Below are 57,671 nucleotides of genomic sequence, written 5' to 3'. Positions count from 1 at the left end.
CCATTATAGCTGTTTGTCAATATCATACTGCGCTGAAGACGTTCTCCGCCTATGGACAGCTCCTGGGGAAGAATGATACTGATGCTGAACTCGCCCGTGGTCGTATATTTAATTTGAAGGTCATATTCACTGAACAGCTTATCCACTACCTCCCTGATCAGAATATTAGGGATAATGTCGTAATCCGTACTCTGGATCCCAAAGATCATTTTTCTTCCTCCTGCGGGCTGACCGACGACCAGTTGCTGCCTGTCGGTAGCTATGATATCGTAGTCAGGTAATATGTCGGCAAGCCATACCGGGTTGACAGGATAACAAATATCATCCCAGGAATTACTTACATGTGGCTGAGCGCTGATATAGGTCATATCTTACTTTTATTTTTACAGTTGTAAATTTACAGTCATAATCTCAATAAACAAACATGATCCGGATTGCCTTGGAATATTACTCATTATGGACAGTTGCCTGATTTTAAACGGGAAGGACATAATCGGACGCAGATACAGTCGGTTACATAGGTGTTTCCCCTTTTATTTGGAGTAATAAAAGGGATAATTACACTTAATAAAGAAACTGGTGTTTTGCTAATACATTATTGAAGGCAAATGGAAAACGATGTGCATATCTGGCAGAAATTCAAAAGCGGCGACCGTGCTGTTTTCGAATCGATGATCAGGGATCATTACCGCACATTATTTGATTATGGTAAAAAACTGATCACAGATCAGGACGCGCTCACAGATTGCATCCACGATCTTTTCACGACCTTGTGGGACCGCCGGGAATTTCTGGGAACAACGGATCAGATCAAACCTTATTTGCTGAAAAGCTTGCGAAACCGCATCTTCAAGGAAAAGCAGCGCAGTACTATCTTTATTTCTCTTGAAGATGGGGACGAGCTTTTTCTGAACGATGAGAACATTGAGTCCAGGATCATTTCGTCCGAGCATACCGATGAGACGAAGAAACAGATCGGCTATGTGCTGCATACTCTGACGCACCGGCAACAGGAGATCATTTATCTGAAATTTTACGAAAACCTCACCAACGATCAGATCGCGACCGTATTGGGTATAACCCGCCCGGCAGTAGCCAATTTGCTGCATATCACGCTTAAATTGTTCCGGGAAAAGTGGGAGGCGCTTTTGCATACCATCCTTTTGTTTATTCTATCAATCTGATTTTCAAGTCATTAATTATTATTGAGATATTTATTTAAAAATATTTCAACTTTTTCCATGATTTTCCGGGGACATTCGGACTATGTCATTGTAAGTGCCGCAATTATGGTGCTTTATTATGAAATATTATGATAAATACAATCTGGAAGATTTCCTCCTGGACGAAAATTTCAGACTTTGGGTAGTTCAGAAAGACCAGGCTGGTGATGACTTTTGGGCAAGAATCGAAGGACAGTATCCCGACAAGAAGATTATTATGCAGCAGGCGCGGGAGCTGCTGCTTACCTGGAACCAGACCCACTCCGAACTTTCTGAGGACAACCTGGAAAAACAAGTTAGCAGGATTCTGACCAGCACGGAGGCCCCGGTTATTCAGCCGGTTGCCTTCAATTTTATGCGAACCTGGGTTTCCGTGGCCGCTTCGGTCCTGCTGATCCTGGCAACAGGGTGGGGGATATCCTGGAAAATGCAACACGAAGAACCTGCTTCCGACTATCGGCAATATGTTTCCCGGGTCCCGGTTCCGATGAAGGAGATCGTGAATCAAACCGGTAAAAAAATGTCGGTTAAACTGCCTGATGGCAGCGTTGTAGCACTTTCGCCGGCAAGCAGGATCAGTTATGCCCATACATTTATCAATAACAAGAAACGGGAAGTTTATTTGTCGGGGGAGGCATTTTTTGATGTGGAGAAAGATGCGCTCAACCCGTTTTTTGTTTATGCCCACGGCCTTGTTACCCGCGTGGTAGGAACTAGTTTTCTGATTAAGACCACCGAGGCGAACGTTGAGGTGCTTGTCCGGAGCGGAAGGGTTTCCGTTTTGGCGATGAAGGACATAGACAGTCAGAATAACCGTAACACCGAATTGCTGCTGACGCCAAATCAGCAGGCTATTTTTTCAACCAAAGACAATCTGATCTCCAAATCCATATCCAGCATGCCGCTTGAACTCATCAAACCCGAAACACAATCGGGGTTTGTATTTCAGGACCAGCCTGTCCATAAAGTTTTCGCGACACTTGAAAAAGTTTACGGCATCCCCATCGTGTACGACAGCGCCGTCATGGAAAAATGCTCGCTTCATGTCGAGCTGAGCAACGAGCCTTTTTTTACGAAGCTGGATATTATCAGCCAGACGATCGGGGCAAGCTATCGTGTAAGCGACGGACAAGTGGTTGTCTCCAGCGAAGGCTGTGATTAATGTTCTGATATTCCTGATCCGCTAATCTTTAAACAACTATATATGACTAAACGCTAGGTACAGAATAAAATAAGCCGGCAACGGGTCCAGCGTTACCGGCCTTCATGCTCCACTCCATTTAAGCTGTTACTTAAAGTCCCCAATGGGGATTGAGGGAGGGTTTTGCCGTTAGTATACACCAAAAACCAATGTAATATTATGAAAAAAAATAGTATACCATTAAAAATTCTGGTAACTGTGATAAAAGTTACATGCATTCCATTTCTTGTTTCCCTGATCTGCACCAGCCTGTCGTTTGCCAGTAACGGTGTTGCGCAGGAACTGCTGAACCGGGAGCTCAGCATTCAGGCAAATCAGCAGGAATTGAAAAGTGTTCTGGCCAGGATTGAGAGGTCTGCGAAAGTGAAGTTCTCATACGTTCCGTCTTTGATCAAAAATCAGAAAGTAACCTTGTCGGCCAACAACCAGACATTGAACGAGGTGTTGAAAGAGCTGCTTGTGCCCTTGCAGATCCGGTTTTCTGTCTCTGGTGAATACATTATATTGAATAAAAAAGAAGAAGATGCGCCCGGCAACACCAAGGATCAGGGAATGCTCGTCCCGCTTCCCTACCTCCATCCGGTTGACATTACCATCAAAGGCCAGGTGCTCGCCAGCGACAGCAAAGAGCCGCTGCCCGGCGTAAGCGTGGTCGTAAAAGGTACACAGCAAGGTGCCATTACAAGTGGCGACGGATCTTACACACTGGTAGTTCCCGACGAAAAATCCGTTTTGGTTTTCAGCTTCGTCGGTTATGTATCTCAGGAAATCCAGGTAGCGAACCGGTCGATCCTAAATGTTACTTTGCAGTCAGATATCAAAGCTTTGAGCGAAGTCGTTGTGACGGGTTATACCGCCCAGTCGAGAAGGGATATTACGGGTTCGGTCAGCGTTATCGATGCGGATAAGCTTTTGGCAGTTCCGGCCACCAATCTTGCGCAGCAGTTGCAGGGAAGAGCTGCCGGCGTCACAGTCGGAACGGATAATACGCCCGGTGGCGGCGTGGCTGTAAGGGTGCGCGGGTATGGCACATTGGGAAACAATGATCCGTTGTATGTGATCGACGGCGTACCTACCAAAGGAAGCCTGAACACGATCAACCAGAACGACATAGAATCCATTCAGATATTGAAGGACGCATCTTCTGCTTCCATTTACGGTTCCCGGGCAGCCAATGGCGTAGTGATCATCACCACAAAAAGAGGTAAAAACGGCGTTCCCAAATTTACATTCGACGCCTATTATGGGGTACAGAAGCTCGCCAAAACGATGGATCTGCTGAACACGGCCGAGTACGGGCAATATCTCTGGCAGAGTAAAAAAAATGCAAATGTTGTAAATCCGACTACCGGTAATCCCGAACATGCCCAATTTGGACGTGGTCCCGAGCCGGTAATCCCTGATTACATTATTCCCGACGGCGCCTCCGCAAGCGACCCGAGGGTGAACCCGGCCAATTACAGCTTTGACCGCTACACGGATCCGCAATTTGGCAAGACGAAGTTTTCGATCACCCAAGCCAATAAAGAGGGTACGGACTGGATGAACGAGGTTTTCGACGCTGCCCCGATCCAGAATTACCAGCTGGGCGTTTCCGGTGGCACAGAGAAGAGCAGATATGCTTTTTCGACCAACTATTTCAACCAGCAGGGGATCCTGATCCATAATGGTTACAAACGGTACTCGGTTCGGGCAAACACTGAATTTACAATCAAGAAAAGGATCCGCATCGGTGAAAATCTACAGGTTGCCTATGGCCAGCGCCAGGGGAATTATGGCAATAACAGTGAAACAAGCCAGGTATCCAACACCTACCGCGCACAGCCGATCATCCCTGTTTACGACATTGGCGGAAATTTTGCGGGAACACTGGGCAGTAACCTGGGGAATGCCAATAACCCTGTGGGGCAGCTGGTCAGGAATAAAAACAACGGTTATAAAGACTTGCGGATCTTCGGCAATACCTATGCCGAAGTGGATATTCTCAAAAACCTGACTGCCAAAACCAGCTTCGGGGTTGATGCCACGGTATCTGCGGGGACCTATTTTACCCCGGTTGAAATCGAACTTGCCCACGGCACGAATGTAAACAGCCTGAGCGAAAACAGAAGTTACAGCTACGCCTGGACCTGGACCAACTCCTTGACCTACGACAAAACTTTCGGCGATCACCACCTGAATGTGTTCGCCGGTCTGGAATCGATTGACTCCTACGGGAACTTTGTAAATGCATACAGGCAGGGATTCTTTTCCAATGCAGAGGACCTGAGATATATCGACGCCGGTAACCCTTCCACCTCCACAAACAGCGGTTATGCCACTTCTTCCTGGTCATTATTTTCCTACTTCGGGCGGATCGATTATGCATTTCAGGACAAATATCTTCTTCAGGGTACAGTGAGGCGTGATGCTTCGTCACGGTTTCAGGCGGCGTCGCGTTATGCTACTTTTCCGGCGGCGAGTGTAGGCTGGCGGTTATCCAAAGAGGCATTTTTGTCGAATGTGCGCTTTATAACAGACCTTAAACTGAGAGCAGGCTGGGGACAGACGGGCAATCAGGAAATCGGGGATTTCAACGCCTATTCCACTTATCAGAGCAATCCGAACAGCAGCGGTTACGGAATCGGTGGCGCGCCAATCGGTTATGTGCAGGGTTTCGATTTGGCAAGATTTGGCAACCCCAACGCAAAATGGGAAACGACCACAACGGTCAATGTGGGTTTGGATGCCAATTTGTTCCAGGGGAAATTTGACCTGAGCCTGGATGTTTTTGACCGCCAGACCCGGGACCTGCTTTATACAAAAGCGTATGATCCCCGCCTTGGCGACGCGTCTATTCCTGCCCAGAACATTGCTTCGCTGCAAAACAGGGGTGTTGATCTCGGCCTGAACTACAACGATGCGGCAATGGACGGCCAGCTGACATATAGTATTGGTGTCAACTTTTCAACCTACCGGAACAAAATCCTCGCACTTGACCCACAGAATCCCAACGACTTTTTGCCAGGGTTTTCATTGCGAACACCAGCCGTAACGCGTTCGATCGCCGGTCGTCCGATCTCGTCTTTTTACGGGTATATTATCGACGGAATCCTTCAAAACGAAGAGGAGGTCGCCAAGCATGCCAAATTTCCCGGTTACTATGATTCCAATATTTATATCAATGGAGTAAGGACACAAGGCGTAGGCAAGTTTGCCTACCGGGATATTAACAACGACGGGCTTATCAATGCCAATGACCAGACTTATATCGGAAGCCCGCATCCCGACTTTACCTATGGTGTCAATGCCAATGTGGCGTATAAAAACTTTGACCTGACCATTTTTGCACAAGGTGTGCAAGGCAACGATATTTTCAACCACGTTCGTTACTGGACTGATTTTGAAGTGTTTCAGGGAAACCGGACCAAGCGGATGCTTTACGAATCATGGCGGCCGGATAACCCCAATGCCAAGCTGCCGATCCTCGATGCCAATGACGCCCAAAGTGGTGAACCTTCGACGTACTTTGTTGAAGACGGCTCTTATCTGAGATTCAAGAACATTCAGTTGGGATATACCTTGCCAAAATCCATTCTTTCCAAAATCGGCACGGACCATTTGAAAATATACGTGCAGGCCCAGAACCTGTTCACTTTTACCAAATATACAGGACTTGATCCCGAAGTGAACCTGCGGAATTTCAACAGCGGTTCCGACCGGCAGATTGGCGTGGATGAAGGTGTTTATCCAACACCCAAATCGATTATCGTAGGTCTTAGTCTTGGATTTTAAACAGAACCGACATGAAAAAGATATTCATACTCATTACATTATTCATTGCATCTTCCTGCGGCGACAGTTTTCTGGAAAAGAAACCCCTGGGCCAGTATAGTCCGGATATCATCAAAACATCCGCGGGCATCGAAGGCGCCCTTACCGGCGCCTACGCATTGCTTGACGGGATCGGCACAAGCGGCGTAACAAGCTGGCACGGCGCGGTTTCCAACTGGATATTCGGCAGTGTGGTTTCTGACGACGCTTACAAAGGATCGGACGCAGGTGACCAGCCGGAGCAGACTTTTATGGAACGTTATGTATGGCTGACGACCAACACGCACATTTATGGCAAGTGGAGGACATTATACGACGGCGTGGCGCGATCCAACGACGTACTCAAAACACTGCCGGAAGTAGTAGGCCTGGACGAGGCCCGCAAATTGCAGATCCAGGCGGAAGCAAGGTTCCTGCGCGGACATTACCATTTTGAGGCTAAAAAAATGTGGGGAAATATTTCTTACATCGACGACGAGCTTTGGGACACCAGCGACCCCGGAAGCGTACAGATCCCCAATACGGAAGATGCGTGGCCGAAAATTGAGGCGGATTTCCAGTTCGCAGCCGAAAATCTGCCGGAAACCCAGGTTCAGCCGGGCAGGCCTACGAAATGGGCAGCGCTTGCTTACCTGGGCAAATGCCACATGTTCCAGGGATTTCCTAAAGGTCAGCCCGATGTAGCACATCTTACTGCTGCCAAAGCTGCGTTGATTCAGGTAGTCAACAGCGGTAAATACAGGCTGATGGATAACTTTCATGATAATTTCGCAGCTGAAACACGTAACAATGCCGAATCGGTTTTTGAGGTACAATATTCTGTGACAGCTGCGGACGGTTCAGGCGGTAACCAGGGCGATGAGCTTACTTACATGTACCCCAACGGACCCGGCGGTTGCTGCGGATTTTACCAGGCTTCGCAAAATCTGGTCAATGCTTATAAGACGGACGCAAAGGGTTTGCCGATGATCCAGACTTTTAATGATGTGGATGTGAAAAATGATGAAGGCCTGCTGTCGTCAGCTCCGTTTGAACCTTACACAGGACAGCTCGATGCGCGCCTGGACTGGACCGTTGGCCGCCGCGGGATCCCATATATCGACTGGGGCGTTCATCCTGGCCGTTTCTGGATCCGCGACCAATCTTATGCCGGTCCGTACTCTTCTAAAAAACAGATTGTGAGCAAAGCGGAATCCGGCAAGACAGGAAATCCGAGACAAAGCACAAATAATTATCGCTTAATGCGTTATGACCACGTTATATTATGGCTGGCGGAATGCGAGGTTGAGCTCGGGAATCTTGAAAAAGCAAGAGAATACGTGAATCTGATCAGAAAAAGGGCAGCTAATCCGGGCGGATTTGTCAAAACGGATGCCGGAAAACCTGCTGCAAATTATGTAGTGGGGCTTTACAGCGATCCCTGGACCAATGCGAGCGCCGCGAGAGAAGCGGTGCGTTTCGAGAACCGTCTGGAATTTGCGATGGAAGGTCACCGGTTCTTTGATCTGGTGAGGTGGGGCATCGCAGTCAATGTGCTGAACAAATATCTGGATAAAGAAAAAGGTTTACGGACATACCTCAGCGGGGCTAAATTTGAGGAAAAACACCAGTATTATCCGATTCCGCAGCAAGCAATTGTTTACAGCACCAAGAACGGTCAGGCTACTTTACAGCAAAATCCTGGATACTAACGTTATATATAGCAAAGAAGCTGTTTTTAATATGGCTTCTTTGCTGTAAATTATGATTTTAAATGACCCATTAATGTTCAAGCGTTTTTTTAAATATTCTCTCATACTGCCGCTCGGAGGCGCTTTACTGGCTTCCTGTGGAGGTAAGGTCGATTTGCCTGACGATGTGGCCGCGGAAATGTCGACGTTGTCAAAGCCCATTGACTATACTTATGACGTCAAGCCGATTCTGTCGGATCGCTGCTTTGCTTGTCATGGTCCGGATGCCGCCCATCAAAAAGCGGATTTAAGGCTGGACGTTGCCAATGCTGCCTACGAAAAGGAAACGGAAAGCGGACTGAAAGCGATCAATCCCGGAAAGCCGGGCAAAAGTGAGCTGGTACACAGGATTCTTTCGACCGACCCTGAAATACTGATGCCGACTCCCGAATCGCATTTGTCGCTCACCGCTCGTGAGAAGGCTATTCTGATCAAATGGGTGGAAGAAGGTGCTGAATATAAGCCACACTGGGCTTTTACCAAAGTTGAAAAACCGAAGCCTCCAAAAGTTAAAAATGAAGGCTGGGTAAAGAATGATATCGACCGGTTTGTCCTTCATAAACTCGAAGAAAAAAATATCAAACCAGCCCCCGAAGCGGACAAGACCACATTGCTGCGCAGGGCGTACCTGGATATTACCGGCCTGCCGCCGACACCCGAAGAAGTGAAGGCATTTTTAGCCGATCGGTCGCCAAAAGCCTATGAAAATGTGGTCGATAAGCTGCTTGCCTCGCCCCATTATGGAGAGCACATGGCCGTTTCCTGGCTCGACGCAGCACGTTATGCGGACACACATGGTTACCAGGACGACGGTATGCGCACAGCCTGGCCGTTCCGCGACTGGGTGATCAGGTCTTTCAACCAAAACCAGCCTTACGACCAGTTTGTAACCTGGCAGCTTGCGGGGGATATGTTGCCGAACCCGACACGCGACCAAATGGTAGCGACCGGCTTTAACCGGATGCATCAGCAGAGCCAGGAGGGCGGGATTATCCCGGAAGAATACAGAACAGCCTATGTTACTGATCGGGTGGATACTTTTGGAAAAACATTCCTGGGCATAACCGTGGAATGTGCCCGCTGCCACGACCACAAATACGACGCGATCAGCCACAAGGATTATTATTCGCTCTATTCGTTTTTTAATAACAACAATGAAAACGGACAGATCCCTTACAATGGAGAGGCAAGTCCGACTATCACCTTGCCAACGCCCGAAGCGGATGCGAAGCTGAAATTTATCCACGCCAATCTCAGCAAAGAAAAAACAGAACGAGAAAAACGTCTGGTTATAGCAGACCAGAATTTTCAAAAATGGCTCTCTGCGGCCGAGGCGGCACCCGAGAAGGCCTTACTCCCAGATTCCAAAGATCTGCTGGGGCATTTTACATTTGATGAACCTAAAGGAAAAGAATTCCAGAATCTCGCTGATCCAAAGCATAAGGCGGTTTCTGAGGGTGACGACAGCTTATCAAATGTGGCGTCGCGTGCCGGCAAGATCGGAAAGGCACGTTACATGTATGGTGAAAATCCGGTAGGGTTTGGCGATAACTTTGCTTTTTTCGAACGTAATCAGCCTTTCAGCATCAGTATCTGGCTCAATCTGCATGATCCGGCAGTGAGTGGTTCGCTCCTTCACAAGTCGAACGGCGTGATGAATGGCTACCGGGGCTGGAATATTTTCCGGGAAAAGGATGGCCGTATCAAGCTGACCATGAGTCACGTGTGGCCCGAAAACGCGATTGAGTTACAGACGGTCGACAAATTCCCGATGAACAAATGGACGCAGATCGGGTTTTCTTACGATGGTTTGAGCAAAGCCAATGGTTTGAAATTATATGTCAACGGAAAGCCTGCCAAAGTGGTTGTACACAATGACAACCTCACCGAAAGCATCCTTTACGGAAAGAACAAAACGAACTGGTATGTGGACCGCCTGAATATTGGCCGCTTGTCCGATCAGCGGACCAAAAACTTTGAAGTGGACGAATTCAGGATTTACACCCGGTCGCTCACGGGCCTTGAAATGCTGGGCCTTTATACACTAAAAAATGAACTGGTTACGGCGATCAAGACACCGGCGGCGGCGCGCAAACCGGCCCAGCTGGCTTCATTAAAGGAATATTATTTCAGCAATGTTGATCCCGAATTTACCAGACACCTGGCCGAGAGCAGAAAGCTGATCGGAGAGGAGACAGAAATTTTGGATAAGGAAATTGATGTCATGGTGATGAAAGAACGCAAGTTTCCGCGGAAATCCTTCATTCTCAACAGGGGGGCCTACGATGCACCGGGCAAACCCGTTAACGCGGATACTCCTGACAGTTTCTTTAAAATACCGAAAGATTTCCCAAAAAACAGGCTTGGGCTTGCCAAATGGCTGCTGCACGAGGATCATCCGCTATTCACCCGCGTAACAGTGAACCGTTTCTGGATGATGTATTTCGGCAAAGGACTCGTGGTTTCCAGCGACGACTTTGGTAATCAGGGCGAACTCCCTACGCACCCGGAACTTCTTGATTATCTGTCTGCTACATTCCGGCAATCGAACTGGAATGTGAAAGCGATGCAGAAAATGATCGTGACATCGGCGACTTACAGGCAGTCGTCCGGCGGAAACCCCGGAATGCGTGACAGCGACCCTGACAACAGGCTTTACGCCCGCGGTCCAAGTTACCGCATGAGTGCTGAACAGATCAGGGACAATGCATTGGCATCCAGCAGCTTGCTGACCCAGAGGATAGGAGGTAAAAGTGCATATCCTTATCAACCCAACGGACTTTGGGAAGCATTGGCAACCAGGAACGAGGTCGTTTATAAGCAGCAGCACGGCGATAGTTTATACAGACGCAGCTTATATACCGTCTGGAAACGCAGTTCGCCGCCACCGATGATGCTGAATTTTGATGCGGCGGAAAGGCATTTTTGTATTACCAAAAGACAAAAAACAAGCACACCTTTGCAGGCGCTGGTGGTGATGAACGATCCTCAGTTTGTAGAGGCGTCGCGGGTACTGGCCCAGCAGATGCTGAAAAACGGCAAAACGCTGGATGAACAGATCTCCTACGCGTTCACTGCGCTCACGAGCAGGCCGCCAAGTGCGAAGGAAATGTCCATTTTAAAGGAGCTTTACGAAGAAGAATATTCGGATTTCAGCAAGAACCCGAAAAGAGTGAAGGACATACTTGCCGCGGGGGAGTATCCCGTCGACAAAATGCTGAATCCTGCCCAGGTTGCAGCGGGAACAATAGTGGCCAGTACGGTCATGAACTTTGACGAATTTTTGATCAAGAGATAAAAAAGAAACAGTTATGAGCTTTTACAAAGAACTTGAAAACCATGTGCACGAGCAGTTGAGCCGACGGAATTTCTTGTCAAAAACGAGCCTTGGATTGGGGGCCGCTGCGATGGCTTCCCTCTTGAATGCAGATGATTCGATGGCCAAGAAAATTGTCGCCGGAACGCCGGAAGGCGCTTCATTGCCATTGGGTAAGCCGCATTTTGCACCGAAAGCAAAGCGGATCATCTATTTGTTCCAAAGCGGTGCACCTTCACAACTGGAACTGTTTGATTACAAACCCAAACTGGAACAGATGTGGGGACAGGACCTACCGGAGTCGGTAAGGAAAGGGCAACGATTAACAGGAATGACGGCGGGACAAAGCAGTTTCCCGCTGGCAGCCTCCAAATATAAGTTTGCAAAGCACGGTTCCAATGACATGATGATCAGTGAGTTAATGCCTTATACATCCAGTATAGTGGATGATGTGACATTTATTCGGTCCATGCATACGGAGGCTATTAACCATGACCCGGCTGTAACTTTTTTCCAGACCGGGAGTCAGCAGGGCGGGCGTCCTTCATGGGGGTCATGGATCAGCTACGGGCTTGGTTCGGACAACCAGAACATGCCTTCTTTCGTGGTATTGCTTTCCAAAGGCCGCCCCGGCGACCAACCGCTTTATGCAAAGTTGTGGAGCAATGGGTTTCTGCCCTCTGTGCACCAGGGCGTTGTTTTCCGCTCCGGTCCCGACCCGGTTTTTTACCTGAACAATCCCGAAGGTATTGATAAAACAAGCCGCCGGAGAATGTTGAATTCGCTTGCCAAATTGCAGCAGGCGCAGTTTGAAAAAATCCTTGACCCGGAGATAAACTATCGCATGGCGCAGTACGAAATGGCGTACCGCATGCAAACAGCCGTTCCTGAAACCATGGATATTTCCAAAGAGCCTGAATACATTTTTGACCTGTACGGAGAGGAATCCCGCAAGCCGGGCACGTTTGCTGCAAACTGTTTGCTGGCGCGCAAGCTCATTGAAAAAGACGTGAAGTTTGTGCAGCTCTATCACCAGGGCTGGGACCAGCACGGTAACCTGCCCAATGATATCAAAACGATGGCTAAAAGCGTAGACCAGGCTTCGGCTGCTTTGATCAAGGACTTGAAACAACGCGGACTACTGGATGAAACGCTGGTGGTTTGGGGAGGTGAGTTCGGACGGGGTGCTTACTCGCAGGGTAAGCTTACCAAAGACAATTACGGCCGCGATCACCACCCCAGAAGTTTTACAATCTGGATGGCGGGAGCAGGGGTTAAGAAAGGATTTGTGTTTGGGGAAACGGACGAGTTCGGATACAATGTGATCAAAGATCCTGTGCATGTGCATGATTTTCAGGCAACTGTAATGCATTTGCTGGGTGTGGACCATGAACAGCTGATCTTCAAGCACCAGGGACGCCGGTATCGCCTCACTGATGTGCACGGTCAGGTTGTGAAACCCATACTGACCTGACGGATTCTTTTTAGTAACGCTTGCGCTTTCACCGAATAATTTGTAAAATGACCTTTCAATAAGCCTTATTAAAGGCTGAGTTGTGTGATGACACCAGAAGGTTAACAGATGAAGAGCGAGCTGTATTCGACGCTGCCGGATGAAATGTTGGGAAGACTTCTTTTCACCGGGGACGAAAAGGCCTACGAGGCTATTTATCAGCGTTATTGGCGCTCACTGTTTTCCATCGCCACCTGGAAAACAAATAGTCAGGTGGCGGCCGAAGAATTGGTCCAGGAACTGTTCCTCAGATTATGGGAGAACCGGCAAAAAACGCTTATTGAAAATCCGGAAGCCTATCTCAAAACCGCGCTCAGATATAGTGTGATCGGTTTTATAAAAGCCAGGCTCGCCAGTTCCCAGATCGAGCTGGGAGAGGCACCGGAGCAGGCGGCTGACGTCCGGGCCGACATGGGCGTAGACCTGGAAGAATTGTCCGCTGCGCTTGAAAATGCGCTTAACATGCTTCCCGAAAAAACAAGACTTGTATTCCAAATGAGCCGTTTTGAACAGCGCTCTACTTCCGAAATAGCACGGCAGCTCGGGCTTACCGACCGTGCCGTGGAATATCATATCACGCAATCGCTGCGCCTGCTGAGGTTTCAATTGAAAGATTACCTTTCCTATTCAATCATCTACACCGTTCTTTTCTCTTAGATTTTGGAAAAATGTTAAACGATTATGTCAGGGAATGATCATTTTTCAGATGTAATTTTTTAAAGAATATTCAGGGCTATCTGCAATGTTGATTTGATTATTCAAATAACTGCAAATCTGTTTTACGGCAACGTCAGGTTTTTCATACTATATGATTGAAAACTTCTGAGTCGCAAACTGATGAACCGATCTGCTTTTCTTGAATTATTGACACGCTATGAAACCAACCGTTGCACACCGGAAGAATGCCAGCTGGTTGAGCAGTGGTATGAGCTGCTGGGAGAGCCGGTAGAAATCCCCTTTTCGGAAGAACAGTGGCTTGCTATGGAGCAGAAATTGTGGCGCCAGGTTCAGCCCCCGGTTTTGGAAGCGGATATGGACTCCGATGCGCGGGTCGGGCCGTTGTGGCGCAAGGTTTTCTTCATCGCGTCGGGGGTAGCTGCTTTGATCGCTATTGTGGTAGGTGTAAACTGGAATCAGCACCTGCTGACAGGCTTTTTGGGCCAACAGTCGCTGATCACCAAAACCGAACAGGCCGACTGGACGCAATATCTGAATGAAACGACACAATCCAAAGAGGTGAAGCTGCCCGACGGGAGCAGGATCGTACTGGCACCTCATGCGCAGCTGGCAGTACATAAAGCTTTCAATCAAAAAAACCGGGATGTAAGACTATTGGGAGAGGCAAGCTTTCATGTACACCGTAACCCGACCCAACCTTTCCTTGTTTACTCGGGGGATATCATTACAAAGGTTTTGGGCACGACTTTCCGGATCAGGGCTAAAGATCCCGGACAGCCGATCCAGGTGACGGTGCAAAGCGGTAAGGTAACGGTGTACCGGCAGGCGGCCAGGGATCAAACGAAAGTCAGCCCCAGCAGCGGGGTCATTCTGACACCGAATCAGAAAGCCACCTATTTCCCGGATAACCGGCAGTTTGTCACCAGTATTACGGAGAATCCTCAGCCAATTGCGGCTTCATCGGATGATAAGGAGTCGATTTCCCTGGTATTCAGCGAAACACCGATGGAGGAGGTGATCCATAAACTGGAAATCATTTACGGGACGGAAATTGAATTGGAGCAGGAATCTTTGGGGCATTGCCCTTTTACCGGAAATCTTACGCATCAGGCATTGTATACCAAACTGGAATTGCTTTGCGGGACGATCAACGGGACTTATGAAGTGCGCGGGACCAAAATTCTGATCACGGGAAAAGGCTGTCAGTAATCCATTTATAAAACCCCTTAACTTATGCGCTGAACTCTATCTGACTCCCCGAAATGAAATCGGTACCGTTGCACCGGTACCGATTCTCTCCGCCCTTCCTGTATCTCGCAGATCACCTGTTTAAGGGTGTACAAGGGCTTTTTTTGCTAAATCCTAAACAAAATTTAACAGATCAAAAGTATGAAAGACCGTCTACATTATCAAACCTGGCTTTGGGTTGTTATGAAACATTCCGTCTGTCAATTTATTCTGGCCGCCTTGCTGATGAGTGCCCTTCAGGCCCGTCATACCCATGCGCAAAACCTGCTGGAAAGGATCGTAACGATCCATCTTGACCAGACCGATTTGGGAACCTTTGTAAATACCCTTGAAAAAACAACCGGGGTCGATTTTGTATATAGCTCAAAGGCAATCGGGGCTAACCGCAGAGTAACTGTTCACCAGATCAACCAGAAATTATCAGTTGTCCTGGAAACCACGTTGAAGCCGATGAACATCGGTTACCGATTGGTGGATGGTTCCATTCTTTTGCACCGGTCTGTTCCGGAACCTCCACCGGTGTCCGGCGAATCGCTCAATACCCCGGATGCTACCGAAACCGGCCCTCCGGATCGCAATATAACGGGATCTGTGATAGACGAGAAGGGTGAGGGATTAGCCGGAGTGAGCGTGCTGGTGAAGGGGACACAGCGCGGCACCGCTTCCGGCGCCAGCGGCGAATACACTGTCAGCGTGGATTCAGATACTGATGTACTCGTATTTTCCTTCGTCGGTTATTTGTCACAGGAGGTTGTGGTTGGCAACAGAAGCAAGATCAATGTATCGCTGGTAACTGATACAAAAGCGCTGGAAGAAGTAATGGTCGTAGGGTATGGTACCCAGAAAAAGTCGGACCTGACGGGTTCGGTGAGTTCAGTAAAAGGTGCCGATCTGACGCGGCTGCCCACTCAGCGTGTGGACCAGGCTTTACAGGGACGTGCGGCTGGTGTAATGGTGCAAAATACAGATGGGGCACCCGGCGGGAATGCGACCATCCGTGTGCGGGGAGGCAATTCCATTACCGGAGGAAATAATGCGCTCGTGGTGGTCGACGGTATTCAGGGTGTCAATATCAGTACAATAAATCCCAATGATATCGAGTCGCTTGAAGTTCTGAAAGATGCTTCGGCCACGGCGATCTATGGAGCCCGGGGCGCAAATGGGGTTATTTTGATCACCACCAAAAGAGGTGCTTCGGGAAAGGCTGTTTTCAATTATGGTTTCAGTATTGGTGTACAAAGGCTAAACCATAAGCTGGATTTGATGAATGCCGGTGATTATGCCCGCAGGGCCAACGACTGGGCTGCGACACAAAACGGAACGGTAAGTGCTCCTATCACTCCAATCATACCTTTTACAGAACAGCAGATCAAGGAACTGGATGCGAAAGGCGGTACCGACTGGCAGGATGAAATATACCGCAGCGGTGTCATGCAGAACCACCAGCTTTCGGTCAGCGGCGGCAGCGAAACTGCACGTTATTTTGTGTCGGGAGGATATATGAGTCAGCAGGGTATCGTAGTGAACACCAAATATGCACGTTATAATTTAAGGAGCAATCTTGATCTGAAGATCAGCAGCTGGATGAATGCAGGTATTAATCTCCACGTGATCAAGGACAAAGGAAATGTGCCGCCGGTGGGTGAGGGCACACGTTTCGGTGATATTCTTGGTCAGGTTATCAATACAGTTGCCAGATTTGACCCCATCACCCCCATATACGATGCAGCTGGAAATTACAATAACAAGGCATTAAAAGGCGGTCCGGACGGGACCAAGATATATGCGGACAATGATGTCTGGAACCCGGTTGCTACGGCCCTGGAAACAAAAGCGGAAAAAAACAATATTACCAACGAGATCAGTACATTTCTTGATTTGAAACTGCTGAAAGGGTTGTCGTTAAGGGTTACCGGTGCAGCCAGTATCAACGCCAACGACGACCAGCATTATTACAGCACCAAAACGCAGCCCGGCCGGGGCGTGAGCGGATTGGGCGACCTGGCCGAAAGCAAATACCAGTATTACCAGAACTCCAATATCCTCACTTACAGCAATACTTTCAATAAGAAACATGCTTTGACGATTACGGGGGTTGCCGAGCAGCAATTGATACAATCCAAATCTTCTTTTATCTCCGCACAAGGGTTTTTCAGTGACGACACTGGGATCAATGATCTCGGCGGCGCATCGCAGATCAACGAACGTTACAATGCCCGGTCCAAGCAGGTTTTGAATTCCTATCTCGGTCGGGTGAACTATGTTTTTGACGAAAAATACATGATCACGGCCAGTTACCGGGCAGACGGCTCATCGGTTTTCGGGGCCAACAATAAATGGGGATATTTTCCATCCGCCGCCGCCGCATGGCGGATTTCTCAGGAACCGTTTCTTGAAAATATCAGGAACATTTCCAATCTGAAGCTGCGTGCCAGCTGGGGCAAAACGGGCAATCAGGCCATACAGCCCTATCAGACGCTGGCGACGGTGGCATCCGGTTTTAACTACCCTTATGACGGCAACAGTTCTCCCAACATCGGTTTCGCACTGGGCCGTGCCGCCAATCCAAACCTGAAGTGGGAAACCACGGAACAGACTAACGTGGGCCTGGATCTGGGATTCTTCGGGGAGCGACTGGTAGCTACCGTGGATATTTACAAAAAATTAACCACCGATCTTTTGCTGAATAAGCAGGTAGAAGCCTATACGGGGTTCACTACTATCCTTTCCAATGTAGGATCTATCCAAAACAAAGGGCTCGAAATTTCAATAGGTGGCAAACCATTGGAAGGCAGTGAGTTGAGGTGGAATACGTCTGTCAATGTTTCTTTCAACCGGAGCAAAGTCCTCGCCCTGCTCGATGATCGCCCCCTGGCAATCCGTACCGGCACGGGCGGTGGCTACCAGATCTGGGGCAGCGGTTTTTCTTTAAAGTACCTCCAGGTCGGTCAGCCGCTGGATCAGATGCAGGGATATGTGAATCTGGGCACCTGGAGTGAGGCTGAAAGGGAAGAAGCGAAAAAGATGGGACAGGCGCCGGGCGAGGCAAAATGGAAGGACGTGAACGGTGACGGGAAAATAACCCGGGCTGCCGACGGTCTGCAGGTGATCGGGAATGCCACGCCGAAGTTCATTTACGGCTGGAACAACAGCGTCAGTTTCAAAGACTTCGATCTTACTTTTTTGATACAGGGGAGTTACGGCAACGATATTTTTAATGCTGTACGTATCAAAACAGAAAACGCTTCAAACGGACTGAGCACCAACCTCAAAAACCGGTGGACCATTGATAATCAGAACACCGATGTGCCGGTGTTTCTGAGTTCACGCGAGAGAAACCAGCTGGACCTGGGCAGTAACCAAACTGCCGGCATCGGCGTGGATCAGCGTTCCAGCCGGTGGGTAGAAGACGGATCATACCTGCGCATGAAGAATATAACACTTTCGTATACGATTCCGGCAAGGATAATGGGCAAGATAGGTGTGAGCAGGCTGGCAACTTACGTCACCGCGGTCAACCTTTTTACCTTTACCAAATATACCGGCTACGATCCTGAGGTGAGTTCGTTCAATGCGGGCGGGGCCGGCGGACTAGGTATTGACCTGAGCAACTATCCTACGGCCAAATCATTCATGTTCGGGGTAAATCTGACATTTTAACAACCATCAAGTACTTGCCGGTGGCGAAATAGAGCAGTCAGAACTGACTAGGCATACGCCGGGCGATGATCAAATAAAAAACGGGCAACAAAATGAAAAAGAACATAATATATCCCGGCAAAAGCGTTGTGGTACTGCTTTTGATAATGGCAGGATTTTCCTGTCAGAGCCTTGAAGAAGTTCCGGAGGGTATTTCCACACCCCAGAATTTTTACGCAACGGTGGGCCAGTGTGAAGCGGCTTACGCGGGCTCGATGAATGCACTGTTTGTTACCTGGGGAGGTTATCAGAATATTCCTTCTTTTCCCGACGGGCAGTATGAAGGTACCAGTCTTGATTTTGGTTCTACCTCTTTCAATGACCTGTGGACCTGGCATTATAAGGCGATAGCCAATATCAATGCAGTTTTAAAAGCTGTCAAAGAAGGCAGTCTGACCGGCAACCCGCAGGATGTTATTGATAACGTGGTGGCACAGGGTCGGTTTCTGAGGGCCTTTAATTATTTTACGCTGGTGCGTTTATATGGTAAAATCCCCTATCTCACAGAAGATACACCGGACCCGGTATCCACACCATTGACACCTTCGTCCCGGCTGGAAGTTTCGGCAGTGTATGATTTACTGCAGGCGGATCTTCTTTTTGCCGCAGAACATTTGGGCGATTATGATGCGGCTACTCCCGGCAAACCCAATAAGTGGGTGGCCAAAGGATATTTGTCCAAGGTATATCTGACCCGGGCAACGGCCCCGCTTAACCAGGCAGATTATTACGCAAAGGCGCGGGATATTGCAGACGATGTAATTACCAACGGGCCTTACAAACTATTGCCAAGTGTATTGGATGTATTTAAAACAGCCAATAACCGTAACATGGAAATCATGTTTGCTTTTCATACCACACCCCAGACACCCTACATGCCTGGCAATGCATGGGCACCTTCCGAAATGGACGGATGGAGCGGCGGGCCTGTGAAAATTTACTGGGCATCCAACATTTATCCGGAACAGCCGCGGAAACACAACTACCTGCTGCTGGATTTTACATCGGATATTTATGACCCTTCCGCACCTGTGATCAACTGGTCGGAATCATCCGATGGCGTGCCCTATATTGGTAAATACAACATGCCTAATCTTACCTATGAACAGCAGGTGGGCGGCGGCGATGCCGGTATCGAAATGAAGTTATTGCGTTTTGCTGACATATTGCTCATTTATTCCGAAGCCGCCAATATGGCCGCAGGTGCGCCCACGCAGCTGGCCGTGGACCGGCTGAATATGATCATCGATCGGGCCAATGCTGGGACTGGCAAGGAGCCCAGGGCTACTCTGGCCCTGACCAAAGCCCAGTTTGACCAGAAAGTAATTGATGAGAGAAGCTATGAGCTTTGTTTTGAAAATGACCGCTATTTTGATGTTTTGAGAAAACGGATCTTGCAGGCTGTCAACTTGCCCGACAATGCGCAGGGCTACGATGAGAACGATTATCTGCTGCCGATCCCGGCTCTCGACGCAAAAGCAATCGGGCAAAATCCTGGATATGAATAAGCGGGAATAACATTACAAATAGCCGGTTTGGTTGCCAGACCGGCTATTTCTTTGTAAAGTTTGGCGTAGTTTTCAACTACGTCAGAGCGTCGACTGGCCTGTGGCCAGCAGCAGTAGAAGCAATGCGCCCAGATTATCAATAGCCCTGGCAATTTCCAGCTCCACTTTCGCCTGGCTTCCGAAGTCTTCCGCATTCCATGCGGCCGAGAGCATTGTCATGCAAAAACCCCAGGCTTGTATTCTTTTTCTGTCATATTCCAGTTCCTCCGACAGCACTCCGATCCGCTTGTCGATGAGCGATGCAAGCGCTGCGCCCGTTGGCAAACTTCCTACCGGATTGTACATGAGCACACCTGTTTCGGCCACCGGATCACCGGTGTACCCATGCGGATCAATAACTTTCCAGTCTGTATGATGCAAAAGAATGTTGTCATGATGGAGATCGCCGTGCAGGAGAACGTCTCCGGAACGATCGCTGGTCAGTTCCGAAAATAGTCCTTGTGCTTTCGAAAAAAGGCGTGGTCGGGCTATTCTTTTCAACGATTGCAGATCGGGAATAAGCTCCGACAGATGCCTGAAAGATGAATCCTGCCCGTGTTTTTTCCGGAGTTTTTTCATTACCCCGCAAAGTTGTCGCGTGGCCGCTTCGTCCCCGTGTTGGTCAAGAAAATCTTTCAGGCTCGTGCCGGGCTGACAATATTCCATTAAAAACGCATCCTGATTCTGATCCAATGCAAAAACGGTCACGGCTGCATTAGTATAATGTTCAAGCCATTGTACTTCAGGTTGCAAAGACCTTCCGGTCGGGCAGATTTTCAGAACAGCCGTTTCATCATCAGCATTCCGGGTTACAGTCGCAATGAAGTTGAATGTAAGGTTAGGGGCAATCCTGACATCCCGGAAATTCCAGACAACCGCAAGGGATTCAACCCTTTTACTGAGCCCGGTCAGCCAGGTTTCTCCGTCGCGTCCGTATATAGCCTGAATATTTGCTACAAATGATTGCGGTAAATTCAATATCGGTTTTGGTGTTTAGTTTTTGAAAAGTATAGGCAAATGTTCAGCATAGGTGCAAAGTTTGGCGTAGTTTCCGGCTACGTCAGAGCGTCCACTGGCCTGGGGCCGGCAGAAGAAGCAGCCATCCGTCCTGCAAACGCTTCAATCAGCGAATCTAGATATGCCTCCAGTTGCTTGTCGGTAATCATGCCTGCGCTGTCCAGCCGTCCTTTGGCAGCTTCGATATATTGGCTGGTCGAACCCGGTCGGATGCTGCCGGTCATAGCAAGGATCTTTTGTGAATGATTCCTCATATAAGTAAAATTTTAAGGGCCTGCCTGTGACAGCATCGACAAAATGTTATCACGGGCAGGCGACCTTAACATTACTTTCAACTCAGTTTCCAGCCGGGCCTTTCAAAGTGACAGGTGTAGCCGCCTGGATTTTTTTGCAGGTAATCCTGATGTTCGGTTTCCGCATTCCAGAAATCAGTTGCAGGTACAACTTCGGTCACGATTTTTCCGGGCCATATACCGGATGCTTCCATGTCCGCAATCAGGGCATTCGCCACATCACGCTGGTTTTCATCCAGATAAAAAATAGCAGAACGATAAGATGTCCCAATGTCGTTTCCCTGCCGGTTCCGCGTGGTAGGGTCATGGATCTGGAAGAAATATTCAAGGAGTGCCCGATAGGTTAATTGTGAAGGATCAAAGATGATCTCAATGCCTTCTGCATGTGTTCCGTGATTCCGGTAAGTCGCATTGGGAACATCGCCGCCTGTATATCCCACTACCGTTGAAATCACACCCGGATAGTGTCTGATCAGTTCTTCTACCCCCCAAAAGCAACCACCGGCCAGTATGGCTTTTTCAGTACTCATATAGTTTGTTTTTAATGTAAAAAAGCAATGGCATAATTTCCATGCCCTCAACTCATATAACACCCGGCGGGCTGCCGTACGTTCGCTGATCGTCGTATTTTCTCAGGGAAAGGTCTGCCGTGGCATAGTTGTGGGCTTCGGGCATCAGCATAAAATCTTTGGACGCAGAGTCGACCTGCGAAAGAATGGCGTAGTCCCTGTAAAAGAAAATGACGTTGCCACTACTTTTTGTCTTGTTTACAACGTCTATTACTTGTCGGTTGCGGTCTGTTTTTAGGTCCAGATCGATAAGGATGTTTTCTTTTGCGGCGATCAGCGCCTCTTCGAGCATAGCGATCATTTCATGGGTGATATTTCCGGTTGCCGCCAGGCGCAGTTGTCTCAAATCTTCGTAGTTCTGCTCCACCAGGTCCCCTTTTCCATTGATAAAGTGAAGGAAATCAAACGAAAGACTTGATCGGTTCTGAATTTCACCGTGAAGATTCTTCTATGGGTAAACAAAAAATGGAGGCAACCTTCAGCTCTTGCGTGAAATTTTATTTTTGTTATATAAATTACTTTAAATCAGACTGTTATAGCATAATACAGGGTAATTTGGGAGCCTGCCGGGTTTTGCAAAAAGTAGAAGTGAATTAAATGCGTTTTTTAAGTAAATCGATTCAGTTATTAATTTTATTTAATAACTGAATTGCTTTCCAACTATCATAACGCCCAATCCTTAACGTATGAAAAAAATCTTCCTATCAGATCATTTCTTCGGAAATGTTTGCGGGGCTTACAGACACCGGCACCGGTATTCTTTCGCTCACCTTTTAGCAGCCGCACTGCTGGTATTGACCATGACCGCCGCGCTCAGCGCTCAGAATGTAGCGGTTACCGGAACTGTTACGGATGTAAAGTCGGGGGCTGCGATTCCCGGTGCCAGCGTATTGGTAAAAGGAACGTCCAATGGTACCGTTACCGACAGCGACGGAAAGTACAGTCTGGTTGTTACCGGTGACCCTGTGTTGGTCTTTTCCTTTATTGGCTACGTCCGGCAGGAAGTGGCGCTCGGGGGCCGAACGGTACTGGACATCCAGCTGACAGAAGACGCAAGCCAGCTCAATGAAGTAGTCGTTACCGCGCTGGGTGTTTCCAAAGAAAAACGGCAGCTGGGGTATTCGGTGACAGACATTGCCGGTCCTAAACTGGCCGCTACCAATGAAGTAAGTGCGATCAGCGCTTTGCAAGGCAGGATCCCCGGCGTTCAGATCGACCAGGGAGCCGGTGGTCTTACCGGTAATACTAAAATCCTTATCCGCGGAAATTCGACACTGGGCGTCAACAACCAGCCCATTTTTGTAGTGGACGGTGTTATTCTGGACAATGACTTGTACGACGGCAGCGGCAGGGATTTTGGGAATAATATCAAAAACCTCAACATGGAGGATTTTGAAAGTGTTTCGGTGCTCAAAGGTTCCGCCGCGGCTGCCCTCTACGGCACGCGTGCGATCAACGGGGTTATCCTCATCACTACGAAAAAAGGACGCGTGCAAAAAGGCCTGGGCGTGAACGTCTCCCAGACTTTTTCCATGCAGGACCCATACCGGGGGCCGGATTTTCAAAATGAATATGGAGGCGGAACGGTAGGCGCATTTTTTACCGATACCCGAGATCCTAATTACAAGGCTGACGAAGGGTGGACAACGAAAGTTTTTCCTGTCAACGCAGCCGGACAGCCATATATCGATCGCCAGATCGGACGGGAGCTTGAAAACTGGGGGCCTAAATTCGCCGGTCAGCAGGTATTGGATTACGATGGTACCATGACGACCTACCAGGCTTACCCCAATAATTATCTGGACGCCTTTCAGACGGGAAGGGGCAGCCTGACCAATGTTGCCGTAGACGGTGGCAATGACAAGTCCACGTTCCGTTTGTCGTACAACAGGAACCAGAGCAGGGGGATCAATTTTAAGAATGAGCTCACAAAAAATGCATTTAATCTCCGGGCGACTCAGAAAATAAGCAAATTTTTATCTGCTGATGTAACGGCCGACTACACTTCCACGATCGGCAAAAACCCGCCAAGTTTGTCCCTGAACAGGTACATCTGGGTTTTTGGCAGGAATTACGATACCAAGAAGTGGATGAAACGTGAAAACTATATTGGTTACAACGGAGGTATGCCACAGGCCAGCGATCCCAATGAGCCCAACAAAGTCCCAGAGCCTAACATCTGGTTCAATATGTTCGAAAACGATTACACGCAGAAGGAGCAGATGGTAAGAGGCCGGATTGCGCTGACCGGGACTGTTACCGACTGGATGAAGGTGCAGGTCGAAGGGAACATCAACAATGTGTACATTGAAAATGAAACCAAGGAACTGGGGCAAGGTGCCAACTTCACAGGAGGTAAGTATGCTTTGGGGCATTCCACCAAAGAAACCCGCTTTCTGAAATGGATGGCGATGTTCAACAAACCGATTCTGCCTGATCTGGAGTTCAGCGGATATGTGGGCGGTGAATCGCAGCGCATGTCGCTATCGTTCAATAATGCCGAGACGGCAGGCGGACTGAGTTATCCGGGCAATTATTTCCTGGCAAACTCTGTGGACGCACAAAGGGTGACGGGCGGCATCAGGACCAGGCGGGCATATAATTCGCTTTATGCGAGCGCGGATTTCGGCTACAAGGATCAGCTGTTTCTGCAGACCACCTGGCGCGGTGACTGGTCGTCAGCTTTGACATATAAGGATGGTACCGGCAATAACTTTTACAACTACCCATCGGCGAGCCTTTCCTGGGTATTTTCCCAAACATTCGCCAGTTCTTTCCCGAAATGGATCAGCTATGGCAAGCTCCGCGGAAACCTTGCAGCTTTGGGAGGTGATATCGATCCGTTTACTTTGAACGCAGGGTTTGCTTTCAGGGATTTTACGGATGCAGGCGGAAAGGGTAACCAGCCGATGTCCACTTTCAATTCAACTTCTACCCTTCAGGCCAATATCAAACCACTGAGAAAAATTGCCAAAGAGATTGGTCTTGAAATGAAGTTCTTCCAGAACCGCCTTGGTTTTGATGTCTCCGTTTACCGTGACAATACCCGAAACCAGCCCATCTCCATATCATCCCCGATCGAAACCGGCGTAAACGCTATTCTGATCAATGCGGGAAATATCCAGAATACGGGCATAGAACTTTCGATCGATGCGACACCTATCCAGATCGGCGCTTTCAAATGGAACACAACGCTGAATTTCTCGCGTAACCGCAACAAGATCATCGAACTGTACGGAGACCGAGAGTACTATCCGCTCGAAAATGAAGGCGGCGGCAGCAACGATTTGATACCTTATGCCAAAGTGGGCGGGGCCTACGGGGTGGTCAGGACCAGGATCGCTTCCAAGCGTTACGTCTCCGAAGGCAGCCCCAACAATGGCAAGGAAGTACTTTCCTGGCGCGCCGATGCCCGTGCAGCTTTCCCGGCAAGAAGCAATGAATGGAAAGATGTAGGGGATATCAACGCCAAGTTCCGCTCAGGATGGGACAATAATTTTACATACAAACGAATTTCCCTTAACGTACTGTTCGATGCCAAAATCGGCGGTGATATGATCCTTACTTCCCTGCGCTACGGAACGCATACCGGCATATTCCCGTCTTCACTGAAAGGACGCGATGCGGAACATGGCGGTATTGTCTGGACAAGCAAATTCGATAACAAAACCTACGACGACGGGATTATCCCGGACGGTGTATTTGATGTAGGCCAAAAGATCACACAGGCTGACGGCAGCCAGGTGGATGTAGGTGGCATGAGCTATCAGGAGGCTTACGATAAAGGTTTTGTGGAACCAACGCACTTGCCACAGTTCATGTACCGCTACGGTTCCTCATCGACCGCGGTAGGGGATTACTGGATCAAAGAGAACTCCTGGATTTCGCTGCGTCAGGTTTCCATAGGCTTTCAGGTGCCACAGGCGTTTTGCGAGAAAATCAAGTTGAATAACCTGTCTGTCAACTTTGTAGGCCGCGATTTATTCTATCTGTACAATACGCTGCCAAACAACTTTAACCCGGCATCCAATGTATCAAACAGTACTGCGGTGCAGAAAGAAGTTGGTTTTATTCCTCCGATGACCCGCTCTCTGGGCGTGACGCTGCGGGCAGGTTTTTAACAAAAGAAGATTTTCGCAAGGATGATAAACGACATTTCCAAAATGAAAAATATAGCAACCAAATGGACAACAGGAATTTTGCTGGCGGGAACGCTGCTGTTTTCGAATTCCTGTAAAAACAACTTCAATGAAATCAACACAGACCCAAGTGTTGTTACGGATCCTGATCCAAAATTTCTGTTTACCTATTCGCTCAACAGCCTTCAGTCCAACGGATCGGAGTGGATTTGGGAAAACCTGGAACAATTGCTCCGTTTTACACAGCACATTGCAACTGACCCATACGAGCTGTCAACCAATATCAATTCCCGGTACGGCACTTTTTATAACAATGTTCTGCCCAACCTGATTGAGATCAGAAGACAGATCGACATGAAGCCGGATAAGGAACGCTATGCGAAAATGCGCGCGGCAACCTACGTGGCCGGTATTACCTATGCGCTTCGGGTTACCGACTTGAACGGTTCTATTCCCTACAAAGAGGCCGGCCTCGGCAGGAACGAAGGAAGCTACAAGCCTGTATATGACTCACAACAAAGCCTTTATGATACCTGGCTGTCGGAACTGAACCAGGCAATCACGGACCTTACTGCCGGCACGGCCGATCAGGTAAGCTATGGGAATGCCGACATTTTTTACCAAAGCGACTGGACGAAATGGGCGAAGCTGGCCAATTCCATGAAACTGCGCATTGCAGTGAGGTATGAAGGTCAGGACAAGACCAAAACGCAGCAGATATTCAAAGAGGTCATGGAAAATGCCACCGGGCCGATCGTGCTGGACGAAGACCAGTTTGCCTATATCGATCCTAACAACAATCCGATCGGGAATGATATCGACTACCGGAGTGCACGTTTTGCAACGAAATCGATCATTACCTTTCTGAAAAATACGAATGATCCGCGGATGCAAATGTATTTCAGCCCCAACGACCTGACCCCGGCGAACCTGGACACGCTGAAAAAATACAATGTAGCCCTGCCGGCGTTCATCAGCCCAACAGATCCACAGATCCGGTTCCAGGGCGGTCCTGCCGACTGGACCACCGAACCAGCAATCGCTGCGTTTTATAAGAACACTCTTCCGGCAGGAGGAAATAATCTTGTGTTGATGTCCACGATCAACAAAGTGTTTTTTGCTCCCCGCAGAAACGGTGGCACCGGAACCTTTCATGATTATCTGGTGACGAGTGCGGAGACCTGTTTTTATATTGCCGAGATGATCGCCAAAGGGTATGGAACTGGTGTTGCTACCAACGGGACGGCAGCAGACTGGTATAAAAAAGGGGTCGCGTCGTCTCTGCGGACTATGAATGCTATCGCTGTGGCGGCCCAGTCGGGCAGTGGCTTTAACCAGGCCACTATAGACGCACAGATCGCCGCCTATCTCGATCAGGCAGCTGTGAAACTGAACGGTACCAATGATCTTGAACGGATTTACATTCAGGAGTATCTCAATTTCATGCGCCTGCCGACGGAAGCCTTCACGTTCGTGCGCCGCACCGGTTATCCCAAAAACGGCTCTGCTTATTATCCTCGTGACAAATTCAACGAGCCGATTCCACGCCGCTACTGGCTGGACGAGCCGCCGCTCGGAACGAATAATGAGAATTGGCTGAAAAGTCAGACCGAACAGGGTTTTTCTCCTGGCGACAGGAGCGTGCAGGTGCTGAGCACGCAGCGTCTCTGGTTTGATAAAAACAGCCCTGCGCCGGGAGAAGGAAAATAGTGGCGTTTTTTGAAGCAACCGTGCCCGGCACTACCAATGATGGTAAATGCCGGGCACGGTCATTATTGGTCTGCGGAAAATGTAAACGGATTATTGAGTAACAGGATATCCTTTTTTAAGCAAAGCTGAAAGTTCACTCACAGTGATCGTATAGGCACTTTCCTTCGCCAGGTTGGTAAATTCGTTGGGGTCTTTTTCATGGTCATACAGTTCCACGCCGGCATTTCCTCCGTCCCATTCCGTATAACGAAACCGCTCCGTACGTACACTGCGGCCGAAAATCTGGTTGCGGCGCACCTGGGTGTAAGCAGCCTTGTCCCAGATTGCTGCGGGATTTTTCAGCAATGGTACCAGGCTTTTTCCCTGGAGATTTTGTGGGGGTGTCAAACCGCAAAGAGCTGCCAGGGTAGGGTATATATCCAGTAGCTCGACAGTACGGCCGGAGGCTTTGCCTTTTGCACCACCCGGTACGGAAAAGATCAGGGGGACACGTGCTGAATTCTCGAAAAGACTCTGTTTCATCCATTGTCCATGCTGACCGACATTGTAGCCGTGGTCGCTCCACAATACAATCACTGTTTTCTCCGTAAGTTTCAGCCTGTCCAGCTCATCCAGCAGTTTTCCCACTTGTGCATCCATGAAAGAAATTGCCGCATAGTACGCACGCAATGCTTCTTTTCTTTCTGCAACGGATAATCCCCAGTTAGCCGGTTTTGTGAATAATGCGACGTCCGGTATGTCGTCCAGATCATTTTCCACTTCTTTGGGAAGCGGCACGGTTTCGAGCGGGTATTGGTCAAAATACTTTTTCGGCGCAACATAAGGTGAGTGCGGACGGTAAAAACCTACGGCAAGAAAGAACGGATCATTTTTCTTTTCTTTCAAAATCTTGATAGCCTCGTTGGCCACCATTCCATCCGTTTGTTCGTCGTCCGTGCCTTCGCTGGCGCGCCATGCCAATGCACTGCCCAGGCCTCGATCGGGCGTAAGATTTTTGATCAGCGCCTCCTCCGTTTTGTCACGGCCTTTGGGATTCACTTTATGGTCCCACGAAATGGGGTCGTCCAATCCGTCGGTACCGATCTGCCCTGGCACGCCGTAATGGTATATTTTACCCACTCTTGCACTGTAATAATCGTTGTTTTTAAACAACTGCGGCAATGTTACCACGTCCGGAAGGATTTTGCGGAAGTGCGTCTGCAGCTCATATATTTTCGTGACATCCGGCCGCTGGCCAGTCAGTAACGACGACCGGCTGGGGCTGCAAAGCGGAAACTGCGTATAGGCCCGATCGAAGCGGGTGCCTCTTTTTGCCAGACGGTCAATATTTGGTGTTTTTACAAATTTGTTTCCATAGCAGCCCAGATCATTGTTCAGATCGTCGACGGCAATAAACAATACATTGAGTTTTTTAGCAGCGTTTTTGTCATCCGGACCCGCATGGCTTCTTACGGACAAAGCTGTAAACCCGGAGACTGAAATGGTAAGGACAGCGACTAATAATTGTTTTCTGATCATATATTTATCGTTTATTCCTTGCCTTCTTTTACTGTGGGCGCATCTTTTTTATTGACCGGAGGCAATGACTTTGCCAGTTTGCGTTTTTCAGCAGCAGGATTTTTAAGAAGTGGCACAATACTGTTCCCTTCCAGCTCTTTTTTTGCAGGTAAATTACACAACTCGGCCAGAGTGGGGTAAATATCCAGGAGATTTACGGTGCGTTCGGAAACCGAATTTTCTTTCGACAGGCCCGGTGCATACACGATAAAAGGTACGCGGGAAGCTTCTTCCCAAAGGGCAAATTTGCGCCAGTGTTCCTTCTCGCCAAGGTGCCAGCCATGATCGCCGAAGAAAACGATGATGGTGTTTTTTGCATATTCACTTTTTTCCAGTGCGTCGAGCAGGCGGCCGATCTGCGTGTCGGCAAAAGTGATACTGGCCAGGTAACCCTGCACTGCTTTTTCCCATTGTTTGTGCTCGGTGATGAACTTGTGGTCACCCTGCGGCTTGGCAATTTTCACCCCGGCCGGCGGTACGTCGGCAAGGTCGTTTGCAATGACTTAGGGTAATTGAATGGACGATAGCGGGTACTGGTCATAGTATTTCTGGGGCACATACCACGGCAAATGCGGCCGTGTAAGGCCGATGGCCAGGAAAAACGGCCTATCGTGTTTTTTGCCAAAATAATCGATACCCTGGTTCACTACTTTATAGTCGCCCATGTCCTCGTCTTTCACGTCGACCGGACTCCAGTCAAAATGCGCGAACCCGTTGACGGGCGCTTTGGGCGGCTCGGGCGATGGGGGTACATCAAAGTAAACCGGCCATGATGCAGCATCATTAAAGGAATTATGGAAGATCTTTCCCGCACCTTTTACCTCATAACCATTGGCAGTAAAATACTGCGGCAAGGTCACGGCATCCGGCAAAACGGGTCGCCAGGGCTGGTTGTTATGGTAAACGCCGGAGGTGGACGGCCGAATGCCAGTCAGCAGACTTGCGCGGGAGGGGTTACAGGCTGGCGCAGCGCAATATGCTTTTTTAAAAACAACACCTTTTCTGGCCAGCTTATCAATGTTAGGTGTTTTAATTCCCTTATAACCGCCAAATGGTCCGATCCAGTCGTTCATATCGTCAACGGCGACGAAGAGGACGTTGTATTTCGGTTTGGTCTGAGCGAAAGTTTTTGAAAACAAGGCTGGTATCAATGCCAGCCCAAGCGTAATCGTGTATTTGATTTTCATGTTTATTTGTAAAATCTGTAAAAGTCACCGCATCCCGGTTACCTTTTTCTGTTCTGTTTTCGTGTCAAATCGTTGTCGGTATCATCGGGAAGCTCCGCCGGAGCCAGCCATAGCGCCTGTTTCTGATCAATCGGCTTTATCCGCAAATGCCGGATCCGGTTCCAGCCCAGGCAAAATAACTTTCTTAACGCCCGGATCTCCGAATTTCCAGGAAGGCAACTTGGCCAGTTCTTTTTCAAAAACTTTCCTCACCCTTTCACCCTCGGCACCAGCCTTGCCCGCCGGAATATGATGTAGCTCTTCGATGTCTTTTTGCAAATCAAAAAACCGTCCGTCAGAATAAAGCTTGTAACGTCGGTCGCGGAAAAAGCGGGCCGAATTTTTGTTCGCACCCTCACTATGAATGGGCGTATAATGTGAAAATATAAAATCGCGCGTAGGTCCGGATTGCCCTTTGATCTGCGGTAAAATACTGATCCCGTCTACGCTCCATGCGGCCGGTACGTTCGCCCGGACTGCCTCTGCAATGGTTGGCAGGATGTCCGTGAAATCAACCAGGTTATCCGTTTCATGTCTGTTGTATTTACCACTGCCCCAATTCACGATCAGTGGCACATGATGTCCGCGATCCAGGGTAAGTCCTTTTCCGCCAGGTAGTTTGCTCCCGTCTTTCAAAGGCGTCACAATGGCCCTGCCGGTTCCGTTGTCGCCGGTGAAAATGATGATCGTATTTTCGTATAAGTTCAGGTCTTTCAGCTTTTGGATGATCTTACCTACATTTTTATCGCTGTAAGAGACCATATCCCGAAAGTTGAGCGTGTCCTTTTTGTGGCGGGCCGCTACATTGGTGTTCCAGTTTTTGCTGTCGGGCGTAGGTAAAAAGGGATCGTGCACCAAAGCCATAGGATAGTAGGCGAGAAACTTCCTGTCTTTATTTTTCTCAATAAAATCAAGCACATAGTTCACAAAAATGTCAGGGCCGTAATCCTCGTCGGTCGTTTGGAGTATTTCGCCGTCTTTATCGATTAGAGGCCTCGCGTAGCGTTCGCCGTCCCGCCTTGGTTTGCTCAGTTGCCACAGGCAATATTGGTCAAAACCAAAATGTTTTGGCAATTTCTGGTTCGCGCCCAGCTGCCATTTTCCGGCAATTGCTGTCGTATAACCAGCCTCTTTTGCCACATGAGCGAATGTTTTCTGGTCCTGATTGAGAAAACCAAACTCTGAATAGTTCTTGTAATTGTATTTACCCGTCATGATCTGCACCCGGGAAGGGGTGCAAAGCGGCTGCGAAAAACCGTAGTTGAATTTCAGCCCGTCCTGCGCAAGCTTGTCAATGTGCGGTGTATTGTAAGTTCCGCCGTAAGCCCCAATACACTCTTTTCCCATATCATCAGCCATAATCAGGATAATATTGGGCGTATTTTTTTGAGCAAAAACACTTGGGACCAGTATGACCCCGATTAGGGTTAGCAATAAATAATGGCTGATTTTAGTGGTGTTCAGCTTCATTTTGAGTTGATTTAGTTACCTGTTCGCGCTTCCTGTTTCGCTTTGTCATAATCGTAAAACCATTTAAAGGTTTTGTCAAATTCTTCTGCGCCTACACGCTTGTACCATTCTTCATATTTGGCAACCATTTTTTTAGCGATTTCAGGCTGCTCGTCAAACAAGTCGTTCAATTCCGTGCGGTCTTTTTCTACATCATACAACTGCCATTTTTCAGTTTTTTCGGCTACCAGTTTCCATTTGCCGTCGCGTATTGCGCGGTTGCCTTCATGCTCCCAGAATATAGGGTTTTTGCGATTGATGGATTTCCCTGCGAACGCCGGTTTGAGGCTGGTACCTTCGAGCGGCTGGATCGTCTGTCCTTCGAAAGTTGCGGGATATTTGGCTCCGCCCAGGTCAACAAGCGTTGCCATGATATCGATGATATGTGCGGGCTGTTTTTCAAATTTGCCGTTTCGGGATGCCGGAATCCCGTTGGGCCATGAGATAATGCCCGGGGACGAAATGCCGCCCTCATGCGTGTGATGCTTGTATGCCCAGAAAGGCGAGCAGGCAGCTTCCGCCCAGCCCTGACCCAGAAAAACGGTCGACTGCGCATTCCCGGGCTGATCGCCTTCATATCTTCCTTCCATGCCGGGCTCGGCGTTTCCTCCGTTGTCCGATACAAAAAGAATAACCGTGTCATCAAATACGCCTCGTTTTTTAAGACCTTCCACGAGATCGCCTATGCTTCTGTCGAGGCGGGAGATCACAGCTGCGTAAATCGCCATCATATCATCGTACCGCTTCTTTTCAGCCTCGCTCAGACTGTCCCATTTCGGGATTTTCGGATTGGCGGGAGGAAGTTTCCATGAGGGGTCGATGAGTCCCAGACTGATCTGCTTTGCGTAGCGTTCCTGCCGCAGCTTTTCCCAGCCATTGAGGTACTTTCCCCTGAACTTCGCAATATCCTCTTCGGGCGCCTGCAATGGAAAATGGGGTGCGTTGTGGGCCAGATATAGCATAAATGGCTTTTTCTCAGTCAGTGCCTCATCAATGAACCGCAGGCCAAAATCTGTCCACAAATCTGTTGAGTACCAGTTTTTGGGGAGCCTTTCGGAGTCATTCGCAAGTTCTTCGCCATTCAGAAAAACCTTCGCGTTTTTTCCGTCCCCGTAATAGAAGCCACCTGCCGGCGCATTCAGGGATTTGTCAAACCCGCGTTTCCAGGGCACAGTGCCTGCGCCCTGTCCGACATGCCATTTGCCGGTCATGGCCGTAAAATAGCCCGCACTTTTCATCACTTCGGCTATGGTTACACTTTTTTCATTTAAATGTCCGCGATAGGCAGGATGGTCTGCACCTTTGTCCTCCATCATGTGGCCTATGCCTGCCTGATGGCTGTAAACACCGGTCAGCAATGCAGCGCGGGTAGGGCAGCAGCGGGCAGTATTGTAAAAGTTGGTGAGCCGCACGCCATTTTGCGCCAGCTTGTCCAGGTTGGGTGTCGGGATTTCGCTGCCGTAACACCCCAGATCCGAGTAGCCAAGGTCGTCGGCGAGGATCACAATGACATTTGGTTTTTTCTGGGCGAAGGAAGCCTGGGCTACCAGAGTGGCCACGAACAGCAGGTACTTTATTTTTTTCATTGGTATAAGGATTGGTCTTGTCTATATCGGTAGCCGCTCTGCGGCATTTTCTTGCTGTTTGTTTTACTCGCCTTTATAGCTGGTGAGGCGAAAGCGTAAGATGTAATTTTGTTTTCATAAAATGATTTAAAAAAAGCCGGCAGCCGATCGCCACTATCCAAAATCATTCAACCTGCCGCATGACTATATACGCAGCAGGTTGATTTTCTCAATGTTATTGACCGTTACTTAGTCGCCGCAAACCGTTCGAGTTTTTCGGTTTCATCCTGCAGGCGCTTTGCATCCGGATTCAGGTAGCCAAACTGGTGCAGGTCCTTGCCCGAATTGGCAGCTACCCATAATAAAAATTTCTTTGCTTCCTGATTGGAATTGTGTTTATCGATGGACAAGTGAATGTATTCCACCGGCACATTCTTAACTTTTTCATTTTCAAGTCCGGCGATTAGTTTATCCAGATCTTCCAGTGATTTTTCTTCCCTGGAAACCCTTCCGTTGCCGTCGAGGTCAACAGGGATAACAGCGATGCCTTCGGCCGGTTTCCGTGTCTGAAGGTTGAAGGCAAGACCGGGAATAGTGTACGTTATACCTGTTTCATCTTTTAAGAGTGCCTTGATGAGGTGCTCGTCTGCGCCTGCGATCGCTTTGCCTTTGATGTCTTTTTGTTCGTAACCGAAATATTTTGCAAACGTAACCGGCGCGCCTGCTTTTTGCAAGCGGGTGTAAATGGTATACGGCGTGGTCAGGGATTTATCTTTTTCAGCGTAGATATCATGGAAGAAAATCTGTTTGTAATTTTTTTCAACCAGTCCCTTTTCCGCATATTCCTTTGCAAAAGCGGACTTTGCATTGGCGATAGGCAGTAGTGCGTAACGTGCAATGGAAATGTATTCACGAGTTTCCCTCACTTCCTTTTCCTGTTCGTACGCTTCAATGAGCAGGTCGTACTTCTGGGGATCGGTCACAGTTCTTGTTTCGATCCTGATCAGAGCCTGGGGATTGGCCGCCTTATATTCCGCGATCCACTTTTCGAGCAACGGGTATGCAAAGCGCACGCCGGTTATCACCACTTCATTTTGGTTTGTCGTTTGCGAAAAACTGTTGTGACCGATTGAAAAAGCCAGGCCGGTGGCTACCAGTAATGTTTTGATACTTTTCATGATAGTAAATTAGGATGAATGACCATGCCCTGAGCCTGGTTCTATTTGAGAAAAAATACTGTGTTTGCTAAACAGATTAACAGCAACAACAGCATGATTTTGAATGCGGAAGATCTTTGGATTTGGCCACCATAGTTGTAGTTTTCTTGCCCGAAGAATTAAAATTCATCGCTTTCACAGGTTAAAATATGTTATTGCAATCTGTTCTGCTGGTGGTTAACAGTTCAGAATCCTACTAAATTGATAGACAAAGTAAATTTAAAGAAAAGTAAATAGCAAGCCTTTTTTGATTTTGTATAAAAAGAACGGGATATCGCATGTGATATCCCGTTCTTTTTATACAAAAAAATAAGAGTCAGGCAGGTTTTTGCTGCTCATTAACCTGATGTGCCACCATGCTGTCGGGGATAATGGCGCCGATGGCCATCTGGAGTTTGTTCTTAATCCCTGAAACGACCTTGTCTTTGCCGGCCATCAAAGCGTCAAAACCGTCGCGGGCGACTTTGGCGGGATCGGCCATATTATCTTCATCCTGTACTGCCTTGCTTTCCAACATATCGGCTTTGTTGAAAAAGTCCGTATCGGTGACGCCTGGCATCAATGCCGTGATGGTAATTTCGGTGTCCTTTAGCTCTTCCCTGATGGCCTCCGTAAATGAGAGTACAAAAGCCTTGGTACCATGATAAACCGACTGCCAGGGCCCGGGAGACTTGCTCGCAATGGATGCCAGGTTGAGTATTTTACCGGAGTTTCTGGCAGTCATGTCCACCAGAAAGCATTTGGTCAATATCACCAGGGAAGAGATGTTCAGATCAATGATCCGCAGTTCACGGTCAATGTCAGTCTTTTCAAACTCACCATATACTCCCTGCCCGGCATTATTGACAAGCACGTCCACCTCAATTCCCCTCTGTTTGACCTCCGCATACAAGGCAAATGCCTGCTCCCTGTCAAAAAGGTCTTTGGCTATGGGAATCACGGTTACGTCTTCACTTTCCAGCTCTCCGCATACATTCAGCAGTTCCGTTTCATTTCTGGCTGAAATGATGAGGCTGTAACCTTCTTTGGCAAACAATCTGGCCAGTTCAAGTCCTATGCCGCTTGTGGCCCCGGTAATCAATGCATATTTTCTTAATTGTTCCATAATTTTTTAGTTTGTTGAGCAGGCTCGTTATAAAATCCATGCCTGTGTTTTTTATTCGTTGTATTTGATGGCTGCTTCATCGGACCGTTCTGCAACTATGCCCTGCGACAGTTCCGATTCGCTTTCGGCCCCGGTTTTTGTCATTTTATTATCACTGTCCGGCAGGTAGCGGTTGGCTATTTCCATGACACTGCTGATTGTCCCCGGCATAATTCCCTGCAACGCTATCGCGACTTTTGCCGTGAACGTCAAGATCACATGGCTTTTGCGATGCTGGAGGCCTGAGATAATTTCTTTTGCAGCTTTGTCCGCATTCTGCGATAGGAGCGGGGCGGAGGCGGAGAATTTAAACCATGCATATTCCGCAGCGTGGTCGCCTTTCACCGACACATTGCGGGGGCTGCCTGTACGCATGAGGTTGGGAATCACCGTAGTGACATGTATATTGTCTTTTTTCAATTCCACGCCAATACCCTCCGACAGACCGACCATAGCGAATTTGCTGACGCTGTAAGGAAGCATGTGCGGGACGGCGATTTTACCGCCAATCGAGCAGATGTTCACGATTCTGCCTTCACCTTGCTTTTTAAACTGAGGAATCGCCGCCTTGATCATATAAAGCGCCGACCATAAATTGGCATCAACCACCTTTTTAAAATCGTCGATATCCATTGTATTTTCCGGGCCCACGATCATCACGCCTGCGTTGTTGATCACCACGTCCAGTCGGCCGAAGCGGTTGACGGCGGCCTCTACGGCATTTTTTGCTTCATTCTGAACTGTGAGGTCAGCCTGTATGGTGATGACCTCGATACCGTCGGCCGCCAGTTCTTCCCGGGCTTTTTCCAATTGCTCGGGATTTCTCGCACATATCACAAGCCTGCAGCCTTTTTTGCCTAATTCCCTGGTCATTGCCAGCCCCAGGCCCCGCGAGCCGCCCGTGATCAGCACTACTTTTTCCCGGAGGTCGTATTTCGTTATTTCTGAATAAATGGCTTTGGCCGCGGCTATGGCTGCTACCCCCAACACAGCCCATAAGGCGGATTTGGAGGTAGCTGACGCATTTTCTGTTGTATGATTTTGCATAATTATCCTGATTTGACAAAAGCATGTTTAATACTAAGGCTTTAAAACAACCTTGACGCAGTCATCCGTTTTTTCATCAAATATCTTATAACCTTCTGCGGCATCTTTCAAGGCAAGCTTGTGCGTAATGATATCGTCGAGTACGACCTTTTCATCTGTCACGAGCTGGATCAGATGATCTATATAGTTGAGTACCGGAGCTTGTCCCTGCTTGATGGTGATCCCCTTGTCAAAGATCCTGTGCATCGGGAAGTTGTCATAAGGAGAGCCATAAACACCGACGATGGACACGGTACCCATTCTGCGCACCGCTTCGAAACACATGTCCAGGACTTTCATAGACCCTTTTTCGAAATTGATCGCCGCCTTGACCTTATCGGCAAAATTCCGCTCCGGTTCAAACCCTACAGCATCCACACAGACATCCGCACCCCGCCCGCCGGTCATTTGCCGGATTGCTTCTACCACGTCCACTTCGTTGGGATTGAGAGTATCTACATTGTTGACGAGCCGGGCTTTGTCGAGGCGGTAGTTCAGCGGGTCGATGGCGATAACCCGGCTTGCTCCGTTGATCCAGGCTGCTTTCTGCGCCATCAGGCCCACCGGTCCGGAACCGAATACAGCCACTACTTCTCCACCTTTCATCTGAGCCCAGTCGATGGCCGACCACCCGGTGGGGAAGATGTCCGTCAGAAAAAGCACCTGTTCATCCGTTAAGTTGTCGGGGACAACCCTAGGACTTACGTCGGCATAGGGAACCCGTACATATTCGGCCTGACCTCCCGAATAGCCGCCATATAAGTCGGTGTAGCCGAAAAGTCCCGCACCCTTCTGGTCGAGCAGGTCGCCGTTGGGGCCATAGTGTTTAAAGTTCGAATTTTCGCATGCGGGAGAGGCGCTGTGCGTACAAAAGAAACATTTACCGCACGAAATCGGAAAAGGCACTACCACGCGATCTCCTCTTTTCAGGTTGGTAATGGCCGAGCCTACTTCTTCGACTACACCCATAAACTCGTGACCCATGATGAGGTCTTCCTTCTGGGGAACGGCCCCGCTGAGGATGTGCAGGTCCGAGCCGCAGATGGCGGTGGAGGTTACTTTGAGAATAATGTCCCTCGGGTCCAGAATCTGTGGGTCGGGGACGTTGTCCACACTGATGTCACCTGGCTTGTGAAATACTGCAGCTTTCATGTTTTAGTTTGATGTTGATGAAAATCCTCCATGCTACTTAGCCGTGGGATACGTGGTTACTCTAAATATCCGTTCCCGCCGTCCGCGCAGCCTATGCAATCGATTGGCATAGTTGTTATATTATCTTACAGAAATAACACTTCGTCATGAACAACCCATTACCCCGTAACCTTTTTTGTTTTTCCCACTTAAGGTGGGATTTTGTGTATCAGCGCCCGCAGCATTTGATGAGCAGGTTTGCGCGAAACGGAAATGTCTACTATGTGGAAGAGCCCGTTTTTTATCCTGGTATTGACTCCAGTTTTTCGGTTACCAAAAAAATGGACGGCCTCTCGGTATGCGTTCCGCATTTGCCTTCGGGCCTGAGCGAGGAGGAAGTTGCTACGGAGGTCAACGGCCTGCTAAAAGGTTTCCTGAAGGAGCTGGACATCCCGGATTATTTTTTCTGGTATTACACACCGATGGCGCTGAAATATACACAGGGATTTACGCCTGTATATACCGTTTATGACTGTATGGATGAGCTGTCGGCTTTCAAATTTGCGCCCAGGGAACTCAAAGAACTGGAACAACAGCTGTTTGATCAGTCCAGCATCGTATTCACCGGAGGATATTCATTGTATGAGGCCAAACGTATGGAGCACAACAATATCCATCCGTTTCCAAGCAGTATAGACAAGCAGCACTTTATGCAAGCGCGTGAGGTATGTGAGGTCCCCGCCGACCAGATGGATATCAAGGGATTTAAAATAGGCTTTTACGGAGTTTTGGATGAACGTTTTGATACAAGTCTGATCGCTGAAATCGCCGAACAGAGGCCGGAGTGGCAGATTATGTTAATCGGGCCGGTCGTGAAAATCGATCCTGCGAGCTTGCCTGAAAAAGACAATATCCATTATCTGGGGCCCAAAAGTTATGACCAATTGCCCTTGTACTTGTCGGGATGGGATGTCGCTTTGATACCTTTTCTGCTTAATGAATCTACATTTTACATCAGCCCGACCAAAACACCTGAATACCTTGCAGGAGGCAAACGGGTAGTTTCGACGGCTATTCGCGATGTAGTTTCTTTTTATGGAAAAAAAGGTTTAGTGGGAATCGGTATTGATGCACAGGACTTTATATCGATCATCGACGGTTATGCTTCAAAGGGCACTGACACGGAATGGTTGCAAAATATAGATGATTTACTGTCTCACAATTCCTGGGAGCATACTTTTACGCAGATGAGAGACCTGTTGGCTGCCAGCATACCGGCCGCCAAAGTTTTGGTTTTTCCCAATGAGCTGGTGGATGAAAACAACCATTGAAAATCCTTTCCGCTCCTTTTGGATGGCGGGTTTCGAGTGTACGGATCAGCTGAACACGCATGGTGACCGGGTGGATTTTCTGAACGTGACATCCCATCTGGACCTGCTGGAACAGGATTACGAGCGCATTACAAAATTGAATATGAGGGTTGTGCGTGAAGGTGTGCGATGGAGCCGGGCTGAACCCAGGCCTTACCAGTATGATTTTTCTGCAACCGGGACAATTATCGAGACAGGCAGGAAATATGGCGTCCAGCAGATCTGGGATTTGTGCCATTTCGGTTTTCCTGATGACCTCACACCCCTGCATCCTCACTTTACGCAGAGGTTTGAGGCATTTTGCAGGGCCTTTGCAATCTTTTATAAAAGTGCAAACCCCGGGTCTGTAATGATCGTGACGCCTGTCAATGAGGTGGGCTTCATCTCCTGGCTCGGCGGTGATGTGGCAGCTACATCACCGTTTTGTCACAACAATGGCTGGCATCTGAAGTATGCCTACATGAAAGCATATATTGCTGGCATCAAGGCGCTGAAGAGTGTCGATCCTGATGTGCGTATAATGACTACCGAACCGCTGGTGAATGTGGTGGCGGATAATGGCGCTACTGCATCTGAGGAAAATGACGCTGCCTTTCATCATGAACTGCAGTTTCAGGTGCTCGATATGCTTTGCGGCAGAATATGCCCGGAGCTTGGCGGCAGGGAGGAGTATCTGGACTTGCTGGGTTTTAATTATTATTACGATAACCAGTGGATACGCAACCCGCATCAGATACTGGGATGGAATGACCCGGTACCGCATGCAAAACATCAGCCACTTTCCGAACTGCTTTACCGGGCATACCAACGTTATAACCGCCCCATATTGCTTTCGGAAACCAGTCATCCGGGTGAGGACAGGCCGCTCTGGATTCAGCATATTGGTAAAGAAGTAGTCAGGTTGCTGAATGGGGGTGTCCCGTTTTGGGGAATATGCCTGTATCCGGTCATTGACCGGCCGGACTGGGACGATCTGGGAAACTGGCATCATTCCGGGATATGGGACTGTTTTGGAGGGTTACCCGGGCAAATGCGGGTTCTGCATCAGCCTTCGGTAAGCGCTCTGCATGATGCACAGGGAATGACCGGACAGGCAGACACACAAAATGCCGTACGGAAGAGCTATCAGATCAACACAAACCATGAAGAAGAATGACCAATAATCTTGTGATCGATTTTGAGCAGGAGATCGGTAAAATGGAAACTGTGGAGGCCGGGTCTTTTGGCAAAACCATGGTCGTGGCACCTCATCCGGATGACGAAACATTGGGATGTGGCGGTACCACAGCTGCTCTGCTCCGACAGGGATTTGACGTTCGCTTTGTTTTTGTAAGCGATGGTACAATGTCCCATCCGAATTCTAAAAAATATCCCAAAGCGCGGCTCCGGTCCCTCCGTGAGAAAGAGGCAGTTGATGCCGTGAAAGTCCTGGGCGGCAGGGAGGAGCATATTTCTTTTTTAGCGCTGCCTGACAGAGATGTTCCCGGCCAGCAAAGTCCTTATTTTGAGTCGGCGGTTCGTTTGTTTATCAGTATTATCAGAAGTTTTGAACCGGAAACTATATTCATTCCCTGGCAAAATGACCCGCATCCCGACCACAGGGCAAGTTACCAGCTGGTAACCGAAGCTGTATCCCGCCTTGACAAAAAGCCGTTACTGATGCAGTACCCGATATGGTTTTGGGAAATGGGCGATAACTGGGATGTAGAACTGATCCGGAAAATGCGTATTTCATGTGTTGATATTTCCCCAACCCTGGCCGCCAAACAGAATGCGTTGCTTGCGCACCAGTCCCAGATCACGGACCTGATCGATGATGACCCGGAGGGTTTCAGGTTATCGCCGGAAGTGATTGCCCATTTTAACCGTACAAGGGAAATATTTTTCGAAAATATAAATGACCTTACCTGATGGACAAAAATAAAAAGACCCTTGACGCTGCTTATTTTAATGAGTTGTATGGGAACAACAGGGACCCGTGGAATTTCGAAAGCAGCGAATACGAGAAAAACAAGTACGTCCAGACCATGCTGATCATTCCGGACGATGTGTATGCAAACGTTTTTGAAATCGGCTGTTCGAACGGTGCGCTCAGCATGCTGCTTCAGAGTCGCAGCCAGAAGTTGCTTTCGGTGGATTCCAGCAGCATAGCGGTGGCAAATGCAAAGAAAAGGCTAGCGGAACATAGACATGTGACAGTAAAGGAAATGGAAGTTCCCCGGGACTTCCCGTCGCAGCAGTTCGATCTGATCCTGTTATCGGAGGTGGGTTACTTTATGGTCGAGGAAGACCTGCTGTTACTGCGCGACAAGATGATCGATGCCCTGCTGCCGGGCGGACATTTGCTTTTGGTACACTGGACACCACCTGTGGAGGAATTCCCGCTGACGGGTGATCAGGTTCATGAATTTTTTATATCGAAATCAGGAATAGAACCATCCGGTCCACTGGCGCATTTGAAGAACAAGACAGAACCGCAGTACCGAATGGACCTTTTTCTGAAAAAATAAAATATTAGTTACTTTGAATTCCGTTGCTGATCCTGAATATCTCTTTTTTCAGCTCCGGAATTGCTTCTGTAATATTGATCTGCGGCCATACGGAAGACCAGCCCTGCTCATTAAGTTTGTCCTCAATGACTTCCCACAGCATTCCGAAGTAAGGGGTGTTCTGACATTGATGGTTCGTCCAGTCCGGGTCGAGGCCCAAAGTGTCCGAAATTTCAGAGAGTGTTTTCTGTGCGTCAAAATCAACCTTCCATAATGCACGCAGGAGCTTTCTTGCATGCAGCTTTGCGATCAGCGAGCCCACAGGTTCCACCATCAGGGCGTGGCTGCCGGCATTCATTTCTCCCCATTGTTTGAGCTGAACAGACAGTCCGAAATCAACCCTGCCCACGATTCGGTCCGAGGTAAATACCTGAACGAACGGACTCAGGCGGATTTTTGCATCGATCCGGATCAGCGATTTATGAAAGGCCATATCCTCTAGAAACGGGACTACCGGCAGCCTGCCGGAACGGTCATATATGCGGCATGTTACAGCAAAACTTGCCCCGAAACACTGGAAATGCCTGGGCCAGCGGTCGTTGGTGACGGGGTCGAGGAGGTCTTCCAGTTTTGAAACGAGATGCTTATAAGTAATGTCGCGCAAATAATACAGCCGGGAAATGCTTTTGGCAGGTTTTGTGAAAATACGTCCGCCAACCACATCATTGCCGCTGTTGATCTCTTTGATGGTTTGACAGATCCAGAAACGATCTACTTCCGAGTCGCTGTCTGTGCTTGCGATAATCCCTGACGGTTTGCCGATACTGGTAAATCTTTCATAGGCAGCGTCCATCAGGAGCCTTCTCACCGTACCGATGTGGGCTACTTCCGCCGGAAGCGTGATTTCTTCTACGTGCAGGCAAAATTCGGGAAACCGCCTTTGGTATTCATAAGAAACCGCAACTGACTCGTCTGTGCAATTATTGGCCAGCAGCAGCACTTCATAGTCGTTATGGGAAACTGGCTTGCCTGAGTCATTGAGCTGTCTGCGAAGGGCGTCGAGCGTTTTGATCAGGTTTTCTTCCTCATTTCTGACCGGCAGTATCACTGAGATCTTTAAGGACTTGTTTACGGGTTGATTTCTGAAAAGTTCCGGAAATGATGTAAATCCGGTTGTTTGGTCAATTGTGCAATAGTCTGTCATTTCAATCATCAACATTTTATAGAACATGCAAGTAAAATCCATGCCACACAGCCCGTTACGGGATGTTTCAGTCCGGCGGGTACGATAGTATTATGATTGTGAATATCGTTGACCAGAAATCCCATGACCAATCCCTTTTTGCGGCCGTTTGTAAGCCAGTTAAAAAATTTTGCTACACTCAGCGACCTGGAAGGATTATTTCCGCGGCGCGAATTTGAGCTTTTAAAAGATGCCGGTTTTTTACAAATGCCTTTGTTAAAAGACCCTTTTGCGTTTGCGCCACTTCAGACGCGCAGGTTATTGGATATTCTGAAAATGATAGGATCGGCGAGTCTGCCCGCGGGCAGGATCTATGAAGGGCATGTCAATGCATTGCAGCTGATCGATTTGTTTGGAAGCCGAAGTCAGAAGGATTTTTATTTCAGTGAAGTTTTTAAAAACCAATCGCTATTCGGGGTGTGGAATACCCAGGACGGAGATGGTGTTAAAATAAAGGAAGCCGGTAACGGGCAGTACCTGCTGGAAGGCTCTAAGAACTTCTGTTCAGGCGCGGGCTGGATCCAATGGCCTTTGATCACAGGAGAATTGATCTTAAAAGGTGGCGGTGGCTGGCAAATTTGCGTGATCCCGGCGGAAAAAATGAAAGACGTTTTGGTGGACAGCAGCGCATGGAAACCGTTGGGCATGCGGGCTTCTGTCAGTTATAAAATGAATTTTTCCGGAATTGTCCTGGATCAGAAAGATCTGATCGGCCCACCGGACGCTTATTACCGGCAACCTTATTTTTCCGGAGGTGCCGTTCGGTTTGCGGCAGTGCAGTTAGGGGCAGCAGAAGCGATCCTGGAAGAAACACACCAGTTTTTGAGAGAAAATAACCGGGCTGACGATCCCTTTCAAAAGGTCAGAACCGCCGAGATTGCCTGTCTGGTAGAAACGGGTAATCTCTGGATCAACCGGGCAGCTGATATGACCGACGCCTGGATCTGGTCGCCGGAACAAAATGAGAAGCTGACGGCCTATATCAATATGACGAGAACAGTGATGAATGATCTTTGCCTGAAAAGCATGCAGTTGTCTGAAAGGTCGGTAGGGTTACGCGCCCTGATGCAGCCGCATCCCCTCGAAAGGATTCACCGGGACCTGACCACTTATCTCAAACAACCCGGTCCCGACGCGGCGATGGCTTCCGTAGGGAATTATGTTTTGGGACAAAAGGGAATTTCTACATTGTGGAAGTAGGTTGGGGGCTATCTGCCGTCGGCTTTCAGCTATTATTGCGGTTAAACGCCCATCCGCCCAAGCCTCGACGGGCTGACCGCCGAAGGCCGACAGCTACCGCCATATTGCTCGATTCCATCATACATTGGATTTCCAGATGTTGACCGGATTTGGTGATGATCTTTGTATCGGTAATACCGGTTTTGGTATCCCAGAAAACCACATGATAGTCTCCGTCAGCAAGTCCTGGTATGGACAGGGTTGTAACTCCGGGCGGCATGTTTAATTTGCTGTTTCCTTTTTTGCTTTGTACTGAAAGCATCCACACAATTGCCTGTTCGTTGTCCCCACACCCGAAAACCTGAACGGAAGGCATACCGACAAAAATCTCTTCATTTAAATTAACCCGTCTGAAATCCTTCCAATCGATCAGTTTTGTAAAGGCCGACAAGTTCAACTGGGCCCTTCGCATGCCGTGCGTCAGCACGTGCGGATGCCGGTATGGCCAGCGCATTCCCCCGCCTGCGGCACCGGAGGCGAAATGCGCCCATTGCATATGCAGGAAATATGCATCATCAAAGTCTTCGGGCAACCCTTTTCTGTTCCTACGGAAATAAGTGATAGGGCCATGCTCACTATCAAAAAACGGACGTTCGGCTGGCAGAAGCTGCAAGGCCTGCCTGACCATCAGTCCGGTTGTGGCTGCTGCTGAATGTACATTCCGCGGATAGTCGATGGACGCTGCATGATAAAAATGCGTGGATGCAAAATCGAGCGACGGATGCTGAAACACCAGAGCGTTCATATCCTGCTGGCTGAGCAGAGGGGCAAATACAGAAACGGTTTGCGGGCGGGATCTTTGGTACAACTGCATTTCCTTTTCCCGGATATGTATACTGAGCTGCTCAATATACCGTTTTAAATTATCAATGCTTTTGCCGGCATGCAGCGGATTGATCTCATTCCACAGATCCCAGCCAAACAATACACCGCTGGTTCCCCACCGCTCTAAGAAAAAAGTAAACCGGTCTTTTATCGCTGCAAGCATACGCGGGCATGTCAGCCATTGAAATTTGCTTTTACACGGGCCATCTGAAAGCTGGTTATAAGGATGGGATTTCCAGCGTCTTGCCATCCAGAAAGTGTCGAATGGAGTAAGCAGGATGCGGATCTGGTATTTTTCGCAAAGTAAAAAAAGATCGTCCCAGAACTGGACCATGTTCGGCTGAAATTTGCCGACGGGTTTTTCCAGATAGCGGTTCTCGGTTTGGCAGTACTCCATCATCATCCGCAGGCAGGTGACGCCGTGCGCGGCCAGGTAGGCTAAATGCCCTTCTGCTTCGGCAACATTTTTCCTTTTAAAAAGACCCTGGAAATCCGGCCAGGTAATCGCGTCGTTCTGGCCGACCGGGGTCCATGTTGCACCATTTTCATCCTCAAAATAAGGACTGTTTTCACATACCCGAATCCAGGGTAGTGTATTTTGGCTTGGTGGTGTTTCCCTGCTTTTTGTTGTCTGAAAATGCATTTTGTGATTTCAATGATGAAAGTGCTGCGTATGGAAAAGGCCTTATCCATGATATAATCCTTTACGGGTTTTTTCAGGGAACGCCTTTTGTAGTAATGGGTATAAACTTAACCATCTGCAAACTATGAATACTGAATCCGGCTCCGAGCCCAAGTTTAAAACCAAAACATCGACCAAAGCTGAACCTGCATTAAACGAATTGTTCCTGGACAGTCTCCGGGACATTTACTGGGCAGAAAACCACCTGGTTAAGGTGCTCCCCAAAATGAGCCAGGCCGCCAGTTCTTCGAAACTGGTAGAAGCGATCGAAAACCATCTGACTCAGACAAAAGAACACGTAAGTCGCCTGGAAGTGATTTTTGACCTGCTTGGCGAAAAAGCAATTGCTAAAAAATGCGATGCTATGGAAGGCCTTGCCAAGGAAGGTGAGGGCATTATAGAAGGTACCGACGAAGGTACTGCCACCAGGGATGTGGGTATTATCCTCGCATCTCAAAAGGTAGAGCATTACGAGATTGCTACCTACGGCGGGCTTACACAACTGGCTAAAACACTGGGGCTGGACGATGTTGCGGAGATTCTCGCACAGACTCTGGCCGAAGAAAAACAGGCCGATGAGTTGCTTACCGAGGTGGCTGAGAATGAAGTGAATTATAAAGCCTCAGAAGAAGCCTGACCCCAATTACCAACTAACAATTACTATGGCAACCAAAAAAGATTCGAATGTGCCGGCACAGCCCGGCAATGATAAAACGGAGAACCTTGCCCCGCATACCGCGGACGCATCAGGGGAATTTATGAATACCAATACAGGGCTGCGCATCAACGATGACCAGAATTCTTTAAAGGCAGGGGAGCGCGGCGCAACGCTGCTGGAAGACTTTATGCTGCGTGAAAAGATCACGCATTTCGACCATGAGCGCATTCCTGAGCGGATTGTACACGCGCGCGGGTCGGCAGCACATGGCGTTTTTAAGGTTTACAAGCCGATGGCCGAGCTTACAAAAGCTGGATTTTTAAACGACACTTCGATAGAAACACCTGTCTTTGTGCGCTTTTCAACCGTGGCGGGTTCGCGCGGTTCAACAGACCTGGCCAGGGATGTAAGAGGTTTTGCAGTCAAGTTTTACACCCAGGAAGGCAATTTTGACTTAGTGGGAAATAATATGCCCGTATTCTTTATTCAGGATGCGATTAAATTCCCTGATCTGGTTCATGCCGTAAAACCGGAACCCGACAATGAGATGCCGCAGGCGGCATCGGCCCATGATACGTTCTGGGATTTTATTTCCCTGATGCCCGAGTCGGCGCACATGATCATGTGGGCGATGAGCGACCGTGCGCTTCCCCGCAGCTACCGGATGATGGAAGGATTTGGTGTCCACACGTTCAGGTTTGTCAACGCGGAAGGTGTCTCCAGTTTTGTGAAATTCCATTGGAAACCATTGCTGGGCGTACATGCGGTAGCCTGGGATGAAGCGCAAAAAATTTCAGGAAAAGATCCTGATTTTCACCGCCGGGATTTATGGGATGCGATCGAAAGCGGTAATTTCCCGGAATGGGAACTCGGTGTGCAGATTGTTGCCGAAGAGGATGAGTTCAAGTTTGAATTTGATCTTTTGGACCCCACCAAACTGATACCGGAAGAACTGGTTCCCGTACAGAGAATCGGGAAATTGACTTTAAACCGCAATCCGGATAACTTTTTTGCTGAAACCGAACAGGTGGCCTTCCACCTCGGGCATCTGGTACCAGGTATTGATTTTACAAATGATCCTCTTTTGCAGGGACGACTCTTTTCTTATACCGATACGCAGTTATCACGGTTGGGCGGGCCTAATTTTCAGGAAATTCCTATCAACAGGCCTATTGTTCCCGTGCACAACAACCAGCGTGACGGGCACATGCGCCAGACTATCAACAAAGGGAAGTCCAGCTACGGGCCCAATACCCTTGGTGGTGGATATCCACTCCAGGCCAAAGCGTCGGAAGGCGGTTTTACCTCTTACCCGGAACGCGTGGATGCGAGGAAGGTGAGAGCACGCAGCAAAAGTTTCTTTGATCATTTCAGCCAGGCGAGGCTGTTTTTCAACAGCCAGTCTGATCCCGAGAAAAACCACATTGTGGATGCATTGAGCTTTGAGCTTGGAAAAGTAAAAGCCGTATCGATCCGCGAGAGGATGCTGGGTATTCTTTCTATGATCGATAAGAATCTGGCCGCGGAAGTTTCTTTCGCACTTCGTATACCGGTGCCCCAAGACCCGGAACTGCCTGTCAATCACAGCATACCTGCGGACGGCGATCCGGCAGATTATGATTCGCTGATTGTCGAATCTTCGTTGACTTCTTCAGCGGCGCTGAGTATGGCCAACACTCCGAAAGAAAGCATCGCAACCAGAAAGATCGCTTTTCTGGCGGCAGACGGCGTGGATGAAAAATCATTGCTGGCGGTAAAAAATGTCCTGGAATCCGAGGGTGCGGTCGTAGAAATTATCGCCCCGAGGCGCAGCTATATTATATCTGAAAGTGATGTGCAGATTCCGGTTGACCAGAGTTTTCTAACAGCAGCTTCCGTGCTTTTCGATGCGGTGTATGTACCGGGAGGGACGAATAGTGTTGCCACTATTGAGGCTGATGCTGATGCCGTCCATTTTCTGAACGAGGCTTTCAGACATTGCAAAGCAGTTGCAGCAGATGCATCAGCTATGCAGGTACTGGAAGGGACCTATTTTGCCAAGAAGATCCCTGCTGATTTTTCAGATGAAACGGTGATTAAAGAAGGGATCGTTGTGAGTGATGACGCGGAAAAACTCGCCAGGCAATTTGTATTGGCCATCGCGCAGCACAGGTTCTGGGAGCGGGAGAAATCCAGGAAAATCCCTGCATAGGTAGCGTTTTGCCGCCCCGATTGGGCTGCGTTCAGGGACAAGGGAGGGACTAACCTTCCTTGTCCTTTCAGCGCTTTTTTTAAGAAGTTGAAAGCAAGCATTGTCTTCCTGAGTGAAGAGGATAATGCTTGCTTTTCATTGATGTTCGACCGTCAGAATTTCAACCGCCTCCATATTCCCTTGCTGTATCGCCAGATCCGTCACGGACAGCCCTCTCACATCGACAATATCTTGATCGGCACCCCGATTTTTTAGCAACCTCACCAGCTCATTTCGTCCGAACATGGCAGCGAACATGAGGGCAGTTCCCCCATTTCCGTGCTGTATATTCAGGTCGGCGCCGTTGTCGATGAGAAGCGTCGCAATGTCTGCGTAGCCCTTGAAGCTGGCACCCATTAAAGCAGTATTGCCGCCAAGGTCACTGGCGTTAACATCAGCTCCTGACTCAAGCAGCAATTTTGCAGCCTCAAAACGATTGTTATAACAGGCAATGATCAGCGGCGTGTAACCTTTTTCATCAACGGCATTGACGTCTGTATTTAAGTCGATCAGTTCCTGAAGTACCGGGACGTTGCCGAGCCGGGCGGCGTGAATGATCACATGATTGTAGTTTTCCATTTTTTGTTGAATATGCTGAATCCATCCTAATAACTTTATGCCAGCAGTTGACGGGTCCGGGTCTCATACAAGATGAAAGTGAGATATAGGTTTCGTGACCGGAATCGTTTTTAAAAAAAAGTTTGTGGCTTAGAAAAATGACCAGCTACCTCAAAGTATTATTGGCAGGCCTCGCCATAGGATTTGTTTCGTGTGCCAGGCATAGCCGTTTGCGGCCGGACAGAATTGCCGCTGTGTACCCGGTATTTCAGGATACGTCCATTTATCACCGGGGCGGTTATACCCTCAGCAATGGCACGGTTGTAAAATATGACAAAGGAAATCTGTACGTGAAGGAGTATCTGGAAAACAATCTGGGAAATATCAATGCGCTAGCCAAAGATCCCGACGTGAGGCGTATTGCAGATATTATTGAGTTCGGTGAAACTTTTAAGGCACTGAAATTGCCGATAAAGGTTCTTCCATTTAAGGAATTCGGCTACATCCGCACATCAGAGGGGAAGGTTATTTTCTACGGTCTCGGGACCGAAAGTTTCTTTGACCTGACAAATAATTATATAAGCGCGCCGATTAGCCGCTGACATTTTATATCGAAATTATCGGTTACTGTCGAGTGTGAACACGTTCTTAAACTCTGTAAACAAAACACCCTCTCCTGAATAACGGAAGAGGGTGTGAATATTACTTCTACCTTTTGCAAACTAATATTCTGGAGATTTTTACATCTTATTTCCTGTTGGACCGGTCATTAATAAAACCCGAAAGTATAGCTGCCCCAGTAGCTTTGCCACTCGGCTTCGGTACTGTTTGTGTGGGGCGTCATGTGCACGGTGCTGATCATCCATTTGCCGTTTCTGCTGACAGGAAACGTCACCTCTCCCGATGCATTGCTTCTTAGTTTTGTGTGCGTCGCCTTCCCGTTTTGTACATGCCATGCCAGTACCAGGCTATTTTTGACCGGCTTTTGCCGGAACAGGATTTGGAATGTTACCGGCGTATTTTCTTTCGCAAGGTAAGGGTTGCCAGCAGGAATAATCTCAAGCATCATTCCCGTGTTGATCGCGAAAGTCTGGTCATTTTTGCCTCCTACCTGTACCAGCGTTTTAACGCAGCGCTGGTATAATTCCCTTCCTGCTTTTAATGTATCACCTTTTTGCAAGCGTAGCCCGGCGACGTTGTCCAACCCTTCTGTGCGCAGGTATTCATTGAACATCGCACTTTCCAATTCTATAAATTTGCTGGTGTTATTGAACGCAATGAGATGATTTCCGGCCTTTGCAAACGCGATTTCGAACTGGCTCAGACTATCTCCGTACACAGTTTTACGGATGTCGGTCTTGGTGGTCCCGGCATAATGGTCCAGTTTTGTAATCTTGTATTTCAAACCATTGGAATGTTCTCCCGAGTAGTCTTCCCCAACCATAAGATTGACGGTCACCTTTTCATTTTCTTTCAGGATAAACCGGAGCGGTTCCAGCCAGAATTCATGTGCGTAGCACAAGGTGGTGAGCAATAATAAACTGATGACTACGAAGGGTTTTTTAATTTTCATCATGGTGAATAATTGTCAAAAATGCTTTAAAACTCAAAAAATAAGATAGCCGATCCCGACTTGGAAATTGATCGGACTGGCACGGGACGCAAGCTGACAGTAAAGTAACTGTGGTCATTTAGCAGTTGCAAATGTTCTGTGATGGATTTCTATGTGATCATAACCCAGTCCAGGAAAGATTGGGAAAAGAGTCAGGCATCTTTCCGGATGCCGGAAAGAAAAATCGGGAATTTAAACAATCACTGACTGCTTCGGGGGAGAAAATATCGAGAAAGAGATTTCGGAGAGCGGGATTTCTTTGAGGTTACAAGAGAAATTCCGGCTATTAAATAACGAAACGGTATCAAAAAGGAGGTAGTCGGGGGCGAAGTGGGAATCGATGGCAGTGGTAACGGTTATATCCAAATGGCTGCCCTCGTCAGGAGAATTGACAAAATGACTGGCTAAAACTTCCTGCATCAAAGATTCGAGACCATCCATACGCATATATCTGCACGCTTCGTACCGATGATTTTCGCCGTAACTTTTTTCGATTTTCAGTACATAAGGATTTTCCTCGGGCCTGCTGATGCATCCTATGCCAGCCAGCCAGAGATAGTTAATCAAAAGTAAAGAAGCAATCAGGCGACGAACCATTAGTATCACTGTCACAATTACCACAATCGTGTGCTATATATACGCCAAAGGAAGGGAATCGGATCAATTGGTGATGCCGTAAATTATTTCGTCAGCTGTTCGTTGGTCCGGATTCTTCAGTCATAAATATCTTTGCGATGACCGATTTCATCTACCTCAACAATGAGGTTCGAACCATCTACCGTATAGAGTATGCGATAGTTGCCAGCCCGGATCCGGAAAATTCCATGATATCCTTTCAGCTTTTTTGTACCGGGTTGGTATGGGTCCCTCGAAAGGGAGGAGATGGCTGTTGAAACAAGGTTGTAGTTCCTCCCGGAAAGTCCTTTCAAGAACTTTTCTGCGGTATAGCTCAAAATAACCGTGTACATCAGGACAGGTTATGCTTAGCGTCAAGTTTTGCTTTGATGTCTTTCCAGGGAACATACTGCTCCGTTTTTCTTTGCCGGACAAGCAGGCCGTCCCGGTAATCTTCCAGTAGTTCATGAAGCTGGTCATCCGGCTCCAGTTCCCCATTAACTATGATGTTCATCAGGAAGGTATTTTCGCCAAGTTTGTCAATAACTGCTGAAAGTGTTCTGAATAGCTCTTGTTTAGCAGGCTTTACAGGGGTACCCGATGGTAGCACATCTTTCAGTAATCTTAGCAGCCATCCGTATTCTTTTCGAAAGCGGGTGGCGTCTGACACGCTGATATGATGTATTTCAAACTGGATAGCCGACAGGTCTGCCAACAATTCCTGGTAAAGTTTAGTGACTTTGTGAATAGCAAGTATGGACAGGGTTTTTCTGATACCTGGAACAAGCATCAGCAGGTGAAGGATCCTGTTAAAGAAAGATGTGTGTTTTAGACTGATGGTGTGCATGTGGTTTCTGATCAGGGTATTTGTTATTCCGTCCTGGCTCACAATATTAAAAAGATAAACAATTATTGGTATTACCAGTGTAATAATTGTTTATCGTTTCAATTAAATGATGTTGCTTTTGATGATACGGTAAACAGCTTATTGATCCTACTACAAAATTGACAAATAGATCAATTAAGTTTCCTTTTCCGCATAAACAGTAAAATTTTCTTCTGAATCAAAAAATCGCAGTAATTTTTGTTTTGAGAGTGTGTGCGCACACATTTTGTTTTTACATTTGTTCATATCCACAAAATTCGAGTACCACTGATCGGAATAAAACTGTCTCCAAAACAGTCTTTTATTTCCTAAGAAATTTTTGTGTCAACCTAACCATGTTTTAATGAAGTACAACAAGACCAACAAAAGAAGTCCAAGTTTCGCCTGCCTGGTTCCCTCCGAGGGTTCAATTGCACTACTCACTTATCACCAACCATCACGAGCATTTTGCTCGACAAACTCATTGTTCCTGATATGAAAGATCATTACAAACAGTTTCTGCGGCTCTCTATGCTTGCGGCGGTTTCTCTTTCGGTGAGCCTGCCGGCTTCACTGGCTGCCGTGCCTGCCGGGTTAGCAAAAAAGACGGTAAAAAGTACATCAAAACGGTTAGAGTACACGGTGACCGGAAAAGTAGTTTCCAGCGAGAAAGAAAGTCTTCCCGGCGTCAGCATCGTTGAAAAAGGTACCAATAAGGGAACCACTACCGACGTGGACGGAGCATTTAGTATCAACCTGACGACACCAGGTACTACGCTGATTTTCAGCTTCATCGGCTACGCTACCAAAGAAGTGGTGGTAGATGGGGCCACGAACCTGAATGTTGTCCTGGAATCGGACGCAAAAGGCTTGGACGAGGTGGTGGTTGTAGGTTATTCGGCCAAAAAGGTACGGTACCTGTCAAGCGCGGTGTCCACGATCAGCAGCCAGAAACTGCGCGATGTTACCTCCAACGAACTGCCAAACCTCCTGCAGGGAAAAGCTCCCGGCGTAGTGGTTTCCACCGGCTCGGGTGACCCTACCAGCGCCGCCAGGGTAGTGATCCGCGGGTCGGGGACGATTTCGGCAGGAAGTTCGCCTTTGTACGTGGTGGATGGTAATATTGATGGTACTTACAACCCGGTTGACGTGGAAAGTGTTACCGTTCTGAAAGACGTTGCCGCCACCGGTTTGTACGGTTCGCGTGCAGCAAATGGTGTCATCATCGTCAACACCAAAATGGGGAAGGCTGGCAAGACAGAGATCAGTGTGAACAATACATTCGGTTTTGCGGAGGCTACTATGGGTAAGTTCCGGATGATGAATGCCCAGGAACTGTACGATTTTCAGAGTACCTTTTACCCAAGAGATCCTTCCGTTTTGCAACGTAACACCAACTGGTGGAATGAAGCTTTCCGTACCGCATTTGTCAACAACCATAATATATCTCTTTCCGGAGGATCGGATAAAACCACTTTTTATGTTTCCGGTAACTACTACAAAGAACAGGGGACGGTTGTCGAAAACGACAAGACAGGATATAACTTCCGTACCAACCTGAGATCGCAATTGACCAAAAGACTGACTGGTGCAGTGCTTTTAAACGGGCAGTATACAAGGGATAACTATCAGAACAGCAATACTTTGTATGATGGTTATGTGAATCTTCCCTTTGACCCGGCATACGAAAACGGAGTGCCGACAGACGGACGCTCGTACCCTAACTGGCTGGGACGTGACCGCGAAAACTTCCTGCATTCGATCCAGTACAATTTTGCCAAGGCGAAGAGTCTGAGGACCAGCCTGGATGTAAACCTGGACTTTGATCTGACAGACAAAATAACGTTATCGAGCTACAACCGGGCGATGTTTGGAAACGGATCGGGTGCTACTTACTATGACCGGCGGACCAAACAGGGCGGCGCGAATGGCGGTGAACTTTATAATAACAACAACAACAGTTACCGGCTGCTTACGTCGAACCGCGCACGTTATTCGGAGGAATTTGGAAAGCATAGCCTGACTTTGCTCGGCGTAGCGGAGGCGGAAACTTCTTACAATCAGTATAATACAGTTTCAGGGAAAGGTTTGCCGGCAGGACAGGACGTATTGTCGGTAGCAACGGACATTCTTGTATCACCAACCGGGTACAGTGAGCAGGTTGCTTTCCGCAAGTTTCTCGGCCAGGCCGACTATAACTACGACAACCGCTATTTCCTGGTGGCATCGCTGGTCAATGAATTCTCATCATTATTTGGCAAGAATAATTCAACCGCCAATTTCTATCAGTTCGGAGCTTCCTGGGTGCTTAGCAATGAGAATTTCCTGAAAAACAATAAGCTGTTAACTTTCGCAAAACTTCGTTTGAGCCACGGAACTGTGGGAAATGCGGCTATTCCGAACTTTGCCTCACTGGGACTGTATACCATTTCACAAGATGCGAGCTACGCAGGTATCCCGGGGGCGTCACCTTTTCAGAAAGGGAATCCTGATCTGACCTGGGAAAAGATCAAGTCTTCCAACCTGGGTATCGATATAGGTTTGTGGAACCGCATTGATCTCGCAGTGGATATTTATAACAAAAAATCCGAAGACCTGCTTTATCAGAAACCATTGACAGCCACTACCGGGTACAGCTACGTTTGGGTAAACGCGGGTTCCGTCCGCAACAGGGGTGTTGAGTTCAGTTTGACTTCCAATAATCTTACTGGTAAGCAGCTAACCTGGGAAACCAGCCTGAACATGGCTTTCAATCGCAATAAGATCCTCGAACTGAGTGGAGGCGCAGCTACATTCCGTCCTGGAAACCGTTTGCCGCTGGCAGCAGGACACGATATGGGCGAATTCAATCTGCCGATCTGGGCAGGTGTAAATCCTGAAAACGGAGATCCGCAGTGGGAGAAGCTTGTGACAAATGCCGATGGAACTGTCACAAAGGAAATGACCAATTCATACAGTTCCGTCCAGACGGCCCAGTCACGCCAGTTTACAGGCAAATCCACCAACCCAACATTTACGGGAGGTATTACCAATACATTGAATTACAAAGGGTTTACATTCTCTGCGTTTTTCAATTTTGTATCGGGCAACTGGGTGTACAATGAAAGCCGCTTCTATTTCGATAACGACGGTCTGTACGAAAGCTACAACAATATGGTGCTGCCAAAAGGATGGTCGCGCTGGGAAAAGCCTGGTGATATAGCCACGCATCCAAAGCCGATCGTAGGTGGTAACAAGGATTCCAACCAGTCGTCGTCCCGTTATCTTGAAGATGGCAGCTTTATCCGTTTGCGTAACGTTCGTCTGGCCTACGATATACCGGTTAGTACGATCAGACGCATTGGATTCTCCCGCGCGAACATTTTCGTGAGTGCTGATAACCTCTGGACAGGTACCAAATTCACTGGTCCGGACCCTGAGTCGTCCATGTCTTTCGAGGATACACCGGGTCTTTCCAGCATCAAATATCCGATCAGCCGCAAGCTGCTTTTTGGTATCAATTTCACATTGTAATATTTTAGGCATATGAAATTCATAAAATCAAAATTACTACTGGCACTCGGTTTGGTATCGATGCTATCGTGCGAGCAATATTTCGATCCGACTACCTCCATAGACGAAACCACAGCGCTGGCCAACGAGTCGGATGTGCAGACCGTTACGATTGGAACGTATGCTTTCTTAAATAAAGCAAATTACACGTACAGCGGTCATATCATGATGGAGTATCCCAGTGATGAGATCGCCCAGGGGCAGATTTCATCCAATGATTTCACGCGGATATACCGGTATACCCATATCAACACCTCTTCGCACGCAACTGCATACTGGAGCCAGTGCTACAAGGTGATCGCCGCGACGAACAAGGTTATCGGTTTTGTTTCAAATGATGCTTCGGCGGAACTGCGTCAGCTGAAAGGGGAGAATATGTACCTGCGTGCCATGGCCCATTTTAATATGGTCAGAATGTTCGGAAGGCCATATCCACAGGAAAACGGAAACAATCCCGGTGTGCCCATTCTGCGTGACGGGCTCGATGACAATGCGGCAACTACTTTGCCGCGGTCGACAGTGAAGGAAGTATACGATTTCGTGATTGCCGACCTTTTGCAGGCGGCGGAGTTGATGACGGTGAAAAAGACAAATATTTACGCTTCCAAAGAAGTGGCCTATGCGCTGCTCGCAAAAGTGTATTTATTTAAAGGTGATAATGCCAATGCCTTGAAATATGCCAACATGGTGATTGAAAGTGGACGGTATACTTTGCTCTCGTCTTCCAATTTTCCCAACTATTTCAGGCTTGTCCCAGAAAATAATACCGAGACGATCTTTGCAGTTCGGCATACCAGCGTTCAGATCGCCGGGATCAGCACGATGTATATCAGCTCCGACAGATCAGGCGCTCCGCTGGCACAGGGTGTGAGTGGCTGGGCCGAGCTGTATGCTTCTCAAAAGTATGTTGACTTCCTCGCGCAACACCCGGAGGACATCAGAAAATCCTTTATTACCCCTTATGTGCTGAACGGAGAACTGCAGACCAATAAAAAGCTGACGCCTGCCACGCCGATGTACTACATCAACAAGTACACTTTGCAGGATAATGTGATCAATGCATCGTCTCCTGTATACCTGCGCCTGGCCGACATGTACCTGATCAGGGCGGAAGCGAATGCGAAACTGGGCAATACTGCCGACGCGCTGGCCGATGTTAACCTGATCCGCACCCGTGCTGGACTGTCGGGAACTGCATTGTATACCACAGCCAATATGGCCGCAGCGGGCAAGACAATACTGGATGTAGTACTGGAAGAACGGTTCCTGGAACTGGCCTTTGAAGGACATCGTATTTATGATCTGTTCCGTAACGGACGCCCGATGGTGCGTAATTATCCGGGAACCCACTCGCAAAACAATACTCCGACAACCGATGTACGTCAGACTGTTCTGCCAACCGACCCAAGAGTGGTTTTCTTTATCCCGCAAACAGAAGTAGACCAGAACAAAAATCTTACCCAAAACCCTTAATCAAATTAAATTCTGTTTAAGTATTGCGGACAGCAGACAGGTTTCCTGTCTGCTGTTTTTTGTGATCCGGAATTGGCTCAGTTGCGTATGTTTCACGTTTGATGCTGTTGTAGCGGAGGTAAAGGTAAT

General features: G+C 48.4%; 41 protein-coding genes and 1 pseudogene (1 of these 42 running past the window's edge). 22 read left to right on the top strand and 20 right to left on the bottom strand.

Translation table 11 applies throughout. From position 1 onward, the window contains the following. A protein-coding gene (locus FBF61_RS09405; RefSeq protein WP_138476939.1) for a DUF945 domain-containing protein crosses the window boundary here: on the bottom strand, window positions 1-368 show its start. 586 nt of this gene lie to the left of the window's left edge; 368 of the gene's 954 nt are visible here — the first part of the coding sequence; its start codon is at window positions 366-368; its stop codon lies beyond the left edge, outside the window. Window positions 369-608: 240 nt separating this feature from the next. Between FBF61_RS09405 and FBF61_RS09400 the strand changes: the two genes are divergently transcribed. The 10 genes from FBF61_RS09400 (at window position 609) to FBF61_RS09355 (ending at window position 19,929) form a co-directional block, all read left to right on the top strand. Then, a complete protein-coding gene (locus tag FBF61_RS09400) occupies window positions 609-1,184 on the top strand; it encodes an RNA polymerase sigma factor (protein WP_138476938.1) in 576 nt (191 codons plus the stop codon). A gap of 118 nt (window positions 1,185-1,302) precedes the next feature. After that, the gene (locus FBF61_RS09395; protein ID WP_138476937.1) at window positions 1,303-2,385 is read left to right on the top strand and encodes a FecR family protein; all 1,083 of its coding nucleotides are present in this window, start codon (window positions 1,303-1,305) and stop codon (window positions 2,383-2,385) included. Window positions 2,386-2,583: 198 nt separating this feature from the next. Further along, window positions 2,584-6,198: a SusC/RagA family TonB-linked outer membrane protein gene (locus FBF61_RS09390; protein WP_138476936.1), complete on the top strand. Its 3,615-nt coding sequence runs from the start codon at window positions 2,584-2,586 to the stop codon at window positions 6,196-6,198. 11 nt (window positions 6,199-6,209) lie between these two features. Continuing rightward, the gene (locus tag FBF61_RS09385) at window positions 6,210-7,928 is read left to right on the top strand and encodes a RagB/SusD family nutrient uptake outer membrane protein (protein WP_138476935.1); all 1,719 of its coding nucleotides are present in this window, start codon (window positions 6,210-6,212) and stop codon (window positions 7,926-7,928) included. Between the two features lie 73 nt (window positions 7,929-8,001). Continuing rightward, window positions 8,002-11,265 (top strand): DUF1553 domain-containing protein, encoded by a 3,264-nt coding sequence (locus FBF61_RS09380; RefSeq protein ID WP_229214976.1) that lies wholly within the window; start codon window positions 8,002-8,004, stop codon window positions 11,263-11,265. Between the two features lie 13 nt (window positions 11,266-11,278). Then, the gene (locus FBF61_RS09375; protein WP_138476933.1) at window positions 11,279-12,757 is read left to right on the top strand and encodes a DUF1501 domain-containing protein; all 1,479 of its coding nucleotides are present in this window, start codon (window positions 11,279-11,281) and stop codon (window positions 12,755-12,757) included. 108 nt (window positions 12,758-12,865) lie between these two features. Continuing rightward, window positions 12,866-13,453 (top strand): sigma-70 family RNA polymerase sigma factor, encoded by a 588-nt coding sequence (locus FBF61_RS09370; protein WP_138476932.1) that lies wholly within the window; start codon window positions 12,866-12,868, stop codon window positions 13,451-13,453. Window positions 13,454-13,633: 180 nt separating this feature from the next. After that, window positions 13,634-14,683, top strand: coding sequence for a FecR family protein (locus FBF61_RS09365; RefSeq protein WP_138476931.1), 1,050 nt, complete (start codon window positions 13,634-13,636; stop codon window positions 14,681-14,683). 180 nt (window positions 14,684-14,863) lie between these two features. Then, complete coding sequence (locus tag FBF61_RS09360) at window positions 14,864-18,382, top strand: SusC/RagA family TonB-linked outer membrane protein (RefSeq protein ID WP_138476930.1); 3,519 nt, start codon at window positions 14,864-14,866, stop codon at window positions 18,380-18,382. A gap of 92 nt (window positions 18,383-18,474) precedes the next feature. Then, window positions 18,475-19,929: a RagB/SusD family nutrient uptake outer membrane protein gene (locus FBF61_RS09355; RefSeq protein ID WP_138476929.1), complete on the top strand. Its 1,455-nt coding sequence runs from the start codon at window positions 18,475-18,477 to the stop codon at window positions 19,927-19,929. Window positions 19,930-20,010: 81 nt separating this feature from the next. Here FBF61_RS09355 and FBF61_RS09350 read toward each other — a convergent pair whose 3' ends face one another. From FBF61_RS09350 to FBF61_RS09335, 4 genes are all read right to left on the bottom strand, one after another. Then, on the bottom strand, window positions 20,011-20,946 hold the full coding sequence (locus FBF61_RS09350; protein WP_166444478.1) for an aminoglycoside phosphotransferase family protein: 936 nt from the start codon (window positions 20,944-20,946) through the stop codon (window positions 20,011-20,013). A 77-nt stretch (window positions 20,947-21,023) separates the two neighbouring features. Further along, the gene (locus FBF61_RS09345; RefSeq protein ID WP_138476927.1) at window positions 21,024-21,239 is read right to left on the bottom strand and encodes a hypothetical protein; all 216 of its coding nucleotides are present in this window, start codon (window positions 21,237-21,239) and stop codon (window positions 21,024-21,026) included. A 77-nt stretch (window positions 21,240-21,316) separates the two neighbouring features. Then, window positions 21,317-21,808, bottom strand: coding sequence for a peptide-methionine (S)-S-oxide reductase MsrA (gene msrA, locus FBF61_RS09340; protein WP_138476926.1), 492 nt, complete (start codon window positions 21,806-21,808; stop codon window positions 21,317-21,319). Between the two features lie 52 nt (window positions 21,809-21,860). Continuing rightward, window positions 21,861-22,214, bottom strand: coding sequence for a PI-PLC domain-containing protein (locus tag FBF61_RS09335; RefSeq protein WP_138476925.1), 354 nt, complete (start codon window positions 22,212-22,214; stop codon window positions 21,861-21,863). A gap of 319 nt (window positions 22,215-22,533) precedes the next feature. On the opposite strand from FBF61_RS09335, the gene FBF61_RS09330 reads away from it, so the two are divergent. Further along, the gene (locus FBF61_RS09330; protein WP_138476924.1) at window positions 22,534-25,968 is read left to right on the top strand and encodes a SusC/RagA family TonB-linked outer membrane protein; all 3,435 of its coding nucleotides are present in this window, start codon (window positions 22,534-22,536) and stop codon (window positions 25,966-25,968) included. Between the two features lie 42 nt (window positions 25,969-26,010). Continuing rightward, window positions 26,011-27,696 carry a SusD/RagB family nutrient-binding outer membrane lipoprotein gene (locus FBF61_RS09325; RefSeq protein ID WP_138476923.1) on the top strand — a complete coding sequence of 562 codons (1,686 nt, stop codon included), beginning with the start codon at window positions 26,011-26,013 and terminating at the stop codon, window positions 27,694-27,696. A 90-nt stretch (window positions 27,697-27,786) separates the two neighbouring features. Here FBF61_RS09325 and FBF61_RS09320 read toward each other — a convergent pair whose 3' ends face one another. The 8 genes and pseudogenes from FBF61_RS09320 to FBF61_RS09285 all read right to left on the bottom strand — a co-directional run bounded on the left by FBF61_RS09320 (window position 27,787) and on the right by FBF61_RS09285 (window position 38,152). After that, window positions 27,787-29,214, bottom strand: coding sequence for a sulfatase (locus FBF61_RS09320; protein WP_138476922.1), 1,428 nt, complete (start codon window positions 29,212-29,214; stop codon window positions 27,787-27,789). 11 nt (window positions 29,215-29,225) lie between these two features. After that, window positions 29,226-30,440 (bottom strand): annotated as a pseudogene (locus FBF61_RS35040) (sulfatase). A 126-nt stretch (window positions 30,441-30,566) separates the two neighbouring features. Next, window positions 30,567-31,949: a sulfatase family protein gene (locus FBF61_RS09310; RefSeq protein ID WP_138476921.1), complete on the bottom strand. Its 1,383-nt coding sequence runs from the start codon at window positions 31,947-31,949 to the stop codon at window positions 30,567-30,569. Between the two features lie 11 nt (window positions 31,950-31,960). After that, on the bottom strand, window positions 31,961-33,574 hold the full coding sequence (locus FBF61_RS09305) for an arylsulfatase (protein WP_138476920.1): 1,614 nt from the start codon (window positions 33,572-33,574) through the stop codon (window positions 31,961-31,963). A 224-nt stretch (window positions 33,575-33,798) separates the two neighbouring features. After that, window positions 33,799-34,731 (bottom strand): type 2 periplasmic-binding domain-containing protein, encoded by a 933-nt coding sequence (locus FBF61_RS09300; protein ID WP_138476919.1) that lies wholly within the window; start codon window positions 34,729-34,731, stop codon window positions 33,799-33,801. 355 nt (window positions 34,732-35,086) lie between these two features. Then, the gene (locus tag FBF61_RS09295) at window positions 35,087-35,875 is read right to left on the bottom strand and encodes an SDR family NAD(P)-dependent oxidoreductase (RefSeq protein ID WP_138476918.1); all 789 of its coding nucleotides are present in this window, start codon (window positions 35,873-35,875) and stop codon (window positions 35,087-35,089) included. A gap of 51 nt (window positions 35,876-35,926) precedes the next feature. Beyond that, window positions 35,927-36,961 (bottom strand): SDR family NAD(P)-dependent oxidoreductase, encoded by a 1,035-nt coding sequence (locus FBF61_RS09290; protein WP_138476917.1) that lies wholly within the window; start codon window positions 36,959-36,961, stop codon window positions 35,927-35,929. A 33-nt stretch (window positions 36,962-36,994) separates the two neighbouring features. After that, on the bottom strand, window positions 36,995-38,152 hold the full coding sequence (locus tag FBF61_RS09285) for a zinc-dependent alcohol dehydrogenase (protein WP_138476916.1): 1,158 nt from the start codon (window positions 38,150-38,152) through the stop codon (window positions 36,995-36,997). Window positions 38,153-38,298: 146 nt separating this feature from the next. On the opposite strand from FBF61_RS09285, the gene FBF61_RS09280 reads away from it, so the two are divergent. From FBF61_RS09280 to FBF61_RS09265, 4 genes are read left to right on the top strand one after another with little or no spacing between them, the layout of a single operon-like run. Beyond that, window positions 38,299-39,462, top strand: coding sequence for a glycosyltransferase family 1 protein (locus FBF61_RS09280; protein ID WP_138476915.1), 1,164 nt, complete (start codon window positions 38,299-38,301; stop codon window positions 39,460-39,462). Beyond that, window positions 39,446-40,657 (top strand): amine oxidase, encoded by a 1,212-nt coding sequence (locus tag FBF61_RS09275; protein WP_138476914.1) that lies wholly within the window; start codon window positions 39,446-39,448, stop codon window positions 40,655-40,657. Before FBF61_RS09280 ends, FBF61_RS09275 begins: the two co-directional genes overlap by 17 nt. Next, the gene (locus FBF61_RS09270) at window positions 40,654-41,412 is read left to right on the top strand and encodes a PIG-L deacetylase family protein (protein ID WP_138476913.1); all 759 of its coding nucleotides are present in this window, start codon (window positions 40,654-40,656) and stop codon (window positions 41,410-41,412) included. The genes FBF61_RS09275 and FBF61_RS09270 overlap by 4 nt, the downstream gene beginning before the upstream one ends. Then, window positions 41,412-42,011, top strand: a complete 600-nt coding sequence (locus FBF61_RS09265) for an SAM-dependent methyltransferase (RefSeq protein WP_138476912.1) — start codon at window positions 41,412-41,414, stop codon at window positions 42,009-42,011. Before FBF61_RS09270 ends, FBF61_RS09265 begins: the two co-directional genes overlap by 1 nt. Window positions 42,012-42,015: 4 nt before the next feature. On the opposite strand, the gene FBF61_RS09260 is transcribed toward FBF61_RS09265, so the two are convergent. Then, a complete protein-coding gene (locus FBF61_RS09260) occupies window positions 42,016-43,194 on the bottom strand; it encodes a glycosyltransferase family 2 protein (protein ID WP_166444477.1) in 1,179 nt (392 codons plus the stop codon). 123 nt (window positions 43,195-43,317) lie between these two features. On the opposite strand from FBF61_RS09260, the gene FBF61_RS09255 reads away from it, so the two are divergent. After that, entirely contained in the window at window positions 43,318-44,433 is a 1,116-nt protein-coding gene (locus FBF61_RS09255) for an acyl-CoA dehydrogenase family protein (protein WP_138476910.1), read from the top strand. A 25-nt stretch (window positions 44,434-44,458) separates the two neighbouring features. Here FBF61_RS09255 and FBF61_RS09250 read toward each other — a convergent pair whose 3' ends face one another. Continuing rightward, window positions 44,459-45,940, bottom strand: coding sequence for a glycoside hydrolase 5 family protein (locus FBF61_RS09250; RefSeq protein WP_138476909.1), 1,482 nt, complete (start codon window positions 45,938-45,940; stop codon window positions 44,459-44,461). A gap of 124 nt (window positions 45,941-46,064) precedes the next feature. Between FBF61_RS09250 and FBF61_RS09245 the strand changes: the two genes are divergently transcribed. Both FBF61_RS09245 and FBF61_RS09240 read left to right on the top strand, forming a co-directional pair. Next, complete coding sequence (locus FBF61_RS09245; RefSeq protein ID WP_138476908.1) at window positions 46,065-46,616, top strand: YciE/YciF ferroxidase family protein; 552 nt, start codon at window positions 46,065-46,067, stop codon at window positions 46,614-46,616. Window positions 46,617-46,641: 25 nt separating this feature from the next. Then, entirely contained in the window at window positions 46,642-48,828 is a 2,187-nt protein-coding gene (locus tag FBF61_RS09240) for a catalase (RefSeq protein WP_138476907.1), read from the top strand. 135 nt (window positions 48,829-48,963) lie between these two features. On the opposite strand, the gene FBF61_RS09235 is transcribed toward FBF61_RS09240, so the two are convergent. Further along, window positions 48,964-49,446 (bottom strand): ankyrin repeat domain-containing protein, encoded by a 483-nt coding sequence (locus FBF61_RS09235; RefSeq protein WP_138476906.1) that lies wholly within the window; start codon window positions 49,444-49,446, stop codon window positions 48,964-48,966. Window positions 49,447-49,583: 137 nt separating this feature from the next. Here FBF61_RS09235 and FBF61_RS09230 point away from each other — a divergent pair, with 137 nt between their 5' ends. Next, window positions 49,584-50,027: a hypothetical protein gene (locus FBF61_RS09230; protein WP_138476905.1), complete on the top strand. Its 444-nt coding sequence runs from the start codon at window positions 49,584-49,586 to the stop codon at window positions 50,025-50,027. Window positions 50,028-50,194: 167 nt separating this feature from the next. Here FBF61_RS09230 and FBF61_RS09225 read toward each other — a convergent pair whose 3' ends face one another. From FBF61_RS09225 to FBF61_RS09210, 4 genes are all read right to left on the bottom strand, one after another. Continuing rightward, window positions 50,195-51,001: a DUF4198 domain-containing protein gene (locus tag FBF61_RS09225; protein ID WP_138476904.1), complete on the bottom strand. Its 807-nt coding sequence runs from the start codon at window positions 50,999-51,001 to the stop codon at window positions 50,195-50,197. Between the two features lie 228 nt (window positions 51,002-51,229). Continuing rightward, window positions 51,230-51,649 (bottom strand): hypothetical protein, encoded by a 420-nt coding sequence (locus FBF61_RS09220; RefSeq protein ID WP_166444476.1) that lies wholly within the window; start codon window positions 51,647-51,649, stop codon window positions 51,230-51,232. Window positions 51,650-51,750: 101 nt separating this feature from the next. After that, window positions 51,751-52,005, bottom strand: coding sequence for a type II toxin-antitoxin system RelE family toxin (locus tag FBF61_RS09215; RefSeq protein ID WP_138476902.1), 255 nt, complete (start codon window positions 52,003-52,005; stop codon window positions 51,751-51,753). Further along, window positions 52,005-52,499 (bottom strand): hypothetical protein, encoded by a 495-nt coding sequence (locus FBF61_RS09210; RefSeq protein WP_138476901.1) that lies wholly within the window; start codon window positions 52,497-52,499, stop codon window positions 52,005-52,007. Before FBF61_RS09210 ends, FBF61_RS09215 begins: the two co-directional genes overlap by 1 nt. Window positions 52,500-53,012: 513 nt before the next feature. Between FBF61_RS09210 and FBF61_RS09205 the strand changes: the two genes are divergently transcribed. After that, on the top strand, window positions 53,013-56,030 hold the full coding sequence (locus FBF61_RS09205) for a SusC/RagA family TonB-linked outer membrane protein (protein WP_138476900.1): 3,018 nt from the start codon (window positions 53,013-53,015) through the stop codon (window positions 56,028-56,030). A gap of 12 nt (window positions 56,031-56,042) precedes the next feature. Beyond that, entirely contained in the window at window positions 56,043-57,542 is a 1,500-nt protein-coding gene (locus tag FBF61_RS09200) for a RagB/SusD family nutrient uptake outer membrane protein (RefSeq protein ID WP_138476899.1), read from the top strand. Window positions 57,543-57,671 lie beyond the last annotated feature (129 nt).

Source organism: Dyadobacter bucti, assembly GCF_005869225.1.
GTDB lineage: Bacteria > Bacteroidota > Bacteroidia > Cytophagales > Spirosomataceae > Dyadobacter > Dyadobacter bucti.
The sequence above is the reverse complement of the archived record's forward strand: the minus strand, read 5'-3'. Positions and strand labels throughout refer to the sequence as shown.

Excerpts from the sequence above, each read along its gene's own strand:
- FBF61_RS09400 (WP_138476938.1), top strand. The coding sequence starts at position 609 with ATGGAAAACGATGTGCATATCTGGCAGAAATTCAAAAGCGGCGACCGT.
- FBF61_RS09395 (WP_138476937.1), top strand. The coding sequence starts at position 1,303 with ATGAAATATTATGATAAATACAATCTGGAAGATTTCCTCCTGGACGAA.
- FBF61_RS09390 (WP_138476936.1), top strand. The coding sequence starts at position 2,584 with ATGAAAAAAAATAGTATACCATTAAAAATTCTGGTAACTGTGATAAAA.
- FBF61_RS09385 (WP_138476935.1), top strand. The coding sequence starts at position 6,210 with ATGAAAAAGATATTCATACTCATTACATTATTCATTGCATCTTCCTGC.
- FBF61_RS09380 (WP_229214976.1), top strand. The coding sequence starts at position 8,002 with ATGTTCAAGCGTTTTTTTAAATATTCTCTCATACTGCCGCTCGGAGGC.
- FBF61_RS09375 (WP_138476933.1), top strand. The coding sequence starts at position 11,279 with ATGAGCTTTTACAAAGAACTTGAAAACCATGTGCACGAGCAGTTGAGC.
- FBF61_RS09370 (WP_138476932.1), top strand. The coding sequence starts at position 12,866 with ATGAAGAGCGAGCTGTATTCGACGCTGCCGGATGAAATGTTGGGAAGA.
- FBF61_RS09365 (WP_138476931.1), top strand. The coding sequence starts at position 13,634 with ATGAACCGATCTGCTTTTCTTGAATTATTGACACGCTATGAAACCAAC.
- FBF61_RS09360 (WP_138476930.1), top strand. The coding sequence starts at position 14,864 with ATGAAAGACCGTCTACATTATCAAACCTGGCTTTGGGTTGTTATGAAA.
- FBF61_RS09355 (WP_138476929.1), top strand. The coding sequence starts at position 18,475 with ATGAAAAAGAACATAATATATCCCGGCAAAAGCGTTGTGGTACTGCTT.
- FBF61_RS09345 (WP_138476927.1), bottom strand. The coding sequence starts at position 21,239 with ATGAGGAATCATTCACAAAAGATCCTTGCTATGACCGGCAGCATCCGA.
- msrA (WP_138476926.1), bottom strand. The coding sequence starts at position 21,808 with ATGAGTACTGAAAAAGCCATACTGGCCGGTGGTTGCTTTTGGGGGGTA.
- FBF61_RS09330 (WP_138476924.1), top strand. The coding sequence starts at position 22,534 with ATGAAAAAAATCTTCCTATCAGATCATTTCTTCGGAAATGTTTGCGGG.
- FBF61_RS09325 (WP_138476923.1), top strand. The coding sequence starts at position 26,011 with ATGAAAAATATAGCAACCAAATGGACAACAGGAATTTTGCTGGCGGGA.
- FBF61_RS09320 (WP_138476922.1), bottom strand. The coding sequence starts at position 29,214 with ATGATCAGAAAACAATTATTAGTCGCTGTCCTTACCATTTCAGTCTCC.
- FBF61_RS09310 (WP_138476921.1), bottom strand. The coding sequence starts at position 31,949 with ATGAAGCTGAACACCACTAAAATCAGCCATTATTTATTGCTAACCCTA.
- FBF61_RS09305 (WP_138476920.1), bottom strand. The coding sequence starts at position 33,574 with ATGAAAAAAATAAAGTACCTGCTGTTCGTGGCCACTCTGGTAGCCCAG.
- FBF61_RS09300 (WP_138476919.1), bottom strand. The coding sequence starts at position 34,731 with ATGAAAAGTATCAAAACATTACTGGTAGCCACCGGCCTGGCTTTTTCA.
- FBF61_RS09295 (WP_138476918.1), bottom strand. The coding sequence starts at position 35,875 with ATGGAACAATTAAGAAAATATGCATTGATTACCGGGGCCACAAGCGGC.
- FBF61_RS09290 (WP_138476917.1), bottom strand. The coding sequence starts at position 36,961 with ATGCAAAATCATACAACAGAAAATGCGTCAGCTACCTCCAAATCCGCC.
- FBF61_RS09285 (WP_138476916.1), bottom strand. The coding sequence starts at position 38,152 with ATGAAAGCTGCAGTATTTCACAAGCCAGGTGACATCAGTGTGGACAAC.
- FBF61_RS09280 (WP_138476915.1), top strand. The coding sequence starts at position 38,299 with ATGAACAACCCATTACCCCGTAACCTTTTTTGTTTTTCCCACTTAAGG.
- FBF61_RS09275 (WP_138476914.1), top strand. The coding sequence starts at position 39,446 with ATGAAAACAACCATTGAAAATCCTTTCCGCTCCTTTTGGATGGCGGGT.
- FBF61_RS09270 (WP_138476913.1), top strand. The coding sequence starts at position 40,654 with ATGACCAATAATCTTGTGATCGATTTTGAGCAGGAGATCGGTAAAATG.
- FBF61_RS09265 (WP_138476912.1), top strand. The coding sequence starts at position 41,412 with ATGGACAAAAATAAAAAGACCCTTGACGCTGCTTATTTTAATGAGTTG.
- FBF61_RS09260 (WP_166444477.1), bottom strand. The coding sequence starts at position 43,194 with ATGACAGACTATTGCACAATTGACCAAACAACCGGATTTACATCATTT.
- FBF61_RS09255 (WP_138476910.1), top strand. The coding sequence starts at position 43,318 with ATGACCAATCCCTTTTTGCGGCCGTTTGTAAGCCAGTTAAAAAATTTT.
- FBF61_RS09250 (WP_138476909.1), bottom strand. The coding sequence starts at position 45,940 with ATGCATTTTCAGACAACAAAAAGCAGGGAAACACCACCAAGCCAAAAT.
- FBF61_RS09245 (WP_138476908.1), top strand. The coding sequence starts at position 46,065 with ATGAATACTGAATCCGGCTCCGAGCCCAAGTTTAAAACCAAAACATCG.
- FBF61_RS09240 (WP_138476907.1), top strand. The coding sequence starts at position 46,642 with ATGGCAACCAAAAAAGATTCGAATGTGCCGGCACAGCCCGGCAATGAT.
- FBF61_RS09235 (WP_138476906.1), bottom strand. The coding sequence starts at position 49,446 with ATGGAAAACTACAATCATGTGATCATTCACGCCGCCCGGCTCGGCAAC.
- FBF61_RS09230 (WP_138476905.1), top strand. The coding sequence starts at position 49,584 with ATGACCAGCTACCTCAAAGTATTATTGGCAGGCCTCGCCATAGGATTT.
- FBF61_RS09225 (WP_138476904.1), bottom strand. The coding sequence starts at position 51,001 with ATGATGAAAATTAAAAAACCCTTCGTAGTCATCAGTTTATTATTGCTC.
- FBF61_RS09215 (WP_138476902.1), bottom strand. The coding sequence starts at position 52,005 with ATGTACACGGTTATTTTGAGCTATACCGCAGAAAAGTTCTTGAAAGGA.
- FBF61_RS09210 (WP_138476901.1), bottom strand. The coding sequence starts at position 52,499 with ATGCACACCATCAGTCTAAAACACACATCTTTCTTTAACAGGATCCTT.
- FBF61_RS09205 (WP_138476900.1), top strand. The coding sequence starts at position 53,013 with ATGAAAGATCATTACAAACAGTTTCTGCGGCTCTCTATGCTTGCGGCG.
- FBF61_RS09200 (WP_138476899.1), top strand. The coding sequence starts at position 56,043 with ATGAAATTCATAAAATCAAAATTACTACTGGCACTCGGTTTGGTATCG.